This window comes from Mesorhizobium sp. P2_D6 (genome assembly GCF_056404315.1).
Genome location: NZ_JBFUEG010000008.1, coordinates 165,386 through 223,056, shown reverse-complemented (window position 1 = coordinate 223,056; position 57,671 = coordinate 165,386). Strand labels below are relative to the sequence as shown.

Genomic DNA, 57,671 nt, shown 5'->3' with positions numbered 1-57,671 from the left:
TTCAACGCGCTGACGAGCTACATGGGCCTGCATGAATTCGACCCGTCGCTGCGCTCGCAGCCGGTCGATGCCGTCGTGCATTTCGCCGCCATCCCGCGCATCATGATCACGCCCGACAATGAGGTGTTTCGCATCAATGCGATGGGCACCTACAATGTCATCGAAGCGGCAGTGAAGCTCGGCATCAAGAAGGTGGTGATCGCATCCAGCGAAACGACCTATGGCGTGGTATTCGCCAACGAACCGCGCGACCCCAAATATTTCCCGCTCGACGAAGAATACGACGTCGATCCGATGGACAGCTATGCGCTGTCCAAGGTCGTCAACGAACACACGGCGCGCGCCTTTGCGCAGCGCAACGGCACCGACATCTATGCGCTGCGCATCGGCAACGTCATCGAACCGCATGAATATTCGCTGTTTCCGAAATGGTTCGCCGATCCGGGTTTCCGCAAGCGTATCGCCTGGAGCTATGTCGATGCCCGCGACCTCGGCCAGATCACGCTGCGCGCGGTGGAAAAGGACGGTCTCGGCTTTCAGGTCTTCAACGCCGCCAATGACGACACCTCGTCCGACCTGCCGACGGCCGAGCTGTTGAAGCGGTTTTACCCCAATGTGCCGGTCAAGGCGGAGCTCGGCGAATATGAGACGCTGCTCTCCAACCGCAAGGCCAGGGACGTGCTCGGCTTCCGTCCCGAGCATAGCTGGCGCAAATACGTCAAATAGGGCTGGCAGGCTTTGCCGCCAACGCCCTTTCCTCTGCTTGACAGCTTTCGAAATCCGGACTTTGTGGACGCATGAGGGACGGAAAGCCGAGTAAGGGAAAGAAGCCCGACAAGGCGGCGGCCGCCGAGCGCCCGGCGGCGCTTCGTCGGGCCGACGCAACCCGGGTGCCCGGCTCCAGCGTGCACGCGTCGCTGGCCAGCGAAATCGGGCTTCGGATCGTGCGCGGCGATTATCCGCCGGGCACCATCCTGCCCAACGAAGCCAAATGGTCGGAAACCTTCAACGTCAGCCGCTCGGCGGTGCGCGAAGCGATCAAGATGCTGATGGCCAAAAGCCTTTTGGCATCACGCCCCAAGATCGGCAGTTGGGTTGAACCCAGGGAGCGCTGGAACCTGCTCGACCGCGATGTGCTGGCCTGGTATGCGACCTCGCCCGACCGCGAAGTGTTCCTGAAAACGGTGCAAGAGTTCCGCCACATCATCGAGCCGGAAGCGACAGCGTTCGCCGCCATGCGGCGCACCGAGGAGCAGATGGCCGAGATCAGCCAGGCCTGCCGCGAGATGGGCGAGGCGAGCAGCCTGCAGGAACGCACGCGCGCCGATACCCGCTTTCATCTCGCCATATTGCGCGCCTCCGGCAACGATCTGCTGGTGCCGCTCGGCGTGCTGATCGAATCTGCCTTCGATCATCTGTTCACCTTTACGACGCGTGAACTCGACGATCTGCAGCACGCACAGCAGCTGCACGAGGCGATCGAGAAAGCCGTCCGCCTGCAGCGGCCGGAGGCAGCCCGCAACGCGGTGCGCAAGCTGCTCGCCAACACAGACGGCGTCATCAACTCCCGCTAAAAGCGGGATCAGCCTGCAGGCTATCCGGCTAAATGCCGTCTTGTCAGCGCGATCAGCAGCGCCTGGTCGCGGGCGGCGTGCTCAGGCGGGTTGACGACTTCGTCACCGTTGACGATCGCGCCCCAGAAACCGCGCATCTCCTCGACAAAGGCTTCGCCGTAGCCGGCGCGCAGGTCGCGTGTCGAAAGCGTATGGCCGTCCGACGTCTTCACCGTCAGCCGGGTCGGATGATGGTTGAGCCAGGGCGAGGGGAATTCGAGCTCGAGGCTGGCATCGTCGAAGAACAGCGTGATGCGCTCCTTGTAGTCGGCAAGTTTCGGCACCGTCAGATGCGTCATGGTCCACAGCGCCTGGCCGTCGAGCAGCTTCACCGTACCCTGGCCGCCATCGCCATTGGCGAAGATCTGCGCGCCGACGACCTCGCCATCGGGCACGCCGAGCGCGTCGAGCAGGCCATGCACGGCATTCACATCGTGAATCAAGGCGGAGCTGTAAGCGCCGGTAAATCCACGGAAAGCGAGATCGGTCAGAGGCTGGCCAATGGCGCGCTCGACCTGTTGTTTCTGCTTGCCTTGCGCGGCAGCAATCAACTCTTTCGGAATGTCATTGCCGCGGATATAGCGCTGGTGGGCGATGAAGGGCCAGGCATCGGGGTCATTGACCTCGACCGAGACGGACCGCAGCGTCTTTGCCGTGCCGGGCAGCGAGGCCAGCGCCAGCCGATAGCTCGGATCGAAGCGCTTCATATAACCGACCTGCATCACCTTGCCGGCCTTGTCGCGCGCGGCGACGATCTCGGCGATCTCCTCCGGTGAATAGCAGAGCGGCTTTTCGCAGAAGACATGCAGGCCGCGCTGGAGTCCGGCCAGCACCTGCTCGTGATGCAGCGGGTCGGGCGAGCCGATGACGACGGCGTCGAGCTTCTGGTCGAACAGCTGCTCCGGCGTTTCGAAGTTGCCAAACCCGTGAGTGTCGGTAACAAATTGCCGCGAGACCTTCGACGGATCGGCGACGCCGACCAATTCGAACAAATCGCCGAGCCGCAACAGGTTTGGAATATGCTCGACCTGCGAAATCATGCCGGCGCCGATGACGCCGACCCGTATCCTGCTCATGCAATGTCTCTCTTGATGGTCTGAAACGTCACGGCGCCGCCGATGGCCGGTTGCCGATCTGCGCCAACAGGCCGGCGATCTCCGCCTCGACCGCTTTCAGATCCTCGCCGCCCGACATGATCGAAATCACCTCGTCTCGCGAAATCTCTGACTTGGCGTAGGTGCCGCGATTGCGGCCGCGGTTGAGCAGGGTGAAAGTGTCGCCGACGGGGTAGGCGTGATGAATGTTGTGGCTGATGAAGATCACCGCCAGCCCCCGCATCCGCGCCTCGATGATGAACTTCAGCACCATCGCCGCCTGATGCACGCCAAGTGCAGAGGTCGGCTCGTCGAGGATAAGCACCTTGGCGCCGAAATGCACGGCGCGCGCGATCGCCACCGACTGGCGCTCACCGCCCGACAGCGTGCCGACGGCCTGCGTCGGGTCGCGTACGTCGATGCCGATATCGGCCATCGCCTGGCGGGCTATTGTGTTGGCGCGCTCCTTGTCGAAGCGCGAGAAGGGCAGGCGGCTCCTGGTCGGCTCGCGGCCGAGGAAGAAGTTGCGGGTGATCGACATCAGCGAGATCATGCCGAGGTCCTGGAAGACCGTGGCGACGCCGAGGTCCTGCGCGTCGCGCGGGCTGCGGAAGGTGACGGGCTTGCCGTCGACGAAAATCTCGCCCTTGCTCGGCCGGTGCACGCCCGACAGGACCTTGATCAGCGTCGACTTGCCGGCGCCGTTGTCGCCGAGCAAGCAATGCACCTCTCCGGGATAGACCTTGATGTCGATGTCCTGCAGCGCGCGCACCGAGCCGAAATTGACCGAGACGCCGCGCAGTTCCATGGCCGGCTGGATGGTCTGGCCGGGGTTGGTCATTTGCCGCCTCCGCGTCCGAGCGCCTTGAGGCGGATGTAGTTGTTGACCAGCACCGCCATCAGGATGACGATGCCGAGGAAGACCTTGAACCAGTCGGTGTCGATGCCGGTGTAGAAGATGCCCATCTGCACCAGGCCGAAGATCAGTGCGCCGAACAGCACGCCATAGACGGTGCCGTAGCCGCCGGTGAGCAGCACGCCGCCGATGACCGCGGCGATGATGGCCTCGAATTCCTTGAGCAGGCCGCGCGTGGTGTCGGCTGAGCCGGCCTCCATGACCTGAATGGTGGCCAGCAAGGTCGCGGCACAGGCGGTGTAGATGAACAGCGCGATCTTTACCCGGTCGACCGGCACGCCGACATTGCGGGCGGCATTGAGGTCGCCGCCGGTGGCGAAGATCCAGTTGCCGTACTTGGTCTGGGTCAGGACATAACCGGCGAGAGCGGTCAGGCCGAGCCACCAGACGATCGACATCGGAATGCCGACGACAAAGGGAATGCCGTCGGTGCGGGTGGCGATCCAGCCTTGCGTACCCATCCAGTGGAAGAAGCCGGTCAGGAGATGGCCGTTGAACAGGCCGGCGGTGGCCGGATCCGGCGCGCCGTCGAGGATGTATGGGATCTGCGTGCGGCCGGTGACGGCGCGGGTGATGCCGATGGACAGGCCGCGCAGGATATAGAGCGAGGCCAGCGTGACGATGAAGGAGGGTAGGCGGGTCTTCACCACGATCAGGCCGTTGACGTAGCCGGTGAGGATGGCGACCGCGAAGGCGCAGGCGATGCCGCCCCACAGCGGCAGGCCCCAGTATTTGACTGTCAGCCCGATGACGACGCCGGCGAAGCCGACCATCGAGCCGACGGAGAGATCGAACTCGCCGGCGATGATGAGGAGGGCTGCGGCGGTGGCGATGATGCCGAGTTCGGCCGCCAGCGTCAGGAAGGTCATCGACCCCTGCAGCGAATAGAGGTTCGATGCACCGGGCAGCAGCGCGAAGATGATGATGGTGGCGATCAGGCCGCCGGCGGCACCGGCTTCGGGCCGGCGCAGCCATTGCGTCAGCCGGCCGGTGCTGGCCAGCCGTTCATCGGCGCCGGCGGCGCGCTTCGACGTCATGCCGAAACGGTCCTTGACCGGCCCTTCTGAAGGTATCGCCTTATCTTCCACGGCTGCCATTAGGCTCCCCAATCGCTCTCTTCGCAATGTCGATGACGGCAGGGAAAACGCTGTGGCTTCCCCTGCCGAGATCGCTGAGGCCTTAGCGGATGCCGTCCTTGGCGAGCGCCAGGATAGCCTTGGCCTTGTCGGGCGAGTCGATGAACAGCGGACCGGTATAGGCGTTGTTCTGCGGCCAGAAGCCGTGCGTGGCGTGCTCGACGAGATAGATCACCGGCAAATAGCCCATCAGATATTGCTGGGCGTCCATGCCGAAGCCCATTTCGCCGGCGACGACGGAATCCAGAACTTCGGGGCTGATGTCGAACGTGTAGAGCTTGATCTTGCCGAACAGTTCCTTCTGCCGGAAGAACGGGATCAGCGGATTGGCGGCAGTGGCGCCGAGGGCGAACACGGCCTGGGTGTCGGGATGCGCCGACAGATAGGCTTCGGTGCGGCGCTGGATGTCGGCCGGATCGGGTGACACGGTCAGGACTTCGGTGCCGCCGCCGGAAGGCTTCAGCCCGTCATTCAAACCCTGGCAGCGCTGGTCGAGGCTGACATTGCCGACCTCGTGGTTGATGCAGACGACCTTGAGCGTGCCTTCCTTAGCCAGCCGCTCACCGGCCTTCTTGCCGGAATCATATTCGGAGACGGTGCCGACATACATGGTCGTCCCGAGTTCGGCGCCTTCCTTCTCGCCGGAATCCAGAACCACCATCGGGATGTTTGCGGCGAGACCCGCCTTGACCGATTTGCCGAGCGCATTGGCGTCAGCGATGGAGACGGCGATGCCGTCGGGATTGGTGGCGATGGCCGCATCGAGCAGGCGGGACTGCTCGACCACGTCGAAGACCTGCGGCGCGTAATATTCGACCTTGGCGCCGGTGAGTGCCGCCGCATCATCGACACCGCGCTTGACCACCGACCAGTAGGGATCGGAGGCCGAACCATGCACCACGAAGGTGATGCGGACATCTTTCGGGTCCTTCAGGCCGGCCGCCTGCGCGACACCCGCCAGCATACTCATCGAGACAAGCGCGCCGAGCGCCAGTTTCAGAACGGTCTTCATGTCATTCTCCCATTGTCGTTGCAGTTCCAATTCCCTCTTTGCGCCGCAGGCCGAAGGATCGGCTTACAGCGCTGACCGGGTGGCCGCTTTGCGGGCCTTTGCCGGTGTCGATCTTCCAAGCCTTGCACGAAGCTCTTCGCGCAACGGCTTCATGCCGATGATGTCGATGTCCTGTGCGTCGAGCCAGTCGCGAAAACTCTGGTCACGGAACAGCTCATATTCCTCGGTGCGGATGTAGGCGGAGCGCGGCTCGATCAACTCGAGCTCGCCCGGCGCGTTGAAATGCAGGCAGAAGAAGGTCAGGCCTTCACGCACGCCTTCGACCAGCGCCTTGTAGGCAGGCTCTATCGGCTTCGAACGGGGGCGGCCCCATGTCGTCTGGATGGCGGCGTCGAAGATGACAAAACCTTTAGCGCGGGCCTCGGCGACGCCGCGCTGGAATGCCGGTTCGGTGACGCCGACCAGATTGTCGTTGGGCGAATAGGCCGACAGGGTTTTGGTCAGCAGCACCGGCAGTCGGTATTCCAGGCCGAGCCTGATGTAGACGTCGCAGAACTCGGGCGACAGGGCCGCGCCCATATGGGCGTCGAGATGGGTGACGTCGATGCCGGCACGGTAGGCGGTGTCGATCTGGGCGCGCAGCTCGGTCTCGACCGCTTGTGGTGCCGCCTTGCGGCGGGTGGTCGCGACATCGGGCCAGAAATAGCCGAACTCGTCGGTCAGGCCGGCCGCGCGCGACGGCGAGGTCAACGGGCGCCATTTGTAGTGCTGCTTTTCGCTGTTCAGCGTCAGGTGGACGCCGAGATCGAGGGGAGGGTCCGCGGCTGCCGCTTCGGCCATCTCGGGGAACCACGGGCAAGGCACCATTACCGCGCCGGAGCTGCAGGCGCCCAGCCCGGTCAGTTCGAGGAAGGCGCTGTTGGCGCCATGGCACATGCCGACATCGTCTTCATGCAGCACAAGCTGTCGCCTTTGGGCATTCATGGGGGCATTCATGAACGGCCACCGTCTTGCCGACACGCCGGTTGCGAGGGTCTTCCAAAGTGTGTCCCGTGCTGCATGGAACCGACCGTTTGCCCAACTGGACGCGATGGAACGCCCAAAGCCGGCTTTCCGACAGGGCCACTTCAGCGAATTCGGATGGGTACGATTTTTCCGCGGGGCCTGCATTGTGGAATGCCGATTTCATTCGTTGTGCCCACATTCGGCGTCAAACGCGTCCTCGCGCAGCTGGGATGGCTTGGTCCGATCACGGCGGAGTGGTTCTTTCAAACAGCGCCGGCGGGCGTACAGCTTTCACACCATCAAGCGATGTGGAGAGCTGCCATGTACACTGCCGGCGAAGAAGAGATCGAAGCCATTGCCAGGGTGATCCGCTCCGGCGCGCTGTTCCGCTATGGCGACAACAGCGAATGCAACCGCTTCGAGGCGCGCTATGCCAGGCATCTCGGCGTCGAGCATTTTGCACTGGCCGCCAGCGGCACTTATGGGCTCGCCGCCGGCCTGATCGGACTCGGCATCGGGCCGGGCGACGAAGTGCTGGTGCCGGCGCATACCTATATGGCGACGGCGACAGCGGTGCTGTCGGTCGGCGCCATTCCGGTCATCGTCGATATCGACGAGAGCCTGACCATCGATCCCTTGGCTTTGCGCGATGCCATCGGCCCGCGCACCAAGGCGGTCATCCCTGTGCATATGTGGGGCGCTGCCTGCAACATGAACGCGATCATGGACATCGCGGAAAAGCGCGGCCTGCTGGTTCTGGAGGATGTCTGCCAGGGCATTGGCGGCGGCTATGAGGGCAAGAAGCTCGGCTCGATCGGCCATGCCGGCGCCTACTCCTTCAACTACTTCAAGAACATGACCTCGGGCGAGGGCGGCGGCATCGCCACCAGCGATCCGAAGGTGGCAGAGCGGGCGCGCTGTGCCATCGATCCCTGCCATTTCTACTGGCAGGGGCGCAACGACAGCATCAAGCCGTTTGCCGGCATCGGCGCGCGCGCCTCGGAACTGATGGGGGCGATGCTCAATGTCCAGCTCGACCGTCTCGATGGCATCATCGAGGCGATGCGGGCGGAGAAGAAGAAGGTGCTGGCCGGCACGCGCCATCTCGGCAATCTCGGCCTGACGCCATCGCCGATGAACAGTCCCGATGACGATTGTGCGGCGCAGGTGATGTATCTGCTGCCCAGCGAACAGGCAGCGCAGACGTTTTCGAAGACCATTCCCAGCGTCATCGCCGGCAAGACCGGCCGCCACAATTTTACCCAGTGGGATCAGGTGCTGATGCATGAGGGCGCGCATCATCCGGCACTCAATCCTTACACGCTGCCGGAGAACAAAGGGCTGCGGCTCACCTATGCCGACGATCTCGGCAAGGGGTCGCTGGACATCCTCAACCGCACGGTGATGGTGGCGATGAACCCGGCGCATGGCGATGCCGAGATTGACGACATGATCCACAACATCGACGCGGCCGCGCGGGTGGCACTGGAAAACGCCTCGCTGGACGATGTCGACGTGCGCAAGGCAGCCCCAGTAGATCTGCAGAAGTTCGATAGTGTGAACTGAAACACGCTGCTCTGGGCCGGCCTACTGCCGGTCCAGCCGCATGAAGGCGGCACGCAGTGCCAGCACGGCGCGCAGGATCTGGCGCTCGTCCATCGCGGCATAGCCCAAGAGCAGGCCATGCTCCGGCTCGCTCGAATGATAGTTGATGGAAATGCCCTGCACGTCGAGCCCCTCCTTCACGGCGGCGGCGACGACGTCGCTGTCCTTGTAGGGTCTTGTAAAACTCGCCAGCAGCTGCATGCCGGAATCGTTCTCTGTCACCGTCAGCCATTCGGCCAGATGCTCTTGGCATAGCTTGACGAAATTGGCCTGCCGGCGCGCATAGAGCCGGCGCATGCGCTTCAGATGCGTGGCGAAGTAGCCTTGCGTGATGAAGTCGTTGACCGTGGCCTGCAGGATCAGCGGCGCGAACTGGCCGGTGATGGAGACGGCGCGGTCGAAGGGCACCGACAGTTCGCGCGGCACGATGAGATAGCCGATACGCAGCGCCGGGATCAGCGTCTTGCCGAAGGAGCCGATATAGACGACGCGGTCGGCATGATCGAGGCCGCGCAGAGCCGGCACGGGCCGGCCACGAAAACGGTACTCGCCGTCATAATCGTCCTCGACGATCCAGGCGCCGTGGCGCTCGGCGATGTCGAGCAGCTGCAGCCTCTCCTCGATGCGCATAATGGTACCGAACGGCCATTGGCAGGACGGCGTCACATAGATCAGCCGTGGCGGCGGCAGCTCGGGGTCGGCGAGGTGCCAGCCGTGCCGGTCGACCTTCAACGGCGCGAGCCTGGCGCCGCTAGCGAGGAAGGCGCTTTTGGCGCCGAGATAGCCGGGCTCCTCCATCCAGACATGGTCGCCTTCGTCCATCAGCACGCGCGAGGCGAGGTCGAGCGCCGCCTGCGCGCCGGTGACGATGATGACCTGGTCCGCGGTGCAGTTGATGCCGCGCGACAGGCTGATGGTTGAGGCGATGGCCTGGCGCAGGCCCGGATGGCCGGCAAAGGAGAGATAGCCAAGCAGGTTCTCGTCACGGCTGCGCGCATTGCGAACCAGAAGGCTCGACCAGATGGTGAAGGGGAAGGACGCCGTTTCCGGCACTCCGGGATGGAAGTTGATGACGCCGGCATTGCGCGGCGGCTGCGGGCCGTTGACGATGGTCTGGCCGCGCCGCGAGAGCTTTTGCGGAGCGGCGAGACCGGCGCGCAGCGAGGCCGGCGGGCGCTTCTGCTGGATCGGCGCTACCCAGGTGCCGGATCCGGCGCGCGCCTCGATGAAGCCTTCGGCAAGCAACTGGTCGTAGGCGGCGATCACCGTGTTGCGGCCGACTTTCAGATCCTCGGCCAGAGAGCGGGTCGAGGGCAAAAGCGTGTTCTGCTGGATCTGGCCGTCGAGGATGAAGCGCCGCAAGGCGCCATATATCTGCCGGTGCATCGGCTCGTCCGAGGCGCGGTCGACCGACATGATGTCGAGGGAAAGGCGCATGTGGTCGCCCAAAGTCTAGTCTCCGACGAACCTGGCTGCGCGGGCGATCTTCTCTTCGTTGAGAAGGCAGACGGTGTCGAGCACCAGCCGCCTGGTTTCGGGATGGACCTCGCGGCTGTTCTTCAGCGCGCGATGCACGGTGGCGGCGCCGAGTTCCGCCTTTTGCGCAATCTCGCGGATGGTGCAAAGCCGTTCCATGCCGAGTGCCGCCTCGAATGCCATATCGCTCCTCCACCTGCATCAAGGCACGGCTTGCCGCCAGCCTCAAGCTGGAAACTCTGCGGCCGGAAACTCCGGGGTCCAAAAATCCGACCTCCCAAGCCGGTGCCGAGAATTGCTCGATCCGCGCCGCCAGGGGAAGACGGCGGCGCGGATCGCCGGGCGCTTTCGCGTCGCTACCCCTACCGAGGCGCGCGCCCAACCGGCCAACCACCAGCCCTCCGGCTGTGGTCAGGCCAAGTCCCGTGTCGCTACCTCAAACCCGGCCTTGCGGGCCGTGGCGAGAAGCGAAGCGTAACCCTTCGTGGCGTAGGTCAAGGGATGCGCCTTGGCCGGATCCTGTTCGGCCTCGACGACGATCCAGCCTTCGTAGCCGCGTTTGGCGAGTGGCTGCAGCAGCGACAGGAAATCGACGGAACCGTCGCCGGGCACGGTGAAAATCCCCTCCATCACCGCCGCCATGAAACTCATGTCTTCGCGCCGTGCCTTTTCGAGCACAGCCGCGCGGACGTCCTTGCAGTGGAAATGCACGATGCGGTCGAGATGCCGGTTCAACAGAGAAGCGGGGTCGCCGCCCGAGAACAGGCAATGGCCCGTGTCGAACAGCAGGCCGACGCTTTTGCCGGTCGCAGCCATCAGCCTGTCGACCTCGTCGTCGGTCTCGACGATGGTGCCCATATGATGATGGAAAGCCATGCCGACGCCGAAGGCGGCCATGCGGTCGGCGAGCTCAGTCAGCTTCTCGCCATAGGCGGCCCATTCGTCATCGGCGAGACGCGGGCGCTGCGAGATCGGGGCAAAGATGCCGTCATGACGACCTCGTGATGTGTCGGCATAGACGACAACCCTGGCGCCGAGGTCGCGCAGCAAGGTCAGATGCGGCGTGATGGCGGCGAATTCCTCGTCGACCGTGCGATCGAGAATGCGGCCGTCATACCAGCCGGAAACGAGCTCCAGCCGATAGGACGACAGGATCGGTCCCAGTTCGTCGCTTCGCCTGGGGAATTTACCGCCGAGCTCGGTGCCGCGATAGCCGGCCTGCCTGGTTTCCGAGAGGCACGTCTCGAGCGGCGTGTCGCCGCCGAGTTCGGGAACATCATCATTGCTCCAGGTAATGGGATTGATGCCGATCTTGACCGTCATGCCGCCACTTTGCAGGCTTGGGGAACGCAATGCCGAGACTGGCAAACTGGAGGGAAAGAGGACCTGTCACTAGGTCCAGTTCAAGCGAATTTGGCGGAGCCAATTGTGAGGACTAGTCCTGCTCCGGCCGACCGAAGGCGATGCGCAGTTCGTCCTTGGCATCCTCAAGCACTTTCCGGCGGGCCCGCGGGAGGTTTTTGCCGGCGCGATTGATGTAGAAATTCAGCATCGACATCGCCGACTGGAACGGCTCGGCCTTGCGCCGGTCGCTGTGCTCGGCCGAGCGTTTGAGCGAAGCCGCGATCCTTTTGGCGTCGTCGGCTTCGAAGATGTGCTCCTCAAGGTCCATCGCATCGCTATGCTCGGTCACCTCGGCTGACCATTTTTTCTTCGCGGTCATGGCAAACTCCTTCCTGTCGCAAAACTCAGGCAGAGCGTTGCCGGTTCCCGAAAAATCGCCTGGCTGCTGGAGCCACGGATCGGGGCCCTGTGGCGCTGCCCGTCGCCGCGAATGCGCCGATAGTGGCGCTGGTCGACTTCCCGGAACCGCGGACAGGAAACGCCTTGACCCCTATCGTCGCCAACCCGGCGAGCAACCCTGGCATCGACAGCTCCTATGCCTGGATGCGTCTCGCCATCTCGATCCTGCTGGCGACGATTGGCGCCGTCGGCATGTGGGCCGTCGTGGTGGTCTTGCCGGCCGTGCAGGCCGAATTCGGCGTTGACCGCGCGGCGGCATCGATGCCCTACACCGCAACCATGGTGGGCTTTGCCGCCGGCAATGTGCTGGTCGGCCGCGCCATCGATCGCATGGGCTATTGGATCCCGGCGCTGATCTCCTCGGTGGCACTCGCCGCCGGACTTCTGCTCGCGGCGGCGTCGACGTCGATCCTGCAATTCACCCTTGCCCAGGGGGTGCTGATCGGCATTGGCTCATCGGTGATCTTCGGACCGTTGATTGCCGATATTTCACACTGGTTCAACCGTCGACGCGGCGTCGCCGTCACGGCGGCGGCCGCGGGCAACTACCTCGCCGGGGCGCTCTGGCCAACCATCATGCCGACGCTGATCAAGGCGGAAGGCTGGCGCTTCACCTATGCCGCCATCGGCGTCTTTTGTCTGGTCACCATGATACCGCTGGTGCTGTTGCTGCGGCGCGGCGCTCCGGACGCGGCAGCGGCCGGCTCGCCGGGAAGCCGGCCTGTACAGCCGATTTCAATCTCGCCGGCGGCACTGCAAATGCTGCTGGTCATCGCCGGTCTCGGCTGCTGCGTGGCAATGTCGATGCCGCAGGTGCACATCGTCGCCTATTGCATGGATCTCGGCTACGGCATCGCGCATGGCGCCGACATGCTGTCGATCATGATGGCCGCGGGCGTGGTCAGCCGGCTCGCCTCCGGCTTTGTCGCCGACCGCATCGGCGGCGTGAAAACCCTGCTTATCGGTTCCGTGCTGCAATGCCTGTCGCTGCTGTTCTATATCCCGTTCGACGGGCTCACCTCGCTCTATGTCGTGTCGCTGGTGTTCGGCCTGTCGCAAGGCGGCATCGTGCCTTGCTATGCCATCATCGTGCGCGAATACCTGCCCGCCAAGGAGGCAGGTCAGCGTATCGGCATCGTCATGATGGCGACCATATTCGGCATGGCGATCGGTGGCTGGATGTCGGGCTGGATCTACGACCTGACCGGCTCCTATGCGGCCGCGTTCCTCAACGGGATCGCGTGGAACCTGATCAACGTTGGAGCTATCCTGCTGCTGATTTGGCAGACGCGGCGCCCGGCCATGGTTACGGCCTGAAAGACTTCAGCCTGCGAGGCCGCAACCCGCGGTAGTGTCTCAGTTTGAAATTTGCCCGCCTTGACGATGCCCGTCGAATGTTGCTGATCATTCACGTATGATGGGCGGCAATCAGTCATGGGGAGGCAGCGAATATGCGAACAATCGATATTTTTGCGGCCGGCGCTCTGTGCATCGTGCCTTCCAGCCTGCTGGCGGCCGATGGAGTTTCCGTCGAACGCGGTTTGTATATTTCGATCATAGGCGGCTGCCATTTCTGCCACACGGAAGGATACCGTGAAGCCGATGGGAAAATCGACCCGGAGAAAGCATTGAAAGGCTCTTCCGTTGGCTGGCAGGGTCCATGGGGCACGACCTATGCAGCAAACCTCAGGGACTTGGCGATGGGCTTTAACGAGGACAAATGGGTCGACCACCTCAAGAACAAGGTCAATTTGCCGCCAATGCCCTGGTACCAAGTCCAAGCCATGAGCGACAGCGACTTGCGTTCGGTGTATCTTTACATCAAATCACTCGGACCACCCGGCGAGTTGGCCCCGTTTTACCGGGAGCCCGGCAAGGAGCCGAGGACACCTTATGTCACACTAGTGCCACCCCAGACACCGAAGGGGAAGTAACGACCTAACGCCCATTCGGCTTCGGCGTTATCCTCCTCGATCTGCACCTTAACGCCGTCCTGGGCCATCGTAGGAGCTATGGGCGACCACCCCGTCTATATTCGCCGGGGTCGATAAATGCCCCTGCCCACAAGTTGCGTTTGGCACTGCGGGCTTCGCGCTCTTCGGCAAGGTATCGAGGCGCTTGTTTGTCGGCGACCGCCAATCCGTGTTTTACCAGGTCGCGCGCGAGATCGATGCTCCCAACGAAGCAGACGCCGACATCATCGTCATAGCGGTCCTTGCCTTCGATGGTGCAGGATACATCCCCAGAGGCAATGAGATGGCGAATGTGGTCACGCGCATACCTGCCGCAAGGCCAGATTTTGTCAGCGGCATCAAAACATGGCTGGGAAAGTTCGGGGGCATCGATACCGAGTAACTGAACTCGTTTCTTGTCATGCCACAGCGTGTCGCCGTCATGAGCAAACCAATGCTCTACTGCAGACACCGGGCCACAGGTCAGCACGAAGGCGAGAGCGAGGGTCAACCTGCACATGGCCGATGGACCGTTTCGAAATTTCCCTTTCCGCGATCACACCATACCCCTATGAAGCTGGCCGGCCAATAGCGGGGAACCGTTGAGCCGGCCAGAGAAAAGGCTGACCTAGCTTTTTGGCAAAACGGCCCGCTGCTCTCCTACGGCAGCGGGCCTGTCCTTGGCCGGAAGGGGCGCTAGCGGGGGCGCCAGCATTCCGGCCTCCGTGTGCGGCGCAAAGAAGCAACGGATGGTCATGTTCGGCGAGGACGTGCAGATGTGATACTGGCTGTCTTCACTCTCTATGACGCGGTTCTTGGGAATGAAATATCGGGTCTTGGACCCCGTGTAGATATTGAAATCGCCGCCCGGCAGTGGCTCGACATAGCGCGGGCTGATGACCCGACAATCCTTCTTGTCATCGCAACATTCATAGCCGGTGACAGGGTCATGGTAACCGGAATACCAGTTATGAGCGACGACAAGCGCGATCAAAAAGAGCCTCATGTCAACCTAGCCTTATTATGCCGGGTGGATGGCAGGCCATACACCGCTATTCCGGCTCCTCTCTCAAATCCTGCAGCGACGCATGCCGCAAGTCTTGCTCGCCGCGCAGGTGCTTCACGCGGCCGATCAGCCCCGGCCTTACCCATTGGGTCGCCGGCCGCTTCATGCCCTTGGCCGCCGGGCCAGCGTGCTCCTGAACGCGCTTCCAGAGCCGATCGCGGATTTCGCAATATAATTTCGCCGAAGCTTACATTTGGGACAACTAGTCCTTACGGCTTATCGGCCCAACCCCCTTCTCCACTCAGCGAAGAGGTTAGATCCGGCAGGGAACGATTGAGCGGTCGCAAAGGGCGCAATCAGCGAATTCTGGCCGCTGTTGCCAGTTCGCTACAGCGAAGTTTTTGGCAAGCTAATATAACCTTCGTCAGCGCTGGGGCCCCTGGGTTGTTGGCTGGGGCGCCGGGTTGTTGGCGGGGGTCAATCCTTGGAACCCTAGCGTAGTACGAGGGAAGATGGCCCGCTGACTTTGGTCGGCGGGTTTTTCTTTTCGTAGCGGCGAAACTAGGAAGCGGCACCCTTCCCGATCTGGTCATCGGAGCGTGCGAGGGAGCTCGCGCCGAGTTTGCCAAAACAATCTCTGCGGAAAGAAGTCAATTGAAAGAAAGCCCGCTGCCGAACCGTGAGGGGTTAGACGGCAGCGGGCTCCGATCGTCCACGGAGGCCGATCTACAGCGGAGGAGAAAGCCATTTCATTCCGCTGCCTCATCCGAACATCGCCGCTTGCCCTTGGTTCCCGGCTCAAAGAAAAAAGCCCGCCGGCACGAGCTGGCGGACTTGCCATTTCTTACCGATGGAGGCTGCGCGCCTCCAAACACCTCAAGCTGGCGGCTGCGGCGGCGGCGGGATCTGTGAGGCTGGTGGTGATGCTGTCACTGCGGACAGCCGGTCCTTTTTGTTCAGCGCCGGCTTTTCATATGTTTTCTTCATTAATACGTCCTCCCTTTTCCCTTCATCCATGAATGACGTAGACCGCCCAACTTTGTCAAGGAGTTGGAAACCGCCGTCAGCTTGACAATCGCCAGTTGCTGCGCGACGCCAAGCTGGAATGGCATAGTTGGGGAAGCCGGACAAACATGGCGACAGAGACGACGACGTCGCAATCGCGCGCAGCGCAAGGGGCAAGGTCGTGACCAAGCCGCGCTCGCGCCGCGGTGGCGGACGCCCGACGATCGCCGATGTCGCGCGCAAGGCCGGCGTCGGCGCCATCACCGTGTCGCGAGCGCTTCGCGAGCCCGACCGCGTCAGCCAGGATTTGCGCCGCCAGATCCAGGCCGCCGTCGACGAGCTCGGCTATGTGCCGGATCCCAATGCGCGGGCGCTGGCCTCGGCGCGCGCCGATGTGTTCGGCGTGCTGGTGCCGTCGCTCACCAACAACGTCTTCGCCGAAGTGGTGCGCGGCATCTATGACAGCCTGTCGGACGGCCCGTTCCGCGTCCAGCTCGGCAACACCCATTATTCCGGCCTCGAGGAGGAGCGTCTGCTGCAGGTGTTCGCACCACAGCGTCCGGCGGCGCTGATCGTGGCCGGCATCGACCAGACACCGACCTCGCGAAAACTGCTGGAGAGCGCAGGCTGCCCGGTGGTGCAGGTGATGGAGACCGGGCCCGATCCGGTCGACATGCTGGTCGGCTTCTCGCATTTCGACGGCGGCAGGACAGCGACCGAGCATCTGATCGAGGCGGGCTACCGGCGGATCGGCTTCATCGGCGCGCGTATGGATCCGCGCTCGCAGCGGCGCCTTGCCGGCTATCGCGCGGCAATGGAGAAGGCCGGCCTGTTCGACCCGCGGCTGATCACCACCACGCCGCTGTTGTCCAGTGTGACGCTCGGCCGCGAGCTGCTTCGCGATGCGCTGGCCAAGATGCCGGCGCTCGACGGCGTCTTCTGCAACAATGACGATATCGCGCTCGGCGTTTTGTTCGAATGCCATAGCGCCGCACTCGACGTGCCAAAGACAATCGGAATTGTCGGCTTCAACGACCTCGAGATGATGCAGGCGGCGTTCCCGCCGCTCACCAGCATCCGCACCCCTCGCTATGAAATCGGCCGCCGGTCTGTTGCCATGGCGCTGGCGGCGATCGCCGGGCGAAGGCCTGAGCAGCGGGTTGTCGATCTCGGTTTCGAGCTCAAGCCCCGCGAGAGCACGGCACGCTGAACACGCTTTGGCGACCTCAGCAAATGGTGCTTTACACAACGTCATGGTAGCGCTACCATTTTTATCAGCCAGGTGTTGTGACTGAGGAGCTACGCCTGTTTATTATACATAAGCAACAGCTCATGCTTGTTTATTATGTATAATATGCTAGGTTTCATTTCTCGCCCGTGAAGCGGCGAGGGGGAGGGGATCGGGCCGGCTTCAGGCCCTTGAGACGTGCCGCCGGCAAGGCTGGAGAGCCTTCGCCGGGCGTGGAAAAACGCACCACGGCAAGCAGCATCAAAAATTAAACTGCAACTGGGAGGAATATCGATGATCAAGTCACTTGTTGGTGGCATCGTTGCCGCCACTGCATTCGTCATGCTGAGTTCGTCGGCCATGGCCGAACCTGAAGTCGTCAAGGGACCAGCGGCCGAGCCCGACTGCTTCGCGCCGTGGGCGGCCGATACTCAGTTCTTCAAATTTCCCAAGAAGGAAGGCCCATACCGCATCGCGCTCGCCAACGGCTATATCGCCAACACCTGGCGCATCCAGATGATCCAGACGGCCAAGGCCTATGCTGCGCAGAAGGACGTCGCGGCAAAATTGAAGGAATTCAAGGTTGTGTCGACCGGCGAGGATGTGCCGGCGCAAATCTCGGCGATCAATAACTTCATCGATTCCGGTTTTGACGCGATCGTCGTCAACGCGCAGAATCCGACCGCCTTCGGGCCGGTCATCAAGCGCGCCAAGGAAGCCGGCGTCGTGCTGGTCGCCTTCGACAACATCCTCGACACCAAGGACGCCATCAACGTCAACGTGGACCAGAAGGGTCTTGGCGCGCTGTGGGCCAAATGGCTAGTCGACCATATACCGGATGGCGGCAAGATACTTGAAGTGCGTGGCGTTGCCGGCACGTCGGTCGATACCGACCGCCACAACGGCATCCATGAGGTCTTCGATGCCTCGGGCAAGAAATGGGACGTCACCGAAGTCGCCGGCAAGTGGGATGATCCGACAGCGCAGAAGGTCACGGCTGACGCGATCGCCACGAACGGTCCGTTCGTCGGCATCACCGGTCAGGGCGGCGACACCGGCATCGTTCAGGCGATGATCGACGCCAAGCATGCGTTCGTGCCGTTCGGCGGCGAAACCGAGAACGGTTTCCGCAAGTTCTGCGCGGCGCACGCGGCGGACGGCCTGAAATGCTCCTCGGCCGGCACTGGCCCTGCCCAGGTCGCGGTCGCCATCAAGACGGCGATCGCCGCACTTGAGGGTCAGGTCGTACCGCAATCGGTCAAGCTGCCGCTCGCCATCGTCGAGGATCCGAACTTCAAGGAAGGCCAGGACTACTTCCCTGACCAGTCCGACAATTTCTTCGTCGGCAATTCCTTCCCGACCTGCGGCATCAATTTCACCGCGCAGGAAATCATGGGCCAGACCAAGGCCGACCAATAGGCTGCACAATCGGCGCCGCGGGATGCTCCGCGGCGCCGAACCGCTTGCCATCTCAATCCATAAAACTGCCCCGGAGGGCTGATGGACGGTGCAGCTCCACTCTTTCGCATGGAAGGTATTTCCAAGCGCTATGGCGGCGTGCGTGCGCTGGAGAAGGCCGAACTTTCGGTCACATCGGGCAGCATCCACGGCATCCTCGGCGAAAACGGCGCCGGCAAATCGACGCTGATCAAGGTCATGGCCGGCGTGGTGGCGCCCGACGAGGGCACGATGACGCTGGACGGGCGTGAGGTCAGCTTTGCCTCGCCGGCCGCGGCCAACCAGGCCGGCATCGTCTGCATCTTCCAGGAACTGTCGCTGGTCCCCGAGCTCAGCGTCGCCGACAACATCGTCATTTCCGATCCGCCGACCCGGTTCGGCATGATCGACCGCAAGGCGCAGCGCCGCATCGCCGAAGAGGCGCTGGCACGCGCGGGTGCGGCCGACATCCATCCGCTGGCGCTGGTCAAGGATCTTCCGCTTTCGAGACGGCAGATGGTCGAGATCGCCAAGGCATTGGCCAGGAAGCCGCGCATCCTGATCCTCGACGAGGCAACGTCGGCGCTGGCTGCCGCCGATGTCGCCAAGATCTTCGCGGTGCTGAAGCGGTTGCGTGGGGAAGGGCTGGCACTGCTCTACATCTCGCACCGGATGAACGAGATCGCAGAGCTCGCTGACCAGTGCACAGTGTTTCGCAACGGCCGCAATGTCGCCAGCTATGCCGCCGGCTCCAAGAGCGACAATGAGGTCGTCGAGCTGATGATCGGGCGAGAATACAGCCATATTTTTCCGCCCAAGCCAGTGCGCCTGCCGGCTACTGCTGTCCCGGTGCTTGAAGCGCGCAACCTGTCGTGGACAGACCGGCTGGACAATGTCTCGCTGACCGTCGCGGCCGGCGAGGTGGTGGGTCTCGGCGGCCTCGACGGCCAGGGCCAGCGCGAGTTGCTGCTTGCCTTCTTCGGCGTGCTGCGCGGTCTCTCCGGAGAGATCCTGATCGATGGCAAGCCGGTGGCGATCGCCAGTCCGGCGGCGGCGCGCGACGACCGGATCGGCATGGCGCTGATCCCCGAGGATCGCAAGACGGAAGGGTTGATGCTGCCGATGACGGTGCGCGAAAACCTGTCCTTCGCGGCTCTCGACCGGCTGTCCAAAGGCGGCATCATCGACCGCGCCGCCGAGCTGCGGCTGATCGACGACATGGTGGGGCTGCTGGCAATCAAGACGGCGGGCCTCGACATTCCGGTCGGCGCGCTGTCGGGCGGCAACCAGCAGAAGGTCGTCATCGCGAAATGGCTGATGCGCCAGCCGCGCATCATCCTGCTCAACGATCCGACGCGCGGTATCGATGTCGGCACCAAGCAAGAGCTGTATCAACTGATGCGCAAGCTTGCGGACGCGGGTGCCGCTATCCTGTTCTACTCAACCGACTATGACGAGCTGATCGGCTGCTGCGACCGGGTGCTGGTGCTCTATGACGGCGCGGTCAAGCGAGAGCTGGTCGGCGCGGAGATCACCGAACGGGCGCTGATCGCCAGCGCGCTCAACATCCATGGCGGCGACGCCACCTCTAGCCACGGAGCGGACGCGTGAAGGATTGGCGCTACTGGCTTGCCGAACAACGCGGAACGCTGCTGGCGTTCGCCATCTTCATCCTCATGTTCGCGATCTACACCGCGAACCATCCGGCGGGATTTACCGCCAATGTCGTTCAGACGGCCTCCAACAAGGGCGTGCTGCTCGCCTTCGTCGCCATGGCGCAGACGCTGGTGGTGATCACCGCCGGCATCGACCTTTCCGTCGGCATGATCTTCACGCTGACCAATTGCCTCGCCTCCTGGCTGGTCATCGGCACCGGCCTCGAGACCGCCTTGGGCGTCGTCGCCGTGCTCGGCACCGGGCTGTTGTGCGGCGCGATCAATGGCGCCATCGTCATCTACGGCCGACTGCAGCCGATCGTGGCCACCATCGCCACGGGTGCCGTCTATTTCGGCATCGCACTGCTGCTCAGGCCGTTCCCTGGCGGATCGGTCAATGAGGATCTGGCCGATGCGCTCACCGGGCGCCTGTTCGGCGTGGTGCCGGCGAGCCTGGTCGCGCTGTTCGCCGTGGTGCTGATCGTCTGGGTGCCGTTCAGCCGTTCGGTGCTCGGCCGTGCCGCTTACGCAGCAGGCTCATCCGAGACGGCGGCCTACATGTCAGGTGTGCCGATCCGGCGCGGCAAGTTCGCCGCCTACGCGCTTGCCGGGCTGCTGGCGGCGATCGGCGGGCTGTTCCTGACCTTCTTCACCTATACGGGCGACGCGGCCTATGCCAGCGGCAACGCCTACACGCTGTTCTCGATCGCCGCCGTCGTGCTGGGCGGCGTTTCGCTGTTCGGCGGCAAAGGCAGCGCCATCGGCGCCATCTTCGGCGCGCTCGCCTTCCGCACCATCGGCGACCTGCTGTTCGTTTTCGATTTCGACCCGCTCTGGCAGCCGCTGTTCCAGGGCGTTATCCTGCTGATCGCGGTCAGCCTCGGCGCCTTCGCCCTGTTTCGGGTCCGCAACCGGCTGGAGTGGTTCCTGTGAGCGAGACGACCATCGGCGGCATCGCAGGGCGCATGCCGAAATTCATCCGCCGCGCCGATCCCGCGGTGCTCACCGCCTTTGCCTGCATCGTGCTGTTGCTGTTTCTAGGCAGCCTCTATTCCAGAAGCTTCCTGTCGCCGGAATATCTGTTGCAGCAGCTCAAGGTGGCGTCGTTCCTTGGTGTCATCGCCACCGGCATGATGCTGGTCATCCTGCTCGGCCAGATCGATCTGTCGGTGCCGTGGTCGGTGGCGGTCGGCGCCATGATGGCGGCCGCGGCGGCGGCCTATGGCCCGATCGGTGTGGCGCTGGCCATTCCCTTTGGCATCTTTTGCGGCGTGCTGATCGGCATCGTCAACGGCATCGGTGTCGCCTATCTGCGCATCCCCTCGATGATCATTACGCTCGCCACCAACGCCGTCGCGCAAGGGCTCATGGTCGTCTATACCGGTGGCTTCTCGCCACAGGATTCGGCCACCGGCGCCATGCGTTATCTCGCGACAGGTTTTGCCATTCCGGGCGTGCCCAACGCCGTCATCATCTGGGCGTTGATCGGTGCTGCGATGGTGCTCATGCTGACCCGCACCAGCTTCGGCCGCAGCGTCTACGGCATCGGCAACCGCGAGCGTGCCGCCTATCTCTCCGGCATCGACACAAGGCGCGTGGTGATGATCGCCTTCGCCATATCGGGCGGGCTGTCCGCCTTTGGCGGGGTGCTTCTCGCCGGCTATGCTTCCAAGGCGGCGCAGTCGATGGGTGATGCCTATCTGCTGCCGTCGATCGCCGCCGTGGTGCTTGGCGGCACCTCGATCCTCGGCGGCCGCGGCTCCTATCTCGGCACCGTCGCCGGCGTCATCCTGATCACGCTGCTACAGTCCATCCTGTCGGTCATGCAGATGCCCGAGGCCGGCCGGCAGATCATCTATGGTGTCGTCATCGTCGCCATGCTCCTGCTCTACGGCCGCGCGCCGGCAAGCCGCTGACCGTGGACGAAAAGACGGCACAGGCGCCAACGGGCGCTCCCGGCTCGGTGCCTCGGGCCATCGTGGTCATGGGCGTCGCCGGCTGTGGCAAGTCGGCCGTCGGCAAGGCGCTGGCAGCAGCCGAAGGGGCCGTCTTTGTCGAAGGCGACAGGCTGCACCCGCCCGAAAACGTCGCGCGCATGGCGAGCGGCGAGCCGCTCACCGATCAGCTGCGCGAAGGCTGGCTCGATGCCATTGGCGAGCGGATCGCGGATTTGGCCGGCAGCGGCCAAAGCGTGGTCGCCGCCTGCTCGGCGCTGAAGCGCAGCTATCGCGAACGTCTGCGCGGCTTTCGCCGGGATATCGTGTTCGTCTATCTGGAGATTGATCGCGTCACCGCCAAGCGGCGCGTCGCCGCCCGCAAGGGGCATTTCATGCCGGCAAGCCTAGTCGAAAGCCAGTTCGCCATCCTTGAGCCGCCTGGTGCCGACGAGCAGGCGCTGACGGTCGACGCCACGCTTCCAGTGGCCGACATCGTTAGCGCCGTTGCCAGCCTGCTGGCCGGCGCAAAATCATGAACCACCGTCATCGGGCAAGGCGTTTTCCGGCCGTTCGGTGAACCGGTCGGCGCCGGACCAGATCATCATTTGCTCGGGGTAGAGTTTCAGCGCCTCCAGCAAGCGGTCGCGCTTGAGCAGGATGTACTCGGCCTGCAACGCCATGTTCTTGGCGCCGCCGGCTCTTGTCGTGGGCTCAGCGGTTCCCGCCGGGGCCGGCACCAGTTCGGGACTCAGGATAGCGCGGTACTGGCGGAACGGATCGGTCTCGAAGGTCGACATGGAAAACAGCGCCGCCTTGCCTCTGGCGGCGAAATTCGTCGGCGCCGAGGCGAGGTGGGTCCAGCCGCTCTCGCCGATCCCGACTTCGGTGAATGTCGAACCGGCATGCACGGTGTTGGTCACCAGCACGACGCCGTTGTTGCCAAGGATCTTCTGGATCCGGCCGGTGACCTGGTAGGCATCGCCGCGATCGAAGACGATCCGGCTTTTCAGGAAACGGTTCTCGACCCGGACCATTGGCGGGTTCAGGAAGCGCAGGCCGAAGGTCGAGTCGGAGATGCCGTGAGCGCTGACACTGAGCTGGTGCGCCTCGATGCCGGCTTCATAAAGCGCGCGCTTGCCGATGATGGTCTGGGCCGTGAACTGATCGCACCAGATGATGGCGCCGTGGCCGCGCTTCAGCGCCGCTTGAAGGCCCTCCAGGCCCTCCAGGCCCTCAAGCCGGATATCGGGTGACCAGCGGCGGCCGACGAGATGCGCGGCAAGCAGCAATCGCCTGCGGTGGTTGGCGTAGAGCAAGGCCCTGAACTGCCTTTGCGCATCGATGCCGTTGCCGAGCACCGCGCGCGTCGCGGCGGCGTAGCGCACGAAGTCCTTGCGGATATGGCGCTTGAGGCGCAGCCCCGATACGCGGCTGCAGATCGCTGCCCACCAACTGACTGGCAGCAATGCCGCGACGCCGAGATAGAAGGCGGCCAGCACCAGCTCGCGAAAATCCCTGTTGTTGAAGGTACGTAACTTGCCGGGGCGAACCAGCTTGCGGCTGAAGAAGCGCACATGCTCGGCCCGCTCGGGCACCAGGAGATCGGCGATGATTTCAGTATGGTAAATGACGGCGGACGATGGTGTCCGATCGGCTTTCCGGGATTTTCCCAACCACGGCAGCCTCATCCGACCGGTGTCCACCTGTTCTTGCGCGTCGAAAATCGCTTTACTGCGTCTGCCACGAGCGCGCAATCGGCGCCGGCAGGCCATGGTGAACGCCATTCAGGGTTCGAACTTATCTAAATCTGCGACGTCAGTTCGACCGGAAAATCGTCATTGTCGGCATCGCGCATGGCGGCGAGGCTTCTGTTATCCAGCACCTCGGCGATGGCCTGGCGCACCTCCAGCATCATGTGCCGGACCTGGCAGGTCGCCTCGTCGCAATCCTCGCAGCGCTGGTACTGGGTGCGGCTGGCGCAAGGGATCGGCGCGAGCGGTCCGTCAAGCACGCGCACGACGTGGCCGATCTTGATCTCGGAAGCGGGCCGGGCGAGGCGATAGCCACCTTCCTTGCCCTTGCGGCTCAGGACGAAGCCGGCATTGCGCAGTTCGCCCAGAATCGCATCCAGGAATTTCTTCGGGATGTTGTTGGCGACCGCAATGTCGTTGACGAATGCAAGCTGGCCGACCGGCAGGCCGGAAAGATGCACGAGGGCCTTGAGGCCATATTTGCCTTTTTTGGTAAGCATGCCCGATTCAGTTCATGAAAACCCCAACCACCCGCATCTGGCGGTTGTTTGTGTGCAAATCATGACGTTTCGCCTGAACAACCCGGTTTCGCGTAGAACAAGCCGCCCGGTTGAGAGGTTAGGCACAAAGGCGTTGATTCTTTGTAACGTTTTTCACATATGCCGCCGGATTCGGGCGGAAAGCCGTTTGTCGGCGCGCAAAAACGAAAAAGCCGGCAAAGAGCCGGCTTTCCTGTTCAGGTCGGACGCTGCTGCTGTCAGCGGCTGCCATAAGTCTGGTCGAGCAGGCCGCCGGCGGCGAAGTGTTCCTTCTGCACCTTGTCCCAGCCGCCGAACACGTCTTCGACCGTCAGCAGGCGGACATCGGGGAAGTCAGCCTTGTATTTGGCCGCGACTTCAGCATTGCGGATCCTCAGGCCATTTTCAGCCGCAATATTCTGGCCCTCCGGCGTGTAGAGGAAGTCTAGATAGGATTTAGCCAGATCGCGCGTACCGTGCTCGTCGGCGACCTTGTCAACGATGGCCACCGGGAATTCGGCGAGCAGGCTGACAGTTGGGGTAACCTGTTCGAACTTGTCGTCGCCATACTCCTTGCGGATGCCGCGCGTTTCCGACTCGAAGGTAATCAGCACGTCGCCGATCTCGCGCTGGACGAAGGTCGTGGTAGCGGCGCGGCCGCCCGTATCGAAGATCGGCACGTTGTTGAACAGCTTGGTGACGAACTCCTTCACCTTGGCGTCGTCGCCCTTGAAGGCCTCCTTGGCGTAGGCGGTCGCCGCCAGATAGGTGTAGCGCGCATTGCCCGAGGTTTTCGGGTTGGGGAAGATCACCTGCACGTCGTCGCGCACGAGGTCGTTCCAGTCCTTGATGTGCTTGGGATTGCCGGCACGCACCAGGAAGGACGGCAGCGAATAGAAGGGCGAGGCGTTGTCGGGGAAATCCTTCTGCCAGTCGGCGGAGACGAGGCTCTTCTTGACCAGGAAGTCGATGTCGGTGACCTGGTTGAAGGTGACGACATCGGCGCCAAGGCCTTCGGCAATGGCGCGCGCCTGGGCAGAAGTACCGGCATGCGACTGGTCGACGGTGACGCCGGGATGGCCGGCGATGAAGGCCTTGTTCACCTGGACAAACAATTCGCGCCCGACATCATAGGAAGCGTTGAGCAATTTGTCGGCCGACCAGGCTTGCGAGGAGGCGAGGAACAGGCTGGCGGCGGTGGCGACACTGAGGAAAAATCGCTTCATGAAAAAGGGGCTCCTTGAGAATGTCGGTTCGAATGCATCGATATAATGCGCCAACATAATAGGGCCATGTCCCGCGCGACCAGACACGGGGACGCGGCCTGCCATCCGGTGGTGAGAAAAAGTATTGCCGAAACAGCCGGTTGGTAGGATTTCCTTCCAAACGGATTCGCTTCGATCTGTTGACGAATGCTATGCCGCCGGAAACAGCTTCCACCGCCGCGGCCTGAACGCCACCCGGCTCTTCTGCGCCGCTGGATGGTCGACGGGGAGTTCGATCTCGACGCGCTGGCGTTCGCCGCCAATTTCGAGTTCGACGCGCCTGGTGCCGGCGACGCGGCGGCTGGCGGCGACCGTGCCGGCGATGCAGCCGCTGCACCCGTCGAGCAGTTCGACATCGTGCGGGCGGAAGTAGAGGACTGCCTCGCCACTCGGCGCATGCGGCGCGGACAGCCCGATCGGCCGGTCGGCGATCCAGACCTGACCGTCCTCGACCTTTACGGGAAGCGTGCTCGATTCACCGATGAAGGAGTAGACGAAGGGCGAGTTCGGCGTGTCGTAGATCTCGTCGGCGGAGCCGACCTGCTCGATGCGGCCCTGGCTCATCACCACGACGCGGTCGGCAAGCTCCAACGCCTCTTCCTGGTCGTGGGTCACAAAGACGGTGGTGTGGCCGGTGCGGTCATGGATCTCGCGCAGCCAGCGGCGCAATTCCCTACGCACCTGCGCATCGAGCGCGCCGAACGGCTCGTCGAGCAACAGCACCTTGGGTTCGATCGCCATGGCGCGGGCAAGCGCCACGCGCTGGCGCTGGCCGCCGGAAAGCTGTGCCGGGTAGCGCTTTTCCAGGCCGGAAAGCTGGACAAGGTCGAGGAGCTCTGAGGCGCGGCGGCGGATCTCTTGCGCCGTCGGCCGCGACGGTCCGTGCCGGACCTTGAGGCCGAAGCCGATATTGTCGGCGACCGTCATGTGCCGGAATAGCGCATAGTGTTGGAAGACGAAGCCGACATTGCGCTCCTGGATCGACTTCTGCGAGGCATCGTCGTCGCCGAAGAAGATCTTTCCGCGCGTCGGCCGCTCGAGCCCGGCAATCAATCTGAGCAGTGTCGTCTTGCCGGAGCCGGACGGCCCCAGCAGCGCGATCAGCTCACCCGACTTGATGTCAAGCGATACGTCATGGAGGGCCGGGAACCGGTCAAACTCCTTGCGCACGTTGGCAACGCGAACTTCCATGAAAATCCCTCTATCAGTGTCCGCGCGTCGCGGCGATCTCGGCGCCGTAGCGCATCTCGAGAAGTGTTTTCAAGACCAGCGTCACCAAAGCCAGGCCGGCAAGCAGCGAAGCGACAGCAAAGGCGCCGACGGCGTTGTACTCGTTGTAGAGGATTTCGACATGCAACGGCATGGTGTTGGTCAGCCCGCGTATATGGCCGGACACGACCGAGACCGCGCCGAATTCGCCCATCGAGCGGGCGTTGCACAGAAGCACGCCGTAGAGCAATCCCCATTTGACGTTGGGCAGCGTCACATACCAGAAAGTCTGCCAGCCATTGGCACCGAGCGAGAGCGCGGCCTCCTCATCGCCATTGCCCTGTTCCTGCATCAGCGGGATCAGTTCGCGGGCAACGAACGGGAAGGTGACGAAGACGGTGGCGAGCACGATGCCGGGCACGGCGAAGAGGATCTGGATGCCATGCGCCTTCAGCCATTCGCCGAGCAGCCCCTGAGCGCCGAACAAGAGCACGTAGACCAGGCCTGAGATGACGGGCGAGACGGAGAAGGGCAGGTCGATCAGCGTGGTCAGAAACGCCTTGCCTTTGAACTCGAACTTGGCGATAGCCCAGGCGGCGGAGATGCCGAAGACGACGTTGAGCGGCACGGCGATGGCCGCCACCAGCAGGGTCAGCCGGATCGCCGAACGCGTATCGGGATTGGAGAGCGATTCCGTGTAGGCGCCGAGGCCTTTGGCCAGCGCCTCATGAAAGACAATGATCAGCGGCAGGAGCACGAAGATGACGAGGAAGGCGAAGGCCACCGCCATCAGCAGCAACCGCACCGGCAGGCTTTCGGTCACCGCAGCCGACTGGCTTTCGTGATGCGGCTCGTAGGATTTGATCTCGGGATCAGCCATAACGCTTGCGGCTCCATGACTGCGCGAGATTGACGATCAGGAGCATCACGAACGACAGCAGAAGCATGATCGCTGCGATCGCGGTCGCCGCCGGATAGTTGTATTCCTCCAGCCGGATGACGATCAGAAGCGGCGCGATCTCCGATTTGTAGGGCAGGTTGCCGGCAATGAAGATGACCGAGCCGTATTCGCCGACGCCGCGCGCGAAGGCGAGCGAGAAGCCGGTGACGATGGCTGGCGCCAGTCCCGGAAACAGGATGCGGGTGATGATCTGGAAGCGGTTGGCGCCGAGCGTGGCGGCGGCCTCTTCGACCTCCTTGTCGATCTCCTCCATGATCGGCTGCACTGTGCGCACGACGAAGGGCAGGCCGATGAAGACCAATGCCACCACGATGCCGAGCGGGGTATAGGCGACCTTGATGCCAAGTGGCGCCAGGAGATGGCCGATCCAGCCATTGGGCGCGTAGAGCGTGGTCAGCGCAATGCCGGCCACCGCGGTCGGCAGGGCGAAGGGCAGGTCGACCATGGCATCGACGATGCGGCGGCCGGGGAAGCGATAGCGCACCAGCACCCAGGCGACGAGCGTGCCGAAGACGACGTTGACGGCTGCCGCGATGAAGGCGGCGCCGAAGCTGATTTCGAGCGCGTTGAGGGTCCGGCGATCGGTGGCGATCGCCCAGAAATCGGCCCAGCCGAGGGCTGCCGAACGCCACACGAGGCCCGACAAGGGGATGAGGATGATGAGCGTGAGGTAGGCAAGCGAGAAGCCGAGCGTCAATCCGAAACCCGGAATGACACTCGGCTGTCTGAATCGCCACCCCGCCTTGGCGGGTGCTGTGGTCATGTCGTCCTGATCTAGATTTTAGCTCACTGGGCCGGCTTGTAGATCTGGTCGAATATACCACCGTCGCCGAAATGATAAGGCTGCGCCTTCTTCCAGCCGCCAAAAAGCGGATCGTCGATGGAGATCAGCTTGATTTCAGGCGTTTTCGGAATATCCGCCGGATCCACCAGCTCGGGCTTGGCCGGACGATAGTGGTTCTTGGCGATGATCGTCTGCGCTTCCTTGGAATAGAGCCAGCCGAGATAGGCTTCCGCCACTTTGCGGGTGCCCTTGGCATCGACATTGGCGTCGACGATCGCCACCGGCGGCTCGGCCAGGATCGAGGTCGGCGGATAGACGATCTCGAAATTGTCGGCGCCGAATTCATTGAGCGCCAGATAGGCGTCGTTTTCCCAGCCGATCAGCACGTCGCCAATGCCCTTTTGCGCGAAGGTGACGGTCGAGCCGCGGGCGCCGGTGTCGAGCACTGGAGCGTTGGCGTAGAGCTTGCCGACGAATTCCTTGTTCTTGGCTTCGTCGCCGCCATCATTGGCATTGGCGTAGGCCCAGGCGGCGAGGTAGTTCCAGCGCGCGCCGCCCGACGTCTTCGGGTTCGGCGTGATCACCTGGACGCCGTCCTTGACCAGATCGCTCCAGTCATGGATGCCCTTCGGGTTGCCCTTGCGGACCAGGAAGATGATGGTCGAGGTGTAGGGGGCCGAATTGTTCTCGAACTTCTTGCGCCAGTCGGGATTGATCTTCTTCGACTTGGTGACGATGGCGTTGATGTCGCCTTCGAGCGCTAGCGTCACCACATCGGCGTCGAGGCCGTCGATCACGGCGCGGGCCTGGGCGCCCGATCCGCCATGCGATTGCTGGATGGTGACCGTCTCGCCGGTCTCGGCCTTCCAGTGCGCGACGAAGGCCTCGTCATAGGCCTTGTAGAGTTCGCGTGTCGGATCATAGGACACGTTGAGAATGGTGGTATCGGCAAACGCGAAACCGAGCGTGCCGAACTGGATCGATGTGGCGACCAGTGCGCCGAGCAGTTTCCTGAAATGAGGTTTGGTCATTTCCGCCTCCGTTGATGACGGCTGAACTCTATCGAATTGATAGAAATTAGATGCATTCAACGTTGCCTTTTTTGGCCCCTCGAAGCAATTTTTCGCCGATATTGCGCGCTGAGAGGAAACATTTTCCTCATATTAGCCTGGGCCGACTCCAGGCCGTCCGGCGCTATTTAGAAGCGGGCCGCGCTGAGGCAAGGCCGCCGCGGCGGAGATTCGCCGTAATACCGGGTGGTTTCAATTCGCAGTGACGGGGAAGTCGAAGCGCTGCTTTGGAAATGGCTCGTTCCCGAGCGTGTAGTGCCACCATTCCCGGGCATAATTCCTGAAGCCGCCGGCGCGCATGGCATCGAGCAGTCTTTTGCGGTTGGCCGCCGCATCGGCCGCGAGCGGGCGGTGGGCGGTTTCGCTCGCCGGATCGAAACAGTCGAAGCTGGTGCCGAAATCGAGCGTGCCGGCACCCGTAGCACCGCAGGCAGCGGATGATGTGCTTTTGCCATCGCTGCGGGCAATGGCGACATCGACGGTCGAGCCGCGTGAATGGGTGGACAGTTCGCCGATATAGCCCTTGGCGATGAGGTCGGCGCGCTTGACCTTGGGATACCATTGCGGGTCGGACGGGCCGCCTTCTTTGGTCCATTTGCCCATGTCGGCGACGGCGCGGGCCGGGCGGTAGCAGTCGAAGACGACCAGCGTCAGGCCGTCGGAAGCGAGCGTCTTTTTGCACGCCAGACAGCGCTTGCGCCGCCTGCCTTGTGAGGATGCAGACCGGCGCGTCGTAGCCGTCGGCCCTGCGATGCAGGAAGTTTTCCAGGCCGGCATAGCGGATGTCCTGCCGGATTGTAGGATCGACATCGGCAAGGCGGACAAAGCCGGCGGGCAGGGGATCGGCGGAGGCGGGGAGAGCGAAGACGAAAGGCATGAGGACGCAAAGTCCAATGCTTTGAATCGCCTGGCGCCATCTATTCAACGAACACCTTCACGCTGGCCGCGCGGCCCACGGCATCGATGACGGTGAGCGTCGAATAGCCGGCGCCGTCGGGCAGCCAGGTGGCGGTGCGGCGGCGGTCGATGCCGACGAGCGGCTTGCCGTTGGCAAGCCAGCGGAACGGCGCGCGGCCGCCTTGCAGTTTCAGCACTAGTGGCGAGGCCTCGGCGGAGTTGGTGGCGAGATCGACGCGGGCGCCGTTGGGTGGGAAGATGATGGTCGGGGCCGGCTCGGTCGGGCCTGCCTGTACCAGCCCGTCGGCGCCGGCGCCGAAGCGCGCCAGTGTCACCGGCAGATCTTCGCGTTTGGCCTTGACGACGCCGGCCGGCTGGCTGGGCAGCGGCACGGCGGCGAGGCCGGAGCGGACGAAGCCCTCGAACAGGATGGGGGCGGCAGAGACATAGCCGGACAGGCCGGGTACAGCACCGGCATCGGCGCGGCCGACCCAGACGCCCAGCACGTAGCGGCCGTCGAAGCCGACGGACCAGGCATCGCGATAGCCGTAGGAGGTCCCGGTCTTGTAGGCGATGCCGCGCTGCAGGGCGCCTTCGGGCGGCTTTACCCCCGACAAGATATCGGTGATCTGCCAGTTCGCCTGGGCGTCGAGAATGGTGGCGGTGGTGCGCTCGGCATTGGCGGGCTCGGTGCCGTCATGCAGCGTGTTCGCCTTGCCGCCATTGGCGAGCCCGGTATAGAGCTGGACGAGATCGCGCAGCGTCACGCCGACGCCGCCGAGGCCGATGGCGAGGCCCGGCGCCTCGTTGACCGGCAGCACCGGACTGACGCCGGCCTGGCGGAAGCGCGCCATCAGCCGTGCCGGGCCGACCGAGTCAAGCACACGGATCGCCGGCACGTTGAGCGACAATTGCAGCGCCTGGCGGATCGAGACATCGCCCTGGTACCCCATGTCGAAATTCTTCGGCCGGTAGCCGCCGAAATCGACCGGACTGTCCTCGATCAGCATTTCCTGCGCCACCAGCCCCTGCTCGAAGGCGAGGCCATAGATGAACGGCTTCAGCGTCGAGCCGGGCGAACGCACGATCTTGGTCATGTCGATCCAGCCGGAGCGGCTGGCGTCGAAGAAGTCGGCCGAGCCGACTTCGCCGAGGATATCGCCGGTGCGGGCATCGGCCATCACCATGGCGACGGACAGGCGAGGGCCGAGCTTGATGGCGGCATCGCGCGCCACCTGTTCCAGCCCTTGCTGGACGCTTTTGCGAATCGTCAGCTGCAGCGGCTTGCCGGGGACGGCTTTGGGCAGCATGGCGTAGGCGGCGTGCGGCGCCAGCGCCGGCAGTTTGCGGCGCAGGCCCGAGACATCGTCAAGTGCGGCGCGCGCGGCCTCACGCTCGCCAAGCAGACCGGATGAAACCATGCGGGTCAGCACGCGGTCGCGGGCGGCGTGGGCGATGTCGAGATTGCGGTCGGGCCGGCGCTTTTCCGGCAATTGCGGCAGCGCCACCAGCAAGGCGGCTTCCGAGACCGTCAGCCGCTTCGGCTCCTTGCCGAAATAGGCGAGGGACGCGGCGCGCACGCCTTCGAGATTGCCGCCATAGGGCGCCAAGGTCAGGTAGCGTTCGAGGATCTCTTGCTTGGACAGCCGCCGCTCGATCTGGATGGCACGCAGCATCTGCTTGAGCTTGGAGCCGAGGCTGCGGCTTTCGCGCGGCTCGATCAGGCGGGCGAGCTGCATCGACAGCGTCGAGCCGCCCGAGACGATATGGCCGTTGGTGACGAGCTGACCGGCAGCGCGCGCCAGCGCCAGCACGTCGACGCCATCATGGTCCCAGAAACGCTTGTCTTCATAGGTGACAAGCATGTCGACGAACTGCTTGTCGACCTGGTCGAGGTGTGTGTCGAGCCGCCAGTAGCCGTCCGGCGTGGCGAAGGCGCGCAACAGCTGGCCGTCGCGATCCTGGACTTCGGTCGAGACGGTGAGTTTTTCGGGCAGAGGTGGTGCGTAGGCGCGGTCGAGCCGCCAAAGGGTGGCGGCTGCAACCGAAAGGATCCCGGCGCAGGTAGCTGCGGTTATTGCGGTGCGGCGGAGAAATTTCCTCGAAAGCATGGCGCCGCCCCTCATTGTCCTGCCGGACATTTCTCCCCGTATAGAGACGGGGAGAAAGGGGCCTGCGCAGAGGTTTTCGCCAATTTCCAACGTTGCAGAAGGGGTGCCAACGATCGCAACAGCGCCCTTCTCCCCGTCACTGTACGGGGAGAAGGTGCCGGAAGGCGGATGAGGGGCAGCGCCATCGCTACGTCTATCAAGGCGCCTTACGGCGCCTTGATCTCCATCATGCCGGTGGCGGTGCGGGCCGAGTACTGCGGCCGGTACATGTCCTCCACCGTGGCTGCCGGATGGGCATAGGTGCCCGGCGTCACCGCACGCACGACATAGGCCAGCATGATGTTGCGGTCGCCGTCGCCGTCATTGGGGTTGAATGCCGCGACGAAACGGTCGTCGCGGAATTCGAGATGGGCAGCGTCGGTCTGCGCCAGCCAGGTGAAGTTCGACAATTGGGCGCTGGAAACAAGGCCCGGATTGTCGATCTCGAAGCCGGCCGGCAACAGGTCGGTGATCAGCAGGCGCGACGGCCAGCGGTTCTGCTCGTAGACCTTGAGCACGACCACGTAGCGTTCGTTCTGCGTCGCCTCGGTGACGTTGGCCTCGGTGCCATCGAGCTTGTAGTAGGTGCGATCGATGGTGAAGCCATCACCGCCAGCCGGCAACGGCTCTACCGGCGAGGCGACCGTGGTAACAACCGCCTGCAGCGGCGTGGTGCCGGTGTTGGCGATGGTCAGCGGGCTGTCGGCGATATCGGTGCCGCTCAGCTGTGTGGAATATCCACCGGCATGCGGCGCGCCGTTGACCGACAGCTTGATCGAATCGTTGCCCGACTTCAGCGCACGAGCCGCCAGAAGCATCCAGGACTCGTCTTGCGTGCTGGTCCAGCGGGCATCGGCGCGTTCCCCTGCCACCAGCTTGATCAGCTCCGGCACAATGGTCGGCACCGGCTTCGATTCGGCGGCGAGCGCCAGGATCGCGGCGCCGTCACGCAACCGCGAGCCGTAGTCGGACCGGTAGTAGTCGTAGTCGGTGGTCGACTTGGCCAGCTGCAGCGCCGTCTGGAAGGTCGCTTCCGAACGCTGCGCGTCGCCGTACAGCGCCAGGCTCGCTGCCAGCTGGGCGACGGCCATCGGGCTCGAGAAGGCTTCGAGCTTGGTGTCGGCGTAGTAGCGCAGATCGCCGACCGAGGCCTTCTTGTTGCGGGCCAGAACGTAGAGCGCGTAGGCGATCTCGCTGCCGCGGTCCTGAACGTCCTGGTCATAGCCGACCGAGTTCTGCAGATTGCTCAACGCCTGGCTCATCGCCAGGGCCGGCACGTCGTAGTTCTGCTCGCGCGCCCGGGTCAGGAAGTCGGTGACATAGGAATCGAGCCACAGATCGCCGGAGCCTGGACCCCACAGGCCGAAGCTGCCGGCCGAAGCCTGGTAGCTCAGCACCTTGTAGATGGCGGCCTGGACACGGTCGTGCAGGTCAGGATCGCTTTGCATGCCGATGCTTGATGCGACGTCGTTGACGTAGAGCAGCGGCATGGCACGGCTGGTGGTCTGCTCGGCGCAACCATAGGGGTAGCGGTCGAGCGTCATCAGCAGCGATGGCACGTCGAAGGCGGCGGCCTGCGAAACGCCGACGCTGATCGAGGCGCCGTCGAGCAGGCTTGCCGCGAGCAGCTCCTTGTCGACGCGCAGCGAGCCGCCGTTGCCCTTGAGGTCGACGACCAGACGGGTGGTGACAGGCAATTGCGCCGGGCGCACCGGCACATAGAGCGTCTGTTCCACCGAGGCGCCGTCGCCATGGGCGAGTTTGATGGTGATCGAGGCATTGCCCGCCGACTGTGCAATCAGCGGCACGGTCAGCGTCTGGCGCTTGCCCTTGGCCAGCGTCAGCTTTTCAGGCAGCGGCTTGTCACCGGTCGAGAGGTCGCCTGTCGTTGCGATCGACAAGGCATAGTCGCCTTCCGGGCCGTCCGTGTCGGCAACGTCGAGCCGCATGACGGCGGCATCGCCGGGCGCCAGGAAGCGCGGCAGGCCGGCAGTGATCACCACCGGATCGCGAACAATGACGTCGGTCGTGGCGTGGCCGACGGCATCCTTGGTCCAGGCGACGGCCATGACGCGCACGGTGCCGTTGAACTGCGGGATATCGAAGTCGATCCTTGCCTTGCCGTCGGCGTCGAGCTGGACCGGGCCGGAGAAGAAGGCCACCAGCTTTTCGGTTGGCGGGCTGCCTTGCGTCTGCATGGCGGCGCCGTCACCGCCGGTCCTGAGCTTGCCGGTGGTGCCGAGCGAGCCGTCGATGAGGCGGCCATAGATGTCGCGGACTTCAAGCCCGAGCATGCGCTGGCCGAAATACCAGTCCTCTGGGTCCGGCACCTTGTAGTTGGTGAGGTTCAAAATGCCGACATCGACGGCCGCGACCGTGACATAGGCATTGCTGCCGGGTGCAACGCCGGCCACTGCGACCGGGATCGACAGCTGCTGGCGCGGCATCGTCTTGTCCGGCGGCGTGAGCGTAACGGCGAGCTTCTTCGAGCTCGGATCGACCGTCAGCCATTTCACGCCGATGGCGCGGGCCGGCATGCGCGTTTCCTGCGCATCGCCGGGCCGGAACAGGGTCGCGGTGATGTAGGCGCCGGCGCCCCAGTCGTCGCCGACCGGGATGTCGACGGTGCTGCCGCCGGCCGGCACGGTCGCCGTGACAGTCTTGAGCAGCTTGTCGGCGCCGATGGTGACCAGCAGTTCGCCGGCAAAATGCGGCGACACTTTCAGCTTGGCTACTTCGCCAGCGGCATAAGCGTCCTTGTCGAGGGCGATCTCGAGGCCATCAGGCGTTTCGGTGGAGGTCGAGGAGACATACCAGCCGGCGTCGAACTCATAGCTGGTCGCCGGGCCCTCGGGGTCGGCGGTCTCGATCTCGAGCCGGTACTGGCCCCAGTCGACCGGCATCGTCACGGTCGCCTCGGCATCGGCGCTGAGATCGACCTGGCCGCTGGCGATCGACTTGGTGAAGGTCACTGGCTCGTAGTTCCAGGAGTTGTTGGAGCGGTACCACTGGTAATTGCGTTCGACCTTGACCAGCGACCACTGCGCGCCTTTCAGCGTTTCGCGGTTGCCGTCGGGATCGACCGCGATCAGGCTGAATTTGGCGGTGCCGCCCTGCGGCACTTCATTGTCCTCGAAATCCGGACGGATGCCGATCATGTGGCCCTGCGGGCGAATGCCGATGTTGAGCGACCGCTCGATGGCGCGGCCGCCGGTTTCGCGCATGCGCACCGTGACCTTGGCGTCGACCAGCTTGGTCGTCGCGGGCAATTGGTCAACCGTGACCGGGAAGGTCGCCTTGCCGTCATCGCCGACCACGGGAAGACCGATGAACGGGGTGACCGAAGGTTCGGCCGACTGCTCGTCGGCGAGGCCGAACGAATAGCCGGCGAAACGGTCCCAGTCGCGCGCCGTCGACAGCGTCAGCTCGCCTTCGAGGGCGAGGCCGGCTGCCGGTGCGCCATAGAGGAAGCGGCCGTCAATGTTGATATTGGCGGTTTCGCCCTGTGCGATCTCCTGCTTGTCGGACTTCATGTCGAACTCGATGCGATCCGGCACGAAGTCTTCGACCAGGAACATCTGGCTGGAGACGGCGGCCTGCTTGGGATCGGTATAGATCGACACCGTCCAGGTGCCGCGCATGGCGTTGGCTTCGAGGGGCAGGTCGACTGCATAGCCGCCGGCCGACACGCCGTCGGCGACAATGCGGCGGTTCTCGACGCCGTCAGGGCGGGTGAAGATGAAGGTCAGCGGCAGGTTCTCGACCGCCTTGGAGGCGCCGTCGCGGGCAAGGGCGGCGACATGCACATCCTCGCCGGCGCGGTAGATGCCGCGTTCGGTCCAGGCATAGACATCGAGCGCACCAGGTGCTGCCCGCCCGGAGACGCCGCGATCGGAAAGATCGAAGCCGGCGCGGCCCATGTCGAGGAAGACGAAGTCGTTGTCGCCCTGCTTGGCCATCAGCACGGCCGGCACCATGCCGCCGTCGCCGCGCGTCAGGCCGGGGTTGAAGACGGCATGGCCTTCGGCGTCCGAGGTCGCAGTGCCGAGGATTTCATTGTTCCTGGCCAGCAGCGTCAGTTCGGCGCCGGCGATCGGCTTGGCGGTGCCGAGCGAGCGGGCAAAGACATTCAGCCCGTCCTGGCCGGTGTAGGTCGACAGGCCAATGTCGGAAACGACGAACCACTGGGTGGCAAGCGAATTGTAATTGTCGTCGCCATTGTCGTTGACCGGTTGCGCGGTCAGCACATAGACGCCGGGCTTGCGCTGAGGCAAGGCCTCGTCGACCGGGAACGACGTCGTGACGTCCTTGTTGAGGTCGTTGGCGATGTCGAGCTGGCCTTGCCAGACAGGCTCGCCCATCTGGTCGGAAATGCTTGAAATGTCGTAGCCGTCGAGCTGCTTCAGGAACTGGTAGCCGGACAGAAGCTGCGCCAGCGAACGATCGCCGATGCGATAAAGCTTCATCTGCGCGGCGTTCATGTTGACGGTGACGACCGGAATGCCGCGGCGGGCGCCGGCCGGCAGCACGAAGCTGTCGCCGGTGAAGCGGGCGGACGGTGCACGGTCCTGAACATAGATCGACAGCACGACCGGCGCGGCGGTGACCTCGCCGATTGCGGCCGGCAGGCCGGCGCGGAAGGTCACTTCATAATGCTGGCCATGCTCCAGACCTTCGACGCAGATCTGCTTGTCCTTGGCTTCGACGCCCTTGGGCGGCTGGTTGTCGACGGTGACGAACTGGGCGTAATCGACGCCGGTCTTGACCAGCTCCTCGGAGAACTGCGCGCAAATGCGCGGCGCGCTGGTGTCGGCATCGATGGAGTGATCGATGACGCGGAAGCCCTTGCGGGCCTTGAGATCCTCATATTCTGCCTTGACCGCCGGCGAACTGACCAGCGCGAGGCTCGCCTCATAGGCCTGCAGGGCCGGACGGTAGAGATCGCGGCGGTCGAGGCCGTTACCCATCAGTGCCAGCACCTCGGCGCGGGTCTTGGTGGTGCGCAGCAATTTGTAGGCGTTGAAGGCTGCCGACGTACCCTTGACCGGCAAATTATAAGCTCCCGAGCTGCCATTGGCCGGCTGCTGGGCAAGCGTTTCGCGGGCCAGGCCGAGCCACAGCCGGCCGTCATCGGGCAGGACCGAAACGGCAGCCTCGTATTTGTTCATGGCCTGGGCATGGTCGCCGGTCAGTGCGGCCTGTTCGGCCGCGGCGCGGAGCGCTTCCAGACCCTCGGTCGGCTTGTCATAGGCCGGATCGGTCAGCTTGTTGCGGTACTGCTGGGCCTGATCGGCCATCCAGTTGGGAAAGAAGACAAGTTCCGGCGGGGCGCCGATATCGGGATCACCATCGACATTGACGACCTTGCCGGCGACAGCGCCGCTGAAGGGTTTCAACTGGTTATAGTCGGATTTCAGGAAGCACCATCTGGCCTTGTTGTTGTAGGTGAAGGCGCGGCAGGCGGGGTCGCCGAGGCATGTGGTCTTGCACTGATCGAGGCTGACATTCTGGTCCGATCTGAGATCGAAACCGAAATAATCCGAATTGTTTGAGGTCACCACCCGGCGGGCTTCGGCCGCTTGCGCGACAGCTCCCCAGGCGAAAAAGAGAAGGATCAGGATAGACAGACCACGAGCCGCGCGCATTGCCATAACACCCTCCCAGACACTGCTGACGTCCAAGGCTTGTTCAAGCTTCAGTCAAGCTTGTCAACACGAGGACGGGCAGGTTTCCGCCCGCCAACGGTTCCCAAACCGGCAAATGACCGGTATGCCGACAGTTCATCCACAGGGAAGGGGATCACGCTTTCTTGCGGCAACGCAGAAGGTGTGAATTCCAAGCCCTGCCTATTTCAGACAATTGGATTGTGGCCCCTTTACGAGCGCTTCAAAACTTCATTCCAATTTTAGTTTTGTAACCTAGGTTGTCTTAATGCCGGCGTGTGAAGCGCAGATGTCGAAAGGAACCGCGCCACGGCGTGCGCTTTCGCGCGCGCTGATTCTGGCGTTGGCGTGCTCGACCGTGCTCGCCGCCGAATCGGGGTCGGCGGCGGCCTTCGAGATCTTCGGCATCAAATTGTGGGGTTCGTCTAACGACGAGGACGCCGATATCGTCGACCCGCTGCGCTATTCCGTCAGCATCGAGGCGCCCGATGCCGACAAGGACCTGGTCAAGAAGCTCGAAAACGCCTCGACGCTGAAAGCCGACGAGGAACGCCCGGTTTCCGGCTCGCTCGGCCTTTTGGCCAAGGCGCGCAGCGACCGCGAGCAGCTGGTCGCCGCCCTCTATTCAGATGCCCGCTATGAAGGCGTCGTGACCATCACCATCCAGGGCAAGGCGCTCGACGATCTGCCTCCGGATGCCGAATTTACCGGTCCGCAGCCGATTCCGGTGGTGATCAGCATCGCCAGCGGGCCCAAATTCACGCTCGGCAACATCCGGCTGGAAGGCGATGCCGCCGGGCTTGCGAGCGCCGATTTCGGCCTGATCGCTGGCGGCGATGCCGGTTCGGGTGCCGTGCTCAAGGCCGGAGCGCTGATTGTGCGGGCGCTGAAGCAGGAGGGCCGGCCGCTGGCTCGGATCACCGATCGGCAGATCGTCGCCGATCACAACACCTCGACGCTCGACGTGACGCTGACGGTGGCCGCCGGACCAGTGGCCGGCTATGGCGACACCAGTGTCGAGGGAACCGAGAAGGTCGACCGCGAGTTCACCGAATACATGACCGGGCTGAAACGCGGCCGGCAATACTCTCCTGACGAGATCGACGATGCCCGCGACAGGCTGCTCGGGCTGGAAGTGTTCAACAGCGTCACGCTGAAGGAAGCAGACCAGCTAGACGCCGACGGCAACATCCCGATCGGCGTCCAGGTCAGCGAGCGCAAGCCGCGCTATTTCGGCGTTGGCGGCACGTTCTCCAACACCGAGGGGCTCGGCCTCGAAGGCTATTGGGGCCATCGCAACCTGTTCGGCCGGGCCGAAAAGCTGCGCATCGACGGCAAGATCAGCGGTATCGGCAGCAACGATCTCAGCGAACTCAACTACAATGCCGGCATCATGTTCGAAAAGCCGGGGGTGGTCGGGCCAGCTTCAAAATTCATCGCCAGCGTCAAGACCGTGCTCGAACACCCCGATGCCTACGACCATTTCTCGATCAAGGGCAGCACCGGCCTGTCCTATGACATCGACAAGAAGCAGACGGTTTCGGCCGAAATCGCGCTCGACTATTCCAGGGTCACCGACACTTTCGGCAAGCACAAATACCTGATCGCCAGCATTCCGCTGCAATATGTCTATGATAACCGCGACAACCGCCTCAACCCGACCAGCGGCTTCAGGGTGCTGGCCTATGCCGAGCCGAGCTACGACATTATGAGCGGCGCCGCCTTCCTCAAGCTGAAGGGCGAGGGGTCGGCCTATCAGTCGCTCGACACGGCTTCGAAGTTCGTGCTTGCCGAACGTGTCGTCCTGGGTTCGATCGTCGGCACCAGCCTCGAACATGTTCCGGCCGACCGGCGCTTCTATTCCGGCGGCGGCGGTTCGGTGCGCGGCTATGCCTATCAGGGCATCGGTCCCAAGGACATCGACAATCAGCCGATCGGCGGGCTTTCCTTCTTCGAGACATCGGTCGAGATGCGCATCGCGCTCACCGACACGATCGGCATCGTGCCCTTCGTCGACGCCGGGACCGTCTCGACCAAATCGACGCCGGACTTTTCCGACATGAAGGTCGGCGCCGGCGTCGGCCTGCGCTACATTACGCCGTTCGGGCCGCTGCGCATCGACGCCGCCCTGCCGCTCAACCGCGACCGTGGCGATCCGCGTTTCGGCATCTATGCCGGCATCGGACAGGCTTTCTGACGATGAAGATTTTGAGACGCATCCTTCGGCTCTTTTTCTACACGCTGCTGATCGTGCTGGCGGCGGCCGTCGGCGCGCTTGTCGTGCTGACCAAGACCGAGCGTGGCCGCGAAAACCTCGCCGGCATCATCTCGAACATAGCCTCATCAGGAGACAGCAAGGTCACCGTCAGCGGCATTGATGGCATCTGGTCCGGCGCGCTGACGGTCGACGATGTCGTGCTGGAAGACCGCAACGGCGCTTGGCTGGTGGCGCGCAAGGTGGCGGTCGACTGGTCGCCGCTGGCGCTGCTGTCGAAGAATTTCAGCGCCGACCGTATCGCTGCCGAGCGCATCGAACTGGCACGGCTGCCGGTTGCGAGCACGGAGCCTGCCAAGAGCGGGTCGACCGGCCTGCCGGTTTCGCTCGATATCAGAGCGATCGATCTGCCGGAGATCGCGCTTGGCCAGCAACTTGCCGGCAGCGGTATTGCCGAACTCGCCGCCAAGGGATCGGCCAAGGTCGACGCCTCGCCGCTGGCGGTCCAGACGGTGCTCAACATCACCCGCCATGACGGCAAACAAGGCAATGTCGACGCCAACATCCATTTCGCGCCCGCCGACAACAAGCTCGACCTCGATCTCAAGGCATCCGAACCGGCCGGCGGCATCATTGCCAATCTGCTCAAGCTGCCGGGCGCGCCGCCAGTCAACATCGTTGTCTCCGGCACCGGGCCACTGGCCAACTGGAGCGGCGTCGGCACTTTCATGGTCGACGGCCAGATCGTCACCCAGCTTACCGGCCGTCATCAGCTGACCGACAAGGGCAACCGGATCGAGGCCAAGGGCGACGGTTCGTTCGAAGGTTTTCTGCCGGAACAGTTCAAGTCGCTGTTTGCCGGCAAGACCAGTTTCGACCTCGCCGGCACCGCGACCGCGGCCGGCGGCGTCGACATCGAGCGCGCCACGATCGAGAGCGGCGCCGTCCACGGTAGCGCCTCAGGCATGGTCGACCCGAAGGGCGCCAGCGACCTTTCGGTGGAACTTGCAGCCAAGGGCGAGCCTGTCACGGTCAATGTCGGCACCCCGGCGCAACCGATCATGGTGGCCATAAACAATGTCACGGCGCGCGCGTTCGGCGACGGCAAGGCGCCGATGATCGACGCCGGCGCTTCGCTGGTCTCGGTGGTGGCGGGCGGCTCTCAGGTGAACAATCTCGATGCGCGGATCCATTCCGACGGCTTCGACATTGAGAACCGCAGTGGCCCGGTCAGCGTGTCGCTGACGGCAGCCGGGCTGAAGACCGACGTGGCGACGCTGGCGCCGCTGATCACCGGCAAGCTGACGGCCTCTTTGGCCGGCACAATCAGCAAGGATGAAATCTCGCTCGATGAAGGCACGCTGCGCAGCGATGCGCTCAATGCCGGGCTGACGGCCAAAGTAACGCTGGCCGACCTCGCCATGACGCTGAAGATGAATGCCGATGCGGTGTCGACGGCATTGCCGCCGCAGATCAGTTCGCTGCTTGGCGAACGGGTCAAGTTCGCGGCCACCGCGACCCGCGATCCGCAAGGCTCCTTCGCCGCCAATTCGATCGAACTGACCTCCGGTTCGCTCAGCGCCAGCGGTACCGCCAGCGCGCAAGGCAGCGACATCCAGGCCGACATCAAGGGCAAGCTCGGCGACGTCTCGGTGCTGTCGCCGCTGGTTGGCGTGCCGGTCGCCGGCGGCGTCGATTTCGCGCTGACGGCCAGCGGCGCGCGCAATGCACCGGATTTTTCTGTCACGGCCGAAAGCGCCAGCCTGACGGCGTCAGGTCGTACGGTGAAGGACATCAAGCTGACCGCCTCGGGCAAGGCGGACATCGCAAGCCCGGCGGCGCAAGTCTCCCTGACCGGCTCGGTCGATGAGCAGCCGCTCGCCGTCAAGGCGGCGCTGGTGACCAGCGAAGGCAAGCGCTCCATCAACGGGCTCAGCGTGGCGCTGGGCGACAATAAGGTGTCCGGCGATCTCGCGCTGGACGATCATTTCCTGCCGCTGGGCACGCTGACGATATCCGCTCCCGACATAGCGCCGCTGGCTTCGCTGGCCGGGCAGACGGTGGCCGGCGACATCGGCGGCACCGTGGTCTTCGCCAAGGACGGCGAGGCGCCCACCGTCACCATCAATGCGGCCAGCGTGTCGGTTGCGCGCGGCGATGTGGCGGCCAAGGCGATCACCGTCAGTGCGCTGATCGCCAACTATCTCGACAGCCCGGCGATCTCCGGCACGATCAAGGCCGACAGCGTGACCTCGGGAACGACCGTCGTCAGCGGCATCGGCGTTAACTTGAAGCGCGACGGCGACTGGACCAATTTTACCGGCGGCGCGACCATATCAGGCATCCCGGCGACGGCTGCCGGGCGGGCGCAGATCGCCGGCGGCACGACCAGCGTCGAGATCGCATCCGGCGAAGCGACGGTGCGCGGCATCAAGGCGGCGATTACCGAGCCGTCGAGCCTGACGATCGCCGATGGCACCACCAACATTCAAAGGCTGGTGGTCGATCTCGGCGGCGGCTCGGTGACGCTGTCGGGCACGGCAGGCCAGACGCTCGATCTGGCGGCAACTTTCTCCGCCTTGCCGGCAGCCCTCGCCAATGATTTTTCGCCTGGCCTCGACGCCGCGGGCACGCTGGACGGCACGGCGCAAATCACCGGAACGTCGGCCAATCCGGACATCCGTTTTAATGCAAGGCTGGCTGGTGCCGAGACCAACCAGACCCGCCAGGCCGGGCTCGGGCCGCTCGATCTCGATGCGGCCGGCAGTTATTCCACGGCAGGTGGCGTGGTGTTGGACCAGGCGACGCTATCAGGCGAAAAAATCTCGGGCAAGGCGGCCGGGACCATCAACCCGAACGGCGCCAGCGATTTTGCGCTCGACCTGACTTCGTCTGGTCCGAGCCTGCCGCTGACGCTCGGCAGCGCGGAAAGCCCGATCAAGCTCGAATTGCAGGCGCTGTCGGTGAAGGCGGCGGGGCAGGCTGCGCAAGCCAAGCTCGACATCTCGGCGGTGTTGCCCTCGGTGGCGACGAATTTCACCAAGGTTGAAGGCATCGCGCTTGCACTGCATTCCGATGCGTTCGATGTAAAAAGCCGAACCGGTCCGATCTCGGGCACGGTGACGGCAGAAAAGATCGGTCTGGACAATCCAACCATCGCACCGCTGATTGCCGGCAAGATCACCGCCAAGGTTACCGGCAGCCTGGCGGCGGATGCCATCACCATTGACAGCGGTTCGGTGCAGGGCGCAGCGCTGGAAAGCGCATTCAATGGCCGCGTCTCGCTGGCCGACGGCGCCATCGACCTCAACCTCAAGGCTGACGCCCTGTCGGCGGCATTGCCGGCAGCGGCGCGCGGCATGCTGGCCGAGCGGACGCAGCTCAGCGCTACACTCAAGCGCGATACGCAAGGCAATGTCAGCGCTAGTCCGGTCAAGCTGGTATCGGGCGCGCTGACCGCCGACGGCCAGGCCAGCCTCGCCGACAACAAGCTCAGCGCCGACATCAAGGGCGCTCTATCGGACATCTCGCTGCTGTCGAAGGATGCCAAGGGCGCGGTTGGCTTTGCGCTCAACGCGCAAGGGCCTGTCATGGCGCCGGACCTGTCGCTGACGGTCAACAGCGACCGGCTGCTGGTGGCGGAACGCGAAATCACCGGGCTGAAGCTGACCGCCACCGGCAAGGCCGATGCCGCCAATCCGGCGGCCAATGTGGAACTGACCGGCAATGTCGCCGGACAAGCGCTGCAAGGCAGCGCGGTGCTGGCGACAGCCGACGGCAAGAGCGCCATCAATGGCCTGCTGTTGTCGCTCGGCAAGAACAGGATTTCCGGCGATCTCGCGCTCGACGAGGCCTTTGTCCCGGTCGGCACCATCGCGCTCGACCTGCCCGATATCGGACCGCTGGCAGCGCTGGCGCTGGAAAAGGCCGAAGGCGACGTGCGCGGCACCATAGCCTTCACCAAGAGCAACGACGGCGCCAACGTTGCCGTCAAGGCTTCGACCGCGTCGATCACGCGCGGCGACTTGCAGGCGAAGACCGTGTCGATCGATGCGCTGGTCGCCAACTATCTTGCCGCGCCGGTCATTTCCGGCAAAATCCGCGCCGACAGCGTCATCTCCGGCGGCACCGCTATCAGCGGTATCGATGTCGACCTCAAGCGCGACGGCGACTGGACCGGCTTTTCCGGCGGCGCTACCGTCAAGGGTATCCCGGCGAAAGCCGCGGGCCGGGTGAAGGTCGCTGGCGGCATCACAACCATCGAACTCGCTTCGGGGCAGGCCACGGTGCAGGGCATCAAGGCCGCCATCGCGCAGGCCTCGACCGTCAGCATCGCCAATGGCACGACGACATTGGACAGGCTGGTGCTCAATCTCGGCGGCGGTACGGCGACGGTGACGGGCAAGGTCGGGCAGGCGCTGGACATCAATGCCGCGCTGGCCAAGGTGCCGGCATCGCTGGCCAACAGTTTTTCGCCGGGCCTCGATGCCGCCGGGTCGATCTCCGGGACCGTGAAGGTGACGGGCGCGCCGGCCAATCCGGCCGTTGCCTTCGACATCGACGCCGGCGGGGTGCAGACGTCGCAGACGCGCAGTGCCGGCCTTGGCGGCATGAACATCTCTTCGTCGGGAACGTTCGCCGGCAAGAAGCTCACCTTCAACGCCGACATCAGCGACGGCGCCGGGCTTGGCCTCAAGGGTGGCGGCAGCGTCACCACAGCGGGAACGCCGGCGCTGGTGCTCGACTTCAACGGCAAAGTGCCGTTTTCCTTCCTTGCCGCCAAGCTTGCCGCGCAAGGCCTGTCGCTGAGCGGTACGGCCAACGTCAATGTCCAGGTGCGCGGCCCGGCGACGTCGCCCGTAATCGGCGGCACGGTCAGCACGTCCGGCGCCCGCCTGGTCGACGCGCGCTCGGGCCTTGCCGTCAATGACATTGCCGCCGACGTTTCGATCGGCAATGGTGTGGCCAGGATCAACCGCCTGACCGGCACGCTGTCGACGCGCGGCAGCCTGTCGGCGTCCGGCACGGTCGGCATCAATCCGGCGCAAGGTTTCCCGGCAGACCTGTCGATCAAGCTGGTCGACGGCCGCTACACCGACGGGCGGGTGGTGACCGCCAATCTCGGCGGCGACCTTACCATCAAGGGGCCGCTCAGCTCGGTGCCGGTGATTTCGGGCACCGTCAACCTCGCCAAGACCGTCATCACCGTTCCGGAGAAACTGCCGGGCTCGCTGACAGCACTCGGTGTCAAGCACAAGAACGCGCCCGCCAGCGTGCGGGCGCAGGACAAGGCCTTGCGCCCGGCCACTGCCAGCGGTGGGGGCGGCAGCGGGCTTGTCCTCGACGTCACCGTCAACGCGCCGAACCAGATCTTCATCCAGGGCAGGGGCGTCGACGCCGAGCTCGGCGGTTCGCTGAGGCTGACCGGCCCGGCGGCGTCGCCGCAAGCAGTCGGCACCTTCACTCTGCAGCGCGGGCGGCTGTCGATCCTCGGCAAGCGGCTGACCTTCACCGAAGGCACGGTCGGTTTTTCCGGCTCGCTGGTGCCCTACCTCAATTTGACCGCGACATCGACGACGACCAGCGCCACCGTCACCATCGTGGTGTCGGGCGAGGCGACCAATCCGAAATTCACCTTCTCCTCGGTGCCGGCACTTCCCGAGGATGAGGTGCTGGCGCAATTGATCTTCGGCCGCTCGATGTCGAACCTGTCGCCGCTGCAGATCGCCCAGCTCGCTGAGGCCGCCGGGCAACTGGCTGGCGTCGGCGGTTCGACCTCGCTGCTCGAAAATTTGCGCAGTGCAATCGGCGTCGACGATCTGGACGTAACCACCGACGACCAGGGCGGCACCGCGGTGTCGGCGGGCAAATACCTCAACGACCGTACCTATGTGACGATCCAGAAGGGCGACAAGCCGGGATCGGGCAAGGCGACGATCGACCTCAATGTCGGGCGCGGCGTCAAGCTGCGCGGCGAGGCCAACGATGGCGGCGAAGCCAAGGGCGGCATCTTCTACGAGAAGGAATATTGACCCTTCGGCCGGACTTTGGCCTCACCACTGGCGCTGGCCAAGCTCGAGTAACTGTCTCACTTTAATCGACGAAACGAGATTCCTGAGGAATCCGTTGGGCAGTAGCAAATTTGCGCCAAGACTGTCGTTATCACGCGAACCGCTCCCTTATCAAAGTTGCACATTCGCTAACATGTTCCCACTCCATGCCGCTTTGACATCGCGGCCTGGATGCGGAATGTTAAAAGGCGGAAAGCCAACAATGGGAGTTAAGTCATGACAATTTATAAGAGTAATGGCGATCGCGTTCCCGATCACATCCTGGCCATGGCCGAAGAAGCCAAGGCAGGTAGGGTCGATCGCCGCGAGTTCCTCGCTCTGGCCAGCGTCTTCGGCGCGTCCACGGCGATGGCCTATGGCATGCTCGGACTGGTAGACCCGACGCCGGCCAAGGCAGAAGAAGTGCAGGGCAAGAAAGGCGGCATCCTCAAGGTCGCCCAGTGGATCAAGGATCCCAAGGATCCGCGCAAGGCCGACTGGTCGGAAATCGCCAATGCCGAACGCCAGGCGCTCGAGCCGCTGGTCAAGTACACCACCGAATACACGTTCCGCCCCTATCTGCTGGAGAGCTGGGATGTGAACGACGACGCCACCGAATACACGCTGCATGTGCGCAAAGGGGTGACCTGGTCGAATGGCGATGCATTCACCGCCGACGACGTGATCTTCAATCTCAAGCGCTGGGGCGACAAGAAAGCCGAAGGCAACTCCATGCCAGGCCGTCTCGGCTCGCTGGTCAAGGACGACAAGCTGGACGAAAGCGCCGTGACCAAGGTCGACGATATGACCGTCAAGCTGAAGCTTGGCAAAGCCGATATCGCGCTCATCCCGAACCTGTGCGACTATCCGGGCCTCATCGTTCACAAGAGTTTCGACGAGAAGGGCGGCGACTTCAAGGCCTGCCCCATCGGCACCGGTCCGTTCGAACTCGTCTCCTACGATGTCGGCCAGAAGGTGGTCTACAAACGCCGCGAAGACAACAAGTGGTGGGATGGCGAGGTCTTCCTCGACGGCGTCGAGTTAATCGACTACGGCACCGATCCGGCGGCAATGGTAAGCGCCTTCGAAGCTGGAGAAGTGCACACCAACTACGAAACCTCGGCCGACTATGTCTCGATCCTCGACGGCATGGATCTGGTGAAGTCCGAGGTGGTTACCGCGGCGACCATCGTCTGCCGCACCAATGTGACCAACAAACCTTACGAAAACCAGAAGGTACGCCAGGCACTGCAACTCGGCGTCGACAACGCTGTCGTCCTGCAGCTTGGTTACGGCAATGCCGGCACTGTCGCCGAAAACCACCATGTCTGCGCGATTCATCCGGAGTACTTCGAACTGCCAAAGATCAAGCGGGACCCGGCCAAGGCCAAGGCCCTGATGGCGGAAGCAGGACAGGCCGATTTCGAGCACGAGCTGATCACCGCCGACGAGGACTGGAACAAGAACACGGGTGACGCCATCGCCGCGCAGCTGCGCGACGCCGGCATCAAGGTGAAGCGCACGGTGCTGCCGGGCTCGACCTTCTGGAACGACTGGACCAAGTATCCGCTGTCGATGACCACCTGGAACATGCGGCCGCTCGGCGTCCAGGTGCTAGCGATCGGCTACCGCACCGGCGAGGCCTGGAACGAGACAGCCTGGTCGAATCCCGATTGGGATGCCAAGCTCAACGCCGCGCTTTCGGTCGCCGACGCCGCCAAGCGCAAGGAGATGATGAAAGACATCCAGCAGATCCTGCAGGATTCCGGCATCATCATCCAGCCCTTCTGGCGCAAGCTCTACAGCCACTCGGTCAAGGCGGTGCAGAACTACAAAATGCACCCGACCTACGAGCGCGACTACGGCAAGGTCTGGCTCGAGCAGGCATGATCGGACCGATCGGGGAGGGGGCGGTTCCGCCCCTTCCCCATCACTCCTCGCATGGGTCCAGGACCGGAAGCCGGCGCAGCAGAAAGTTGCGGACTCTTCGGGAAGGATCATGCAATAAAACAGGGTTGATCGCATCCGAGGGCCGGTTTGAGGGCCAACTCTGCCGGTAACGGTAGAGTTGGCACCCAAGCTGGCTCCAACCCCAACCAGACCGGCAGGGGACCGCCATGCTTTCTTTCGTTATCAGGCGCCTGGGCACCATGGCATTGACGATGCTGTGCCTGACCATCATCGTCTTCTTCCTGATCAACCTCGATCCGAATTTGAAGAAGCTGGCGATCAGCCAGACCGAAATGCACACGTCGGCCGAGCAGCTCGAAAGCTGGCTGGCTGGACATGGCTACCGCCAGAATTTCTTCGTCCGCTATGGCCAGTGGCTCGGCGTGATGCCCAAGCAGCCGGTGACCGATCCCGTGACGGGCAAGCCGGGGCAGCGCTTCTCCTTCTGCAACGATCCGCTGGTGCCGACATATTCCGGCGTCCTGCAGGGCGATTTCGGCTGCTCGACCAAGTTCAAGACGGCAGTGGCGTCAAAGCTCTTTCCCGCGCTTAGCGCCACCGGCATCCTGATGTTCTGCGTCCTGCTCGTGATGGTGCCGATCTCGCTGCTGATCGGCATCCTTGCCGGCATGCGCGAAGGGTCGCGGACGGACCGCACCCTGTCGGTGGCCTCGATCGCCTCGACGGCGACGCCGGAATACGTGTCGGGCGTCATCTTCACCGTCATCTTCGCCTCCTGGCTCGGCTGGCTGAATGGTTCGGCCGCGTCGGCCAGCCAAGGCATCACCTTCTACAATTTCACCCTGCCGGTGATGACGCTGGCGATCTACGGCATCGGCTATATCGCCCGCATGACGCGCGCCTCGATGGTTGAGGTGATGACGCAGCAATATATCCGCACCGCCCGCCTGAAAGGCCTCTCCTTCGGCAGCGTCGTCGTCAAGCACGCGCTGCGCAACGCGCTGATTGCGCCCTTCACCGTCATCATGCTGCAATTCCCCTGGCTGCTCACCGGCGTCGTCATCGTCGAGGTGATGTTCCGCTATCAGGGCTTTGGCTACACGCTGGTCGAGGCTGCCGGCAACAACGACATCGACCTTTTGCTCGGCTGCTCGCTGGTCTCGGTGTTCATCGTGCTGATCACGCAGCTCATCTCGGATGTCGGCTACGCGTTCCTCAATCCGCGTATCAGGGTTCAATAGGGGTCTGGGCAGATGCAGGTCGAATATATCGGCGCCTTCAACATCGTGCTCGGCGTGATTGCGCGCTTCTGGCCGGTCTGGCTGGGGCTGGCCCTGGTGATGGGGGCGAGCTTCACCTACAAGAAAAGGCTCGGCCTTTACGGCCAGCTGTTCGACAGCGGCGTCGGCATTGTCGGTGTCGGCATCTGCCTGTTCTGGCTGTTCACCGCGATCTTCGCGGCGACCGTCGCGCCCTTCGATCCGCTTTCCCAGGTGCCGATCATGAAGGACGCGCTGCCGGGCGGGATCGAGCCGGTATCCAAGCTCATCTACTATTTCGGCGGCGACAAGCTCGCCCGCGATGTCTTCTCGCGCATGGTCTACGGCAGCCAGATCGTGCTGATCATCGCACCGGCGGCGACGGGGTTCGCACTGATGGTCGGCATTACGCTCGGCCTCCCTGCCGGCTATTACGGCGGCAGGATCGACACCGTGCTGTCGTTCCTGGCCAATCTGGTGCTGGCTTTCCCGGTGATCCTGCTGTTCTACCTGCTGGTGACGCCGGGCATCATGGACACGCCCATCCCCTACGCCATGGCCGGGCTGTTCTTCCTGTTCCCGATCATCTTCTTTTCCGTGCTGTTCTGGACCCGCTACAAGAACCGGCCGGATCGACTTTACATTCTCATGGGACTGACCCTGGTCATCGGCGGCTGGGTCTATGCCGGTCTGGTGTTCGATGCCGATCCGTTCAAGGTCATCCACATCGATCCCAACCAGCTCAACATCTTCGTGGCGGTGGTGTTCGCCTCCAGCCCCGGCGTGTTCCGCATCGTGCGCGGCCTGGTGATGGACATCAAGACGCGCGACTATGTGGCGGCAGCGCAGACGCGCGGTGAATCGCCCTGGTACATCATGCTGTGGGAAATCCTGCCCAATGCGCGCGGACCGCTGATCGTCGATGCCTGCCTGCGCATCGGCTACACCACGATCCTGCTCGGCACGCTGGGGTACTTCGGTCTCGGCTTGGCGCCGGAGAGCCCGGACTGGGGCACCGCGATCAAGGACGCCAGCCGCCTGCTGCGCTCCTTCATCCACCCGGCGTTGCCGCCGACCATCGCGCTGATGTCGTTCGTGCTGGGCTTGAACCTGCTCGCCGACTCGCTGCGCGAACAATCGATGAAAGACTGATCTGCGGGTTCGGCCCGACGCATGAAAACAGGATTGGAGCGACCCATGAATGAGGCAGTTCGAAATCCCGGAGAACCGATCATCGAGATCGAGAACCTGTCGATCTCCTTCTTCACCCGCAAGGGCGAGATCCCTGCCGTCATGGATTTTTCCTGCACGGTGATGCCCGGCGAAGCGATGGGCATCGTCGGCGAATCCGGCTGCGGCAAGTCGACCGTGTCGCTCGGCATCATGCGCGACCTCTCCAACATCGGTAAGATCGTCGGCGGCAAGATCAAGTTCCAGGGCAAGGACATGGGCGAACTGTCCGACGAGGAACTGCGCGCCATTCGCGGCAACAAGATCGCCATGATCTACCAGGAGCCGATGGCGAGCCTTAATCCGGCGATGAAGGTCGGCCAGCAATTGATGGAAGTGCCGCTGATCCACGACAAGGTGTCGAAGGAAGAGGCCTACACCCGCGCGCTGGACATGGTGCGGGCGGTGAAGCTGCCCGATCCCGAGCGCATGATGCGCTCCTATCCGCACCAACTCTCCGGCGGCCAGCAGCAGCGCATCGTCATCGCCATGGCGCTGCTGTCGAAGCCGGCGCTGCTTCTGCTCGACGAGCCGACGACGGCGCTCGATGTGACGGTGGAGGCCGGCATTGTCGACCTGGTCAAGGGACTGGGCGAAAAGTTCGGCACGTCGATGATCTTCGTGTCGCACAATCTCGGCCTGATCCTGGAAACCTGCGACCGCATCACTGTGATGTATTCGGGCGAAGCGGTGGAGACCGGCAAGATCAAGGACGTGTTCGACCGGATGCGTCATCCCTATACCCAAGGGCTGTTCCGCTCAATCCCGCTGCCGGGCGCCGACAAGAATTCGCGGCCGCTGATCTCCATTCCCGGGCAATTGCCGCTGCCGCATGAGCGCCCGAAGGGCTGCAATTTCGGTCCGCGCTGCCACCATTTCGTCGAGGGCGTCTGCAACGCCGCCGAAATCCCGATGATCGAGGTCGCCGGCCATGAAGGCCATTTCTCGCGCTGCGTGCGCTTCAACGAGATCGACTGGGAAGCACTGCCGCCCGGCGCCAAGAAGGTCAATGAGAAGGTCGTTCCCGGTGCCCCGGTGCTCAAGATCGAGGACCTCAGGAAATACTACAAGGTCGGCGGCAGCGAAGTGTTCGGCTCCAGCGAAGGCCGCGTCGTCAAGGCCAATGAGACGATCTCGTTCGTGGCGCGCGAATCCGAGACTGTCGCCATTGTCGGCGAGTCCGGCTGCGGAAAGTCGACGCTAGCCAAGGTGCTGCTCGGCCTGGAGACGGCAAGTTCCGGCACGGTGACGCTCGGCAACAAGGAGATCCAGTCGACCAGCATCGAGAAGCGCAGCGTCGATACGGTGTCGTCGATCCAGATGGTGTTCCAGAACCCGTTCGATACGCTCAATCCCAGCCACTCCGTCGGCTCGCAGATCATCCGCACGCTGGAAAAATTCAATGTCGGCAACAACGTCGCCGAACGGCGCAAGCGCATGCTGGAACTGCTCGACCTGGTGAAGTTGCCGCGCGCCTTCGAGACGCGCAAGCCGCGCCAGCTCTCGGGCGGCCAGAAACAGCGCATCGGCGTGGCGCGCGCCTTTGCCGGCGACGCCAAGGTGGTCGTGGCCGATGAGCCGGTCTCGGCCCTCGACGTCTCGGTGCAGGCGGCGGTGACCGAGCTGCTGATGGACATTCAGCGCAAGAACAAGACGACGATGCTGTTCATCAGCCACGATCTGTCCGTCGTGCGCTACATCGCCGACCGCGTGGTCGTTATGTATCTCGGCTATATCGTCGAGCAAGGCACGACCGACCAGATCTTCGCGCCGCCCTACCACCCCTATACCGAGGCGCTGCTGTCGGCGATCCCGATCGCCGATACCAGTGTGGTCAAGAAGCACATCGTGCTGGAAGGCGACATCCCGTCGGCGATGAACCCGCCGAGCGGCTGCCCGTTCCAGACGCGCTGCGGCTACAAGAAACTGGTGCCGGACAATCTGTGCGAGACCAAGGTGCCGCCGGTCAAACATCTCGGCGACGGCCATATGAGCCTGTGCTGGCTGTCGGACGATGTGCTGGCGACGATGGAGCCGGTGATCAAGTTCGACAAGGAGCACGCGGCGCATGAAGGCGTGCCGGAAGACGCACCCCATATCGCTGGGCCGGGTTCGACAGGAACAGCGCCCAAACGGCCGCGTGGCAAATCGTCGACCGCGGCAGCGGACGAGATCGGCGATGCCGTGGAGCAGGGCCAGGCTGGGATGCGAGCGCGTCGCCTCAAAGTAGTCGACGAGGCTTCCGAAACCGGTGTTAAGAAGCCGAAAGATACGACAAGGCGGCACTAAACCGGGAAGGGTGCTAGTTCTCGCATTGCCGTAGCTGCGCGTTCAGTTGCTGCATTGCTGCAACTGAACGGCATAGTCGCGGGCCATTTTTTCGGTCGCCCGCGCATAGCTTTGCACGCCGGCATCGCCGCGGTTACCGCGGCCATAGGCGGTCCAGCCGAGATAGTAGGCGAGGTAGAGATTGTAGGTGTCGTTGTGGGCGACGCCGAAGGTGTCGGCGGTCTTGGAATGATACCAGCCGACGAAATCGACGGCATCGGCGAACTTGGTCCGCCGCGCCCCCCAGCTGCCGGTTTCGCTCTGGTATTGCGACCAGGTGCCGTCGAGCGCCTGCGAGAAACCGGTGGCCGAGGAGACGTGCTTCCACGGAATGAAGCCAAGCAACTTGGTACGCGGCGGCCTGGCATTGCTCTTGAAGCCGGATTCCTTGCGCACCGTCGCCATCAGCACGGGGACGGGGATGCCGTATTTCTGCGAGGCGCGCTCGGCCGCCGACTGCCAGTTGTCGAACCAGCCGTCATTCTGGTCGAAGACGGCACAGACATTGTTGATGTGGTTGGGCGGCGTCGCGCAGGCCGACAACGCCAGCAGCACACCAATCGCTACAATTTTACTAAAACTCGACCTACGCATGGGAAGACGAATAGGCCGAAATCATAAAGGGAATCTTGCGGCGTTTCTTAACGGGTTGCCGGCTCGGCTGCGCCGACTCGAGGCTGTGTCATTATTCCGACCCTTTGCGTCGCCTTTGTCTTCATCGGAATCCGGAAATGCCGCCTTGGCTAAAATCGCGCCCGCGAAGGGCGTATTCCTGACAGCCCCGCCATGGCGCCGGCGCTTTGATGCGGCGCATGAATGAACCAAGACGCAAGCGCGGTGCCGAGCGGACCAGCAACCGGGGGCCGTCGGCCATCCCGCAACTGCCGCTGCGGCGCGTAACCAATCCCTATCCGCCGATGGCAATGCTGTCGGCCGACCAGATAGAGGCGATCCATCAGGCCTCGATGCACATTTTGGAGAATTTCGGCATCGAGGTGATGAGCCCGCGGGCGCTGTCGCTGTTCGAGAAGGCCGGCGCCACGGTCGATCATGCGACAGCGAATGTCCGCATCGACAGGGGCCTGGTTGCCGAGGCGCTGAAGACCACGCAGTCCAGCTACCGGCTGACACCGCGCAATCCGGCCAATGCCATCCACCTCGGCGGCAACACGATCAATTTCACCCTCGTCGCCGGGCCGCCCAATGTGCACGACATGGAGCGTGGCCGGCGCGCCGGCAATTTGCGCGACTATGCCGATCTCACCCGGCTGGCGCAGCATTTCAATTGCATCCACATGCTTGGCAACCAGGTCTGTGCGCCGGTGGAGCTGCCGGCCAATACCAGGCACATGGACACCTATTTCACCAATCTGACGCTTACCGACAAATCGTTCCATGTATCGGCGATCGGACGCGGCAGGGCGCTGGACGGCATCGAGATGATGGCGATCGCGCGCGGGCTGACGCTGGACGAGATGCGCGACGATCCAGGCATCGCCACCATCATCTCGGTCAACTCGCCGCGCCGCTTCGACGAGATGATGGCCGAAGGGCTGATGACCATGGCCGAGTTCGGCCAGTCAGTGGCGGTCACGCCGTTCACGCTGATGGGGGCGATGAGCCCGGTGACGCTCGCCGGCGCGCTGGCGCAGCAGAACGCCGAAGCGCTGTTCGGCGTGGTGCTGACGCAGCTGGTGCGCCCCGGCGCGCCGGTCATGTATGGCGCCTTCACCTCCAATGTCGACATGAAGTCGGGCGCGCCGGCTTTCGGCACGCCGGAAAACACCAAGGCCAACATTGCCTCGGGGCAGTTGGCGCGGCGCTACAATCTGCCTTACCGCACGACACCGGGCTCGGCCTCCAACGCCGCCGACGCGCAGGGCGCCTATGAGACGCTGATGGCGCTGTGGGGTGCGGTGCTCGGCCACGGCAACCTCGTCTATCATGCCGCCGGCTGGCAGGAGGGCGGGCTGACGGCATCGTTCGAGAAGCTCATCATCGATGTCGAGATGATCCAGCACATGATGGAGTTTCTTCAGCCGATCGTGGTCGATGAGGCGGAGCTGGCGGTCGAGGCGCTTGGCGCGGTGCCGACCGGCGGCCACTTCTTCGGCGAGCCGCACACGTTGGAACGCTATGCCACTGCTTTCTACCAGCCCATGCTGTCCAACTGGCAGAATTACGAGGCGTGGCAGGAGGCCGGCGGCCTCGACGCGACGGCGCGCGCGACGCGGCTGTGGAAGAAGGCGCTGGAAGACTATGTCGAGCCGACGATGGATCCCGCCGTGCGCGAGGCGCTGGAGGCGTATGTGGCCAGACGCAAGGAAGCGATCGGGCAGGGCGAGCCGTGATGGGTTTGCGCGGGTCCACCCCCCTCTGTCCTGCCGGACATCTCCCCCTCAAGGGGGGAGATTGGCTGGCACATCTTCCTTCGCCAATCACCAACGCTGACAAGCGGGTGGCAACGCAGCCGCTGCTGATCTCCCCCTTGAGGGGGAGATGGCCGGCAGGCCAGAGGGGGGTGCCTAGCGCTGCCTTTCTGATTCACATTATCTCCCCAACTCATTGATATCAGAGAAGAACTCATGAAATCGCATGCAAAGGTGGTGGTCATTGGCGGTGGTGTCGTCGGATGCTCGGTGCTGTTCCATCTGGCGCGCCATGGCTGGACCGATGTCGTGCTTCTGGAGCGCGATGAGCTGACCTCCGGCTCGACCTGGCATGCGGCCGGCGGCATGCACACCATCAATGGCGACCCCAACGTCGCCAAGCTGCAGAAATACACGATCTCGCTCTACAAGGAGATCGAGGAGCTGTCGGGCCAGGCGACCGGCGTGCACCTGACCGGCGGCGTGCTTCTGGCGGCAACCGAGGCGCGGCTCGACTGGCTGCGCGGCGTCGTCGCCAAGGGGCGCTATCTCGGCATCGACCTTGAAGAAATCTCGGCCAATGAGGCGGCGGAATTGATGCCGCTGCTTGATCCCAAGCAATTTGTTGGCGCCGTCCGCAACAAGGAGGACGGCCATCTCGATCCGTCCGGCGTGACCCACGCCTATGCCAAGGCGGCGCGCAAGCTCGGCGCCGAGTCGAGCGCTTCACCAAGGTTGAGGACATCGTGCGTCGGCCCGACGGGCTATGGCGGGTCATCACCAACAAGGGCGAGGTGGTGGCCGAGCATGTCGTCAATGCCGGCGGCCTGTGGGCGCGCGAGGTCGGCCGCATGGTCGGGCTGGAACTGCCGGTGCTGGCCATGGAGCACATGTACCTGATCACCGAGGACATGCCGGAGGTCGCCGCGTGGAACGCCAAGACCGGAACGGAGATCATCCATGCTGTCGATTTCGACGGCGAGCTTTATCTGCGCCAGGAGCGCGGCGGCATGCTGATGGGTACTTATGAGAAGGCCAACAAAGTGTGGTCCGAGTTCTCCACACCGTGGAACTTCGGTCATGAATTGCTGGAGCCCGACATCGACCGCATCGCGCCGTCACTCGAAGTCGGCTTCCGCCATTTCCCGGCCTTCGAGAGGACCGGCATCAAGCAGATCATCAACGGGCCTTTCACCTTCGCGCCGGACGGCAACCCGTTGGTCGGGCCGGTGCGCGGGCTGCCGGGTTTCTGGGTCGCCTGCGGCGTCATGGCCGGGTTCAGCCAAGGCGGCGGTGTCGGTCTGGCGCTGTCCAACTGGATGATCGAAGGCGATCCCGGCGCCGACATCTGGGCCATGGATGTCGCCCGCTATGGCGACTGGGCAACGATGGCCTACACCAACGCCAAGGTGCGCGAGAATTATTCGCGCCGCTTCTCGATCCGTTTCCCCAATGAGGAACTGCCCGCCGGACGAGGGCTGAAGACCACGCCGATCTACGATTTGTTGTCGGCCAAGGGCGCGCAATGGGGCGTGTCCTTTGGGCTGGAGGTGCCGCTCTGGTATGCGCCCGAGGGCGTCAAGGACGAGTTCTCGTGGCGGCGCTCGAGCGACTTCACACATGTCGCAAAAGAGGTCGCCACGGTGCGCGATGGCGTCGGCCTGGCGGAGATTTCGAACTTCGCCAAATACAAGGTGACGGGCGAGGGGGCGGCCGCCTGGCTCGACCGGATTTTTGCCTGCAAGCTGCCCAGACCTGGCCGTATGACGCTGGCACCGATGCTGAAGGACGACGGCAGGCTGATCGGCGATTTTACGCTCGCCAACATCGGCGACGGCGAGTGGTTCATCGCCGGTTCCGGTATCGCCGAGCAGTATCATATGCGCTGGTTCGAGGCGCATTTGCCCGGGGATGTTTCGGTGCGCATCGAGGCGGTGGGGCAGAAGCTGACCGGCCTGGCGATCGCCGGCCCGAAGGCGAGGGAGGTGCTGGCGAAGGTCAGCCGCGCGGATGTGTCCAATGCGGCGTTTCCGTTCATGGCGGTGGCGAAAATGGATATCAGCATGGCGCCGTGCCTGGTCGGCCGCGTCAGCTATACAGGCGATCTCGGCTACGAGATCTGGGTGGCACCGGAATATCAGCGCGCTGCCTTCCAGGCGCT

General features: G+C 63.6%; 39 protein-coding genes and 2 pseudogenes (2 of these 41 running past the window's edge). 19 read left to right on the top strand and 22 right to left on the bottom strand.

Going from position 1 to position 57,671, the window contains the following annotated elements:
• Together AC1D1L_RS19015 and AC1D1L_RS19010 are read left to right on the top strand one after the other, a co-directional pair.
• Positions 1–726 carry the 3' portion of an NAD-dependent epimerase/dehydratase family protein gene (locus AC1D1L_RS19015; RefSeq protein WP_477343009.1) on the top strand. 165 nt of this gene lie to the left of the window's left edge, so the window shows 726 of its 891 coding nt (coding positions 166–891); the start codon falls outside the window, past its left edge; the stop codon is at positions 724–726.
• 71 nt (positions 727–797) lie between these two features.
• Positions 798–1,574 carry a FadR/GntR family transcriptional regulator gene (locus AC1D1L_RS19010; protein WP_477343008.1) on the top strand — a complete coding sequence of 259 codons (777 nt, stop codon included), beginning with the start codon at positions 798–800 and terminating at the stop codon, positions 1,572–1,574.
• 20 nt (positions 1,575–1,594) lie between these two features.
• Here the strand turns inward: AC1D1L_RS19010 and AC1D1L_RS19005 are convergent, their stop codons facing one another.
• The 5 genes from AC1D1L_RS19005 to AC1D1L_RS18985 form a co-directional block, all read right to left on the bottom strand.
• A complete protein-coding gene (locus AC1D1L_RS19005; RefSeq protein ID WP_477343006.1) occupies positions 1,595–2,689 on the bottom strand; it encodes a Gfo/Idh/MocA family protein in 1,095 nt (364 codons plus the stop codon).
• 28 nt (positions 2,690–2,717) lie between these two features.
• Positions 2,718–3,548, bottom strand: coding sequence for an ATP-binding cassette domain-containing protein (locus AC1D1L_RS19000; protein WP_477343005.1), 831 nt, complete (start codon positions 3,546–3,548; stop codon positions 2,718–2,720).
• Positions 3,545–4,660, bottom strand: a complete 1,116-nt coding sequence (locus AC1D1L_RS18995; protein WP_352584327.1) for an ABC transporter permease — start codon at positions 4,658–4,660, stop codon at positions 3,545–3,547. The genes AC1D1L_RS19000 and AC1D1L_RS18995 overlap by 4 nt, the downstream gene beginning before the upstream one ends.
• 142 nt (positions 4,661–4,802) lie before the next feature.
• Positions 4,803–5,771: a rhizopine catabolism ABC transporter substrate-binding protein gene (locus tag AC1D1L_RS18990; protein ID WP_477343004.1), complete on the bottom strand. Its 969-nt coding sequence runs from the start codon at positions 5,769–5,771 to the stop codon at positions 4,803–4,805.
• A 63-nt stretch (positions 5,772–5,834) separates the two neighbouring features.
• On the bottom strand, positions 5,835–6,755 hold the full coding sequence (locus AC1D1L_RS18985; protein ID WP_477343002.1) for a polysaccharide deacetylase family protein: 921 nt from the start codon (positions 6,753–6,755) through the stop codon (positions 5,835–5,837).
• Between the two features lie 342 nt (positions 6,756–7,097).
• Here AC1D1L_RS18985 and AC1D1L_RS18980 point away from each other — a divergent pair, with 342 nt between their 5' ends.
• Positions 7,098–8,342: a DegT/DnrJ/EryC1/StrS family aminotransferase gene (locus AC1D1L_RS18980; RefSeq protein ID WP_477343001.1), complete on the top strand. Its 1,245-nt coding sequence runs from the start codon at positions 7,098–7,100 to the stop codon at positions 8,340–8,342.
• Positions 8,343–8,363: 21 nt separating this feature from the next.
• Here the strand turns inward: AC1D1L_RS18980 and mocR are convergent, their stop codons facing one another.
• The 4 genes from mocR to AC1D1L_RS18960 all read right to left on the bottom strand — a co-directional run bounded on the left by mocR (position 8,364) and on the right by AC1D1L_RS18960 (position 11,580).
• Entirely contained in the window at positions 8,364–9,818 is a 1,455-nt protein-coding gene (mocR, locus tag AC1D1L_RS18975) for a rhizopine catabolism transcriptional regulator MocR (protein WP_477343000.1), read from the bottom strand.
• 15 nt (positions 9,819–9,833) lie between these two features.
• Positions 9,834–10,040: a LacI family DNA-binding transcriptional regulator gene (locus AC1D1L_RS18970; protein WP_477231617.1), complete on the bottom strand. Its 207-nt coding sequence runs from the start codon at positions 10,038–10,040 to the stop codon at positions 9,834–9,836.
• 228 nt (positions 10,041–10,268) lie between these two features.
• Entirely contained in the window at positions 10,269–11,180 is a 912-nt protein-coding gene (iolE, locus tag AC1D1L_RS18965) for a myo-inosose-2 dehydratase (protein WP_477342999.1), read from the bottom strand.
• Positions 11,181–11,292: 112 nt separating this feature from the next.
• Entirely contained in the window at positions 11,293–11,580 is a 288-nt protein-coding gene (locus tag AC1D1L_RS18960; protein ID WP_477342998.1) for a DUF3175 domain-containing protein, read from the bottom strand.
• 224 nt (positions 11,581–11,804) lie between these two features.
• On the opposite strand from AC1D1L_RS18960, the gene AC1D1L_RS18955 reads away from it, so the two are divergent.
• Positions 11,805–12,977 (top strand): MFS transporter, encoded by a 1,173-nt coding sequence (locus AC1D1L_RS18955; RefSeq protein WP_477343118.1) that lies wholly within the window; start codon positions 11,805–11,807, stop codon positions 12,975–12,977.
• Positions 12,978–13,111: 134 nt separating this feature from the next.
• Complete coding sequence (locus AC1D1L_RS18950) at positions 13,112–13,594, top strand: hypothetical protein (protein ID WP_477342997.1); 483 nt, start codon at positions 13,112–13,114, stop codon at positions 13,592–13,594.
• Positions 13,595–13,670: 76 nt separating this feature from the next.
• Here the strand turns inward: AC1D1L_RS18950 and AC1D1L_RS18945 are convergent, their stop codons facing one another.
• Complete coding sequence (locus AC1D1L_RS18945; RefSeq protein ID WP_477342996.1) at positions 13,671–14,123, bottom strand: thermonuclease family protein; 453 nt, start codon at positions 14,121–14,123, stop codon at positions 13,671–13,673.
• 117 nt (positions 14,124–14,240) lie between these two features.
• Positions 14,241–14,618 (bottom strand): hypothetical protein, encoded by a 378-nt coding sequence (locus AC1D1L_RS18940; RefSeq protein ID WP_477342995.1) that lies wholly within the window; start codon positions 14,616–14,618, stop codon positions 14,241–14,243.
• Between the two features lie 1,186 nt (positions 14,619–15,804).
• Here AC1D1L_RS18940 and gntR point away from each other — a divergent pair.
• The 6 genes from gntR to AC1D1L_RS18910 all read left to right on the top strand — a co-directional run bounded on the left by gntR (position 15,805) and on the right by AC1D1L_RS18910 (position 22,416).
• Complete coding sequence (gene gntR / locus AC1D1L_RS18935; protein WP_477301028.1) at positions 15,805–16,833, top strand: HTH-type transcriptional regulator GntR; 1,029 nt, start codon at positions 15,805–15,807, stop codon at positions 16,831–16,833.
• Positions 16,834–17,145: 312 nt separating this feature from the next.
• The gene (locus AC1D1L_RS18930; RefSeq protein ID WP_477342994.1) at positions 17,146–18,270 is read left to right on the top strand and encodes a sugar ABC transporter substrate-binding protein; all 1,125 of its coding nucleotides are present in this window, start codon (positions 17,146–17,148) and stop codon (positions 18,268–18,270) included.
• An 81-nt stretch (positions 18,271–18,351) separates the two neighbouring features.
• Positions 18,352–19,899, top strand: coding sequence for a sugar ABC transporter ATP-binding protein (locus AC1D1L_RS18925; RefSeq protein WP_477342993.1), 1,548 nt, complete (start codon positions 18,352–18,354; stop codon positions 19,897–19,899).
• Positions 19,896–20,876: an ABC transporter permease gene (locus AC1D1L_RS18920; protein ID WP_352559870.1), complete on the top strand. Its 981-nt coding sequence runs from the start codon at positions 19,896–19,898 to the stop codon at positions 20,874–20,876. Before AC1D1L_RS18925 ends, AC1D1L_RS18920 begins: the two co-directional genes overlap by 4 nt.
• Positions 20,873–21,859 (top strand): ABC transporter permease, encoded by a 987-nt coding sequence (locus tag AC1D1L_RS18915; protein ID WP_112560474.1) that lies wholly within the window; start codon positions 20,873–20,875, stop codon positions 21,857–21,859. The genes AC1D1L_RS18920 and AC1D1L_RS18915 overlap by 4 nt, the downstream gene beginning before the upstream one ends.
• A 2-nt stretch (positions 21,860–21,861) precedes the next feature.
• Positions 21,862–22,416 (top strand): gluconokinase, encoded by a 555-nt coding sequence (locus tag AC1D1L_RS18910; RefSeq protein WP_477342992.1) that lies wholly within the window; start codon positions 21,862–21,864, stop codon positions 22,414–22,416.
• Here the strand turns inward: AC1D1L_RS18910 and AC1D1L_RS18905 are convergent.
• The 10 genes and pseudogenes from AC1D1L_RS18905 to AC1D1L_RS18860 form a co-directional block, all read right to left on the bottom strand.
• Entirely contained in the window at positions 22,411–23,568 is a 1,158-nt protein-coding gene (locus tag AC1D1L_RS18905; protein WP_477342991.1) for a hypothetical protein, read from the bottom strand. The two genes, AC1D1L_RS18910 and AC1D1L_RS18905, sit on opposite strands and share 6 nt — an antisense overlap.
• A 113-nt stretch (positions 23,569–23,681) precedes the next feature.
• Complete coding sequence (locus AC1D1L_RS18900; RefSeq protein ID WP_112394487.1) at positions 23,682–24,131, bottom strand: RrF2 family transcriptional regulator; 450 nt, start codon at positions 24,129–24,131, stop codon at positions 23,682–23,684.
• Between the two features lie 257 nt (positions 24,132–24,388).
• The gene (locus AC1D1L_RS18895) at positions 24,389–25,375 is read right to left on the bottom strand and encodes a sulfate ABC transporter substrate-binding protein (RefSeq protein ID WP_477342990.1); all 987 of its coding nucleotides are present in this window, start codon (positions 25,373–25,375) and stop codon (positions 24,389–24,391) included.
• A gap of 189 nt (positions 25,376–25,564) precedes the next feature.
• The gene (locus AC1D1L_RS18890) at positions 25,565–26,605 is read right to left on the bottom strand and encodes a sulfate/molybdate ABC transporter ATP-binding protein (protein ID WP_477342988.1); all 1,041 of its coding nucleotides are present in this window, start codon (positions 26,603–26,605) and stop codon (positions 25,565–25,567) included.
• A gap of 13 nt (positions 26,606–26,618) precedes the next feature.
• Positions 26,619–27,503 (bottom strand): sulfate ABC transporter permease subunit CysW, encoded by an 885-nt coding sequence (gene cysW / locus AC1D1L_RS18885; protein ID WP_112560300.1) that lies wholly within the window; start codon positions 27,501–27,503, stop codon positions 26,619–26,621.
• Positions 27,496–28,347, bottom strand: coding sequence for a sulfate ABC transporter permease subunit CysT (gene cysT / locus AC1D1L_RS18880; protein ID WP_477342986.1), 852 nt, complete (start codon positions 28,345–28,347; stop codon positions 27,496–27,498). Before cysT ends, cysW begins: the two co-directional genes overlap by 8 nt.
• A 23-nt stretch (positions 28,348–28,370) precedes the next feature.
• Entirely contained in the window at positions 28,371–29,399 is a 1,029-nt protein-coding gene (locus AC1D1L_RS18875) for a sulfate ABC transporter substrate-binding protein (RefSeq protein ID WP_477342985.1), read from the bottom strand.
• Positions 29,400–29,630: 231 nt separating this feature from the next.
• Positions 29,631–30,315: pseudogene (locus tag AC1D1L_RS18870) on the bottom strand (M15 family metallopeptidase).
• A 40-nt stretch (positions 30,316–30,355) separates the two neighbouring features.
• Positions 30,356–32,446: a penicillin-binding protein 1C gene (pbpC, locus tag AC1D1L_RS18865; RefSeq protein WP_477342984.1), complete on the bottom strand. Its 2,091-nt coding sequence runs from the start codon at positions 32,444–32,446 to the stop codon at positions 30,356–30,358.
• 206 nt (positions 32,447–32,652) lie between these two features.
• Positions 32,653–38,136 carry an alpha-2-macroglobulin family protein gene (locus AC1D1L_RS18860; protein WP_477342983.1) on the bottom strand — a complete coding sequence of 1,828 codons (5,484 nt, stop codon included), beginning with the start codon at positions 38,134–38,136 and terminating at the stop codon, positions 32,653–32,655.
• Between the two features lie 280 nt (positions 38,137–38,416).
• Here AC1D1L_RS18860 and AC1D1L_RS18855 point away from each other — a divergent pair, with 280 nt between their 5' ends.
• The 6 genes from AC1D1L_RS18855 (at position 38,417) to AC1D1L_RS18830 (ending at position 53,102) form a co-directional block, all read left to right on the top strand.
• On the top strand, positions 38,417–40,345 hold the full coding sequence (locus tag AC1D1L_RS18855) for an autotransporter assembly complex protein TamA (RefSeq protein WP_477342982.1): 1,929 nt from the start codon (positions 38,417–38,419) through the stop codon (positions 40,343–40,345).
• A 2-nt stretch (positions 40,346–40,347) separates the two neighbouring features.
• Positions 40,348–46,395, top strand: a complete 6,048-nt coding sequence (locus AC1D1L_RS18850; RefSeq protein ID WP_477342981.1) for a translocation/assembly module TamB domain-containing protein — start codon at positions 40,348–40,350, stop codon at positions 46,393–46,395.
• A 255-nt stretch (positions 46,396–46,650) separates the two neighbouring features.
• On the top strand, positions 46,651–48,303 hold the full coding sequence (locus AC1D1L_RS18845; RefSeq protein ID WP_352583785.1) for an ABC transporter substrate-binding protein: 1,653 nt from the start codon (positions 46,651–46,653) through the stop codon (positions 48,301–48,303).
• A 227-nt stretch (positions 48,304–48,530) separates the two neighbouring features.
• Entirely contained in the window at positions 48,531–49,565 is a 1,035-nt protein-coding gene (locus tag AC1D1L_RS18840) for an ABC transporter permease (protein ID WP_477342979.1), read from the top strand.
• 12 nt (positions 49,566–49,577) lie between these two features.
• Positions 49,578–50,735, top strand: a complete 1,158-nt coding sequence (locus tag AC1D1L_RS18835; RefSeq protein ID WP_477231594.1) for an ABC transporter permease — start codon at positions 49,578–49,580, stop codon at positions 50,733–50,735.
• A gap of 45 nt (positions 50,736–50,780) precedes the next feature.
• Positions 50,781–53,102, top strand: coding sequence for a dipeptide ABC transporter ATP-binding protein (locus AC1D1L_RS18830; protein ID WP_477342978.1), 2,322 nt, complete (start codon positions 50,781–50,783; stop codon positions 53,100–53,102).
• A 42-nt stretch (positions 53,103–53,144) separates the two neighbouring features.
• Here AC1D1L_RS18830 and AC1D1L_RS18825 read toward each other — a convergent pair whose 3' ends face one another.
• Entirely contained in the window at positions 53,145–53,735 is a 591-nt protein-coding gene (locus AC1D1L_RS18825; protein WP_477342977.1) for a transglycosylase SLT domain-containing protein, read from the bottom strand.
• Between the two features lie 218 nt (positions 53,736–53,953).
• Between AC1D1L_RS18825 and AC1D1L_RS18820 the strand changes: the two genes are divergently transcribed.
• On the top strand, positions 53,954–55,492 hold the full coding sequence (locus AC1D1L_RS18820; protein WP_477342976.1) for a trimethylamine methyltransferase family protein: 1,539 nt from the start codon (positions 53,954–53,956) through the stop codon (positions 55,490–55,492).
• 234 nt (positions 55,493–55,726) lie between these two features.
• A pseudogene (locus AC1D1L_RS18815) lies at positions 55,727–57,671 on the top strand (GcvT family protein); it runs 481 nt beyond the window's last position.

Bases quoted from the DNA above. Each gene is read 5' to 3' on its own strand.
- AC1D1L_RS19010 (WP_477343008.1), top strand. From the start codon at position 798: ATGAGGGACGGAAAGCCGAGTAAGGGAAAGAAGCCCGACAAGGCGGCG.
- AC1D1L_RS19005 (WP_477343006.1), bottom strand. From the start codon at position 2,689: ATGAGCAGGATACGGGTCGGCGTCATCGGCGCCGGCATGATTTCGCAG.
- AC1D1L_RS19000 (WP_477343005.1), bottom strand. From the start codon at position 3,548: ATGACCAACCCCGGCCAGACCATCCAGCCGGCCATGGAACTGCGCGGC.
- AC1D1L_RS18995 (WP_352584327.1), bottom strand. From the start codon at position 4,660: ATGACGTCGAAGCGCGCCGCCGGCGCCGATGAACGGCTGGCCAGCACC.
- AC1D1L_RS18990 (WP_477343004.1), bottom strand. From the start codon at position 5,771: ATGAAGACCGTTCTGAAACTGGCGCTCGGCGCGCTTGTCTCGATGAGT.
- AC1D1L_RS18985 (WP_477343002.1), bottom strand. From the start codon at position 6,755: ATGAATGCCCAAAGGCGACAGCTTGTGCTGCATGAAGACGATGTCGGC.
- AC1D1L_RS18980 (WP_477343001.1), top strand. From the start codon at position 7,098: ATGTACACTGCCGGCGAAGAAGAGATCGAAGCCATTGCCAGGGTGATC.
- mocR (WP_477343000.1), bottom strand. From the start codon at position 9,818: ATGCGCCTTTCCCTCGACATCATGTCGGTCGACCGCGCCTCGGACGAG.
- AC1D1L_RS18970 (WP_477231617.1), bottom strand. From the start codon at position 10,040: ATGGCATTCGAGGCGGCACTCGGCATGGAACGGCTTTGCACCATCCGC.
- iolE (WP_477342999.1), bottom strand. From the start codon at position 11,180: ATGACGGTCAAGATCGGCATCAATCCCATTACCTGGAGCAATGATGAT.
- AC1D1L_RS18960 (WP_477342998.1), bottom strand. From the start codon at position 11,580: ATGACCGCGAAGAAAAAATGGTCAGCCGAGGTGACCGAGCATAGCGAT.
- AC1D1L_RS18955 (WP_477343118.1), top strand. From the start codon at position 11,805: ATGCGTCTCGCCATCTCGATCCTGCTGGCGACGATTGGCGCCGTCGGC.
- AC1D1L_RS18950 (WP_477342997.1), top strand. From the start codon at position 13,112: ATGCGAACAATCGATATTTTTGCGGCCGGCGCTCTGTGCATCGTGCCT.
- AC1D1L_RS18940 (WP_477342995.1), bottom strand. From the start codon at position 14,618: ATGAGGCTCTTTTTGATCGCGCTTGTCGTCGCTCATAACTGGTATTCC.
- AC1D1L_RS18930 (WP_477342994.1), top strand. From the start codon at position 17,146: ATGATCAAGTCACTTGTTGGTGGCATCGTTGCCGCCACTGCATTCGTC.
- AC1D1L_RS18925 (WP_477342993.1), top strand. From the start codon at position 18,352: ATGGACGGTGCAGCTCCACTCTTTCGCATGGAAGGTATTTCCAAGCGC.
- AC1D1L_RS18905 (WP_477342991.1), bottom strand. From the start codon at position 23,568: ATGAGGCTGCCGTGGTTGGGAAAATCCCGGAAAGCCGATCGGACACCA.
- AC1D1L_RS18900 (WP_112394487.1), bottom strand. From the start codon at position 24,131: ATGCTTACCAAAAAAGGCAAATATGGCCTCAAGGCCCTCGTGCATCTT.
- AC1D1L_RS18895 (WP_477342990.1), bottom strand. From the start codon at position 25,375: ATGAAGCGATTTTTCCTCAGTGTCGCCACCGCCGCCAGCCTGTTCCTC.
- AC1D1L_RS18890 (WP_477342988.1), bottom strand. From the start codon at position 26,605: ATGGAAGTTCGCGTTGCCAACGTGCGCAAGGAGTTTGACCGGTTCCCG.
- cysW (WP_112560300.1), bottom strand. From the start codon at position 27,503: ATGGCTGATCCCGAGATCAAATCCTACGAGCCGCATCACGAAAGCCAG.
- cysT (WP_477342986.1), bottom strand. From the start codon at position 28,347: ATGACCACAGCACCCGCCAAGGCGGGGTGGCGATTCAGACAGCCGAGT.
- AC1D1L_RS18875 (WP_477342985.1), bottom strand. From the start codon at position 29,399: ATGACCAAACCTCATTTCAGGAAACTGCTCGGCGCACTGGTCGCCACA.
- pbpC (WP_477342984.1), bottom strand. From the start codon at position 32,446: ATGCTTTCGAGGAAATTTCTCCGCCGCACCGCAATAACCGCAGCTACC.
- AC1D1L_RS18860 (WP_477342983.1), bottom strand. From the start codon at position 38,136: ATGGCAATGCGCGCGGCTCGTGGTCTGTCTATCCTGATCCTTCTCTTT.
- AC1D1L_RS18855 (WP_477342982.1), top strand. From the start codon at position 38,417: ATGCCGGCGTGTGAAGCGCAGATGTCGAAAGGAACCGCGCCACGGCGT.
- AC1D1L_RS18850 (WP_477342981.1), top strand. From the start codon at position 40,348: ATGAAGATTTTGAGACGCATCCTTCGGCTCTTTTTCTACACGCTGCTG.
- AC1D1L_RS18845 (WP_352583785.1), top strand. From the start codon at position 46,651: ATGACAATTTATAAGAGTAATGGCGATCGCGTTCCCGATCACATCCTG.
- AC1D1L_RS18840 (WP_477342979.1), top strand. From the start codon at position 48,531: ATGCTTTCTTTCGTTATCAGGCGCCTGGGCACCATGGCATTGACGATG.
- AC1D1L_RS18835 (WP_477231594.1), top strand. From the start codon at position 49,578: ATGCAGGTCGAATATATCGGCGCCTTCAACATCGTGCTCGGCGTGATT.
- AC1D1L_RS18830 (WP_477342978.1), top strand. From the start codon at position 50,781: ATGAATGAGGCAGTTCGAAATCCCGGAGAACCGATCATCGAGATCGAG.
- AC1D1L_RS18825 (WP_477342977.1), bottom strand. From the start codon at position 53,735: ATGCGTAGGTCGAGTTTTAGTAAAATTGTAGCGATTGGTGTGCTGCTG.
- AC1D1L_RS18820 (WP_477342976.1), top strand. From the start codon at position 53,954: ATGAATGAACCAAGACGCAAGCGCGGTGCCGAGCGGACCAGCAACCGG.